This is a genomic window from Methanoregula sp. (genome assembly GCF_049686655.1).
Taxonomy (GTDB): Archaea; Halobacteriota; Methanomicrobia; order Methanomicrobiales; family Methanospirillaceae; genus Methanoregula.
In genome coordinates, this window is sequence record NZ_JBAVIG010000047.1 from 1 (window position 1) to 43,512 (window position 43,512).

The 43,512-nt window shown below is 54.8% G+C and carries 52 protein-coding genes and 3 tRNA genes; 45 read left to right on the forward strand and 10 right to left on the reverse strand.

Translation table 11 applies throughout. The features are described 5' to 3' along the window. Positions 1-64 precede the first annotated feature (64 nt). Together WBL42_RS05750 and WBL42_RS05755 are read right to left on the reverse strand one after the other, a co-directional pair. Positions 65-148 (reverse strand) — tRNA-Ser (locus WBL42_RS05750). A gap of 41 nt (positions 149-189) precedes the next feature. Then, positions 190-1,947, reverse strand: coding sequence for an RNA-guided pseudouridylation complex pseudouridine synthase subunit Cbf5 (locus WBL42_RS05755; RefSeq protein ID WP_424720314.1), 1,758 nt, complete (start codon positions 1,945-1,947; stop codon positions 190-192). 86 nt (positions 1,948-2,033) lie between these two features. On the opposite strand from WBL42_RS05755, the gene WBL42_RS05760 reads away from it, so the two are divergent. From WBL42_RS05760 to WBL42_RS05775, 4 genes are all read left to right on the forward strand, one after another. Continuing rightward, the gene (locus WBL42_RS05760) at positions 2,034-3,272 is read left to right on the forward strand and encodes a tripartite tricarboxylate transporter permease (RefSeq protein ID WP_424720315.1); all 1,239 of its coding nucleotides are present in this window, start codon (positions 2,034-2,036) and stop codon (positions 3,270-3,272) included. Positions 3,273-3,377: 105 nt separating this feature from the next. Further along, positions 3,378-4,241: an RNA-processing protein gene (locus WBL42_RS05765; protein WP_424720316.1), complete on the forward strand. Its 864-nt coding sequence runs from the start codon at positions 3,378-3,380 to the stop codon at positions 4,239-4,241. Next, positions 4,238-4,855, forward strand: a complete 618-nt coding sequence (locus WBL42_RS05770) for a fibrillarin-like rRNA/tRNA 2'-O-methyltransferase (RefSeq protein WP_424720317.1) — start codon at positions 4,238-4,240, stop codon at positions 4,853-4,855. Before WBL42_RS05765 ends, WBL42_RS05770 begins: the two co-directional genes overlap by 4 nt. Beyond that, positions 4,852-5,568: a DUF1614 domain-containing protein gene (locus WBL42_RS05775; RefSeq protein WP_424720318.1), complete on the forward strand. Its 717-nt coding sequence runs from the start codon at positions 4,852-4,854 to the stop codon at positions 5,566-5,568. Before WBL42_RS05770 ends, WBL42_RS05775 begins: the two co-directional genes overlap by 4 nt. 101 nt (positions 5,569-5,669) lie before the next feature. Here WBL42_RS05775 and WBL42_RS05780 read toward each other — a convergent pair. Together WBL42_RS05780 and WBL42_RS05785 are read right to left on the reverse strand one after the other, a co-directional pair. After that, a tRNA-Gln gene (locus tag WBL42_RS05780) sits at positions 5,670-5,742 on the reverse strand. A gap of 66 nt (positions 5,743-5,808) precedes the next feature. After that, positions 5,809-6,534, reverse strand: a complete 726-nt coding sequence (locus tag WBL42_RS05785) for a thymidylate synthase (protein ID WP_424720361.1) — start codon at positions 6,532-6,534, stop codon at positions 5,809-5,811. A 638-nt stretch (positions 6,535-7,172) separates the two neighbouring features. On the opposite strand from WBL42_RS05785, the gene WBL42_RS05790 reads away from it, so the two are divergent. The 3 genes from WBL42_RS05790 (at position 7,173) to WBL42_RS05800 (ending at position 13,330) form a co-directional block, all read left to right on the forward strand. Then, entirely contained in the window at positions 7,173-10,175 is a 3,003-nt protein-coding gene (locus WBL42_RS05790) for an MEMAR_RS02690 family S-layer glycoprotein (protein ID WP_424720319.1), read from the forward strand. Positions 10,176-10,377: 202 nt separating this feature from the next. After that, positions 10,378-11,901, forward strand: a complete 1,524-nt coding sequence (locus tag WBL42_RS05795) for an AMP phosphorylase (RefSeq protein WP_424720320.1) — start codon at positions 10,378-10,380, stop codon at positions 11,899-11,901. A 40-nt stretch (positions 11,902-11,941) separates the two neighbouring features. After that, positions 11,942-13,330: a carboxypeptidase regulatory-like domain-containing protein gene (locus tag WBL42_RS05800; RefSeq protein WP_424720321.1), complete on the forward strand. Its 1,389-nt coding sequence runs from the start codon at positions 11,942-11,944 to the stop codon at positions 13,328-13,330. A 246-nt stretch (positions 13,331-13,576) separates the two neighbouring features. Here WBL42_RS05800 and WBL42_RS05805 read toward each other — a convergent pair. Continuing rightward, positions 13,577-13,648: transfer RNA gene (locus WBL42_RS05805), tRNA-Arg, on the reverse strand. A 57-nt stretch (positions 13,649-13,705) separates the two neighbouring features. Here WBL42_RS05805 and WBL42_RS05810 point away from each other — a divergent pair. Both WBL42_RS05810 and WBL42_RS05815 read left to right on the forward strand, forming a co-directional pair. Then, the gene (locus WBL42_RS05810) at positions 13,706-14,143 is read left to right on the forward strand and encodes a dCTP deaminase (protein WP_424720322.1); all 438 of its coding nucleotides are present in this window, start codon (positions 13,706-13,708) and stop codon (positions 14,141-14,143) included. A 2-nt stretch (positions 14,144-14,145) separates the two neighbouring features. Further along, a complete protein-coding gene (locus WBL42_RS05815) occupies positions 14,146-15,096 on the forward strand; it encodes a DUF128 domain-containing protein (protein ID WP_424720362.1) in 951 nt (316 codons plus the stop codon). Here the strand turns inward: WBL42_RS05815 and WBL42_RS05820 are convergent, their stop codons facing one another. Then, positions 15,097-17,388: a tubulin/FtsZ family protein gene (locus WBL42_RS05820; protein ID WP_424720323.1), complete on the reverse strand. Its 2,292-nt coding sequence runs from the start codon at positions 17,386-17,388 to the stop codon at positions 15,097-15,099. A 362-nt stretch (positions 17,389-17,750) separates the two neighbouring features. On the opposite strand from WBL42_RS05820, the gene WBL42_RS05825 reads away from it, so the two are divergent. Together WBL42_RS05825 and WBL42_RS05830 are read left to right on the forward strand one after the other, a co-directional pair. Continuing rightward, positions 17,751-18,737, forward strand: a complete 987-nt coding sequence (locus WBL42_RS05825) for a 5,10-methylenetetrahydromethanopterin reductase (RefSeq protein WP_424720324.1) — start codon at positions 17,751-17,753, stop codon at positions 18,735-18,737. Between the two features lie 466 nt (positions 18,738-19,203). Next, entirely contained in the window at positions 19,204-19,830 is a 627-nt protein-coding gene (locus WBL42_RS05830; protein WP_424720325.1) for a hypothetical protein, read from the forward strand. A gap of 7 nt (positions 19,831-19,837) precedes the next feature. On the opposite strand, the gene WBL42_RS05835 is transcribed toward WBL42_RS05830, so the two are convergent. Beyond that, positions 19,838-20,680, reverse strand: a complete 843-nt coding sequence (locus WBL42_RS05835) for a F420-dependent methylenetetrahydromethanopterin dehydrogenase (RefSeq protein WP_424720326.1) — start codon at positions 20,678-20,680, stop codon at positions 19,838-19,840. A gap of 209 nt (positions 20,681-20,889) precedes the next feature. On the opposite strand from WBL42_RS05835, the gene WBL42_RS05840 reads away from it, so the two are divergent. From WBL42_RS05840 to WBL42_RS05985, 30 genes are all read left to right on the forward strand, one after another. Next, positions 20,890-21,294: a Tfx family DNA-binding protein gene (locus WBL42_RS05840; RefSeq protein WP_424720327.1), complete on the forward strand. Its 405-nt coding sequence runs from the start codon at positions 20,890-20,892 to the stop codon at positions 21,292-21,294. A gap of 644 nt (positions 21,295-21,938) precedes the next feature. Next, a complete protein-coding gene (locus tag WBL42_RS05845) occupies positions 21,939-22,952 on the forward strand; it encodes a 50S ribosomal protein L3 (RefSeq protein ID WP_424720328.1) in 1,014 nt (337 codons plus the stop codon). 6 nt (positions 22,953-22,958) lie between these two features. Beyond that, positions 22,959-23,705: a 50S ribosomal protein L4 gene (rpl4p, locus tag WBL42_RS05850; protein ID WP_424720329.1), complete on the forward strand. Its 747-nt coding sequence runs from the start codon at positions 22,959-22,961 to the stop codon at positions 23,703-23,705. After that, on the forward strand, positions 23,706-23,954 hold the full coding sequence (locus WBL42_RS05855) for a 50S ribosomal protein L23 (RefSeq protein ID WP_424720330.1): 249 nt from the start codon (positions 23,706-23,708) through the stop codon (positions 23,952-23,954). Positions 23,955-23,963: 9 nt separating this feature from the next. Further along, positions 23,964-24,680, forward strand: a complete 717-nt coding sequence (locus WBL42_RS05860) for a 50S ribosomal protein L2 (RefSeq protein ID WP_424720331.1) — start codon at positions 23,964-23,966, stop codon at positions 24,678-24,680. Positions 24,681-24,685: 5 nt separating this feature from the next. Then, complete coding sequence (locus WBL42_RS05865; protein ID WP_424720332.1) at positions 24,686-25,105, forward strand: 30S ribosomal protein S19; 420 nt, start codon at positions 24,686-24,688, stop codon at positions 25,103-25,105. Positions 25,106-25,110: 5 nt separating this feature from the next. Further along, a complete protein-coding gene (locus WBL42_RS05870) occupies positions 25,111-25,575 on the forward strand; it encodes a 50S ribosomal protein L22 (protein WP_424720333.1) in 465 nt (154 codons plus the stop codon). A gap of 1 nt (position 25,576) precedes the next feature. Next, positions 25,577-26,272 carry a 30S ribosomal protein S3 gene (locus WBL42_RS05875; RefSeq protein ID WP_424720334.1) on the forward strand — a complete coding sequence of 232 codons (696 nt, stop codon included), beginning with the start codon at positions 25,577-25,579 and terminating at the stop codon, positions 26,270-26,272. Next, the gene (gene rpmC / locus WBL42_RS05880) at positions 26,272-26,475 is read left to right on the forward strand and encodes a 50S ribosomal protein L29 (RefSeq protein WP_424720335.1); all 204 of its coding nucleotides are present in this window, start codon (positions 26,272-26,274) and stop codon (positions 26,473-26,475) included. The genes WBL42_RS05875 and rpmC overlap by 1 nt, the downstream gene beginning before the upstream one ends. Beyond that, positions 26,472-26,756, forward strand: coding sequence for a ribonuclease P protein component 1 (locus WBL42_RS05885; protein ID WP_424720336.1), 285 nt, complete (start codon positions 26,472-26,474; stop codon positions 26,754-26,756). The genes rpmC and WBL42_RS05885 overlap by 4 nt, the downstream gene beginning before the upstream one ends. Further along, a complete protein-coding gene (locus tag WBL42_RS05890; RefSeq protein WP_424720337.1) occupies positions 26,756-27,082 on the forward strand; it encodes a 30S ribosomal protein S17 in 327 nt (108 codons plus the stop codon). The genes WBL42_RS05885 and WBL42_RS05890 overlap by 1 nt, the downstream gene beginning before the upstream one ends. Continuing rightward, positions 27,079-27,477, forward strand: coding sequence for a 50S ribosomal protein L14 (locus tag WBL42_RS05895; protein WP_424720338.1), 399 nt, complete (start codon positions 27,079-27,081; stop codon positions 27,475-27,477). Before WBL42_RS05890 ends, WBL42_RS05895 begins: the two co-directional genes overlap by 4 nt. Positions 27,478-27,487: 10 nt before the next feature. Continuing rightward, on the forward strand, positions 27,488-27,853 hold the full coding sequence (gene rplX, locus WBL42_RS05900; protein ID WP_424720339.1) for a 50S ribosomal protein L24: 366 nt from the start codon (positions 27,488-27,490) through the stop codon (positions 27,851-27,853). Beyond that, positions 27,853-28,578, forward strand: a complete 726-nt coding sequence (locus WBL42_RS05905; protein WP_424720340.1) for a 30S ribosomal protein S4e — start codon at positions 27,853-27,855, stop codon at positions 28,576-28,578. The genes rplX and WBL42_RS05905 overlap by 1 nt, the downstream gene beginning before the upstream one ends. 5 nt (positions 28,579-28,583) lie before the next feature. After that, entirely contained in the window at positions 28,584-29,081 is a 498-nt protein-coding gene (locus tag WBL42_RS05910) for a 50S ribosomal protein L5 (RefSeq protein WP_424720363.1), read from the forward strand. After that, positions 29,081-29,236, forward strand: coding sequence for a 30S ribosomal protein S14 (locus WBL42_RS05915; RefSeq protein ID WP_292415985.1), 156 nt, complete (start codon positions 29,081-29,083; stop codon positions 29,234-29,236). Before WBL42_RS05910 ends, WBL42_RS05915 begins: the two co-directional genes overlap by 1 nt. A gap of 14 nt (positions 29,237-29,250) precedes the next feature. After that, entirely contained in the window at positions 29,251-29,643 is a 393-nt protein-coding gene (locus tag WBL42_RS05920; protein WP_424720341.1) for a 30S ribosomal protein S8, read from the forward strand. Positions 29,644-29,655: 12 nt separating this feature from the next. Continuing rightward, positions 29,656-30,180, forward strand: coding sequence for a 50S ribosomal protein L6 (locus WBL42_RS05925; protein ID WP_424720364.1), 525 nt, complete (start codon positions 29,656-29,658; stop codon positions 30,178-30,180). A gap of 5 nt (positions 30,181-30,185) precedes the next feature. Further along, positions 30,186-30,929: a 50S ribosomal protein L32e gene (locus WBL42_RS05930; RefSeq protein WP_424720342.1), complete on the forward strand. Its 744-nt coding sequence runs from the start codon at positions 30,186-30,188 to the stop codon at positions 30,927-30,929. Further along, positions 30,922-31,374 (forward strand): 50S ribosomal protein L19e, encoded by a 453-nt coding sequence (locus WBL42_RS05935; RefSeq protein ID WP_424720343.1) that lies wholly within the window; start codon positions 30,922-30,924, stop codon positions 31,372-31,374. The genes WBL42_RS05930 and WBL42_RS05935 overlap by 8 nt, the downstream gene beginning before the upstream one ends. Position 31,375: 1 nt before the next feature. Continuing rightward, positions 31,376-31,900, forward strand: a complete 525-nt coding sequence (locus tag WBL42_RS05940; protein WP_424720344.1) for a 50S ribosomal protein L18 — start codon at positions 31,376-31,378, stop codon at positions 31,898-31,900. After that, positions 31,901-32,518 (forward strand): 30S ribosomal protein S5, encoded by a 618-nt coding sequence (locus WBL42_RS05945; RefSeq protein WP_424720345.1) that lies wholly within the window; start codon positions 31,901-31,903, stop codon positions 32,516-32,518. Continuing rightward, on the forward strand, positions 32,518-32,979 hold the full coding sequence (locus tag WBL42_RS05950) for a 50S ribosomal protein L30 (RefSeq protein ID WP_424720346.1): 462 nt from the start codon (positions 32,518-32,520) through the stop codon (positions 32,977-32,979). The genes WBL42_RS05945 and WBL42_RS05950 overlap by 1 nt, the downstream gene beginning before the upstream one ends. Positions 32,980-32,984: 5 nt before the next feature. After that, entirely contained in the window at positions 32,985-33,413 is a 429-nt protein-coding gene (locus tag WBL42_RS05955) for an uL15 family ribosomal protein (RefSeq protein WP_424720347.1), read from the forward strand. A gap of 30 nt (positions 33,414-33,443) precedes the next feature. Then, on the forward strand, positions 33,444-34,877 hold the full coding sequence (gene secY / locus WBL42_RS05960) for a preprotein translocase subunit SecY (RefSeq protein ID WP_424720348.1): 1,434 nt from the start codon (positions 33,444-33,446) through the stop codon (positions 34,875-34,877). Positions 34,878-34,896: 19 nt separating this feature from the next. Further along, the gene (locus tag WBL42_RS05965; RefSeq protein ID WP_424720349.1) at positions 34,897-35,469 is read left to right on the forward strand and encodes an adenylate kinase; all 573 of its coding nucleotides are present in this window, start codon (positions 34,897-34,899) and stop codon (positions 35,467-35,469) included. A 4-nt stretch (positions 35,470-35,473) separates the two neighbouring features. Then, positions 35,474-36,085 carry a DUF106 domain-containing protein gene (locus WBL42_RS05970; RefSeq protein WP_424720350.1) on the forward strand — a complete coding sequence of 204 codons (612 nt, stop codon included), beginning with the start codon at positions 35,474-35,476 and terminating at the stop codon, positions 36,083-36,085. Beyond that, complete coding sequence (cmk, locus tag WBL42_RS05975) at positions 36,085-36,630, forward strand: (d)CMP kinase (RefSeq protein ID WP_424720351.1); 546 nt, start codon at positions 36,085-36,087, stop codon at positions 36,628-36,630. The genes WBL42_RS05970 and cmk overlap by 1 nt, the downstream gene beginning before the upstream one ends. A 115-nt stretch (positions 36,631-36,745) precedes the next feature. Beyond that, entirely contained in the window at positions 36,746-37,168 is a 423-nt protein-coding gene (locus WBL42_RS05980) for a GNAT family N-acetyltransferase (protein ID WP_424720352.1), read from the forward strand. Next, complete coding sequence (locus tag WBL42_RS05985) at positions 37,168-38,061, forward strand: DUF2156 domain-containing protein (protein ID WP_424720353.1); 894 nt, start codon at positions 37,168-37,170, stop codon at positions 38,059-38,061. Before WBL42_RS05980 ends, WBL42_RS05985 begins: the two co-directional genes overlap by 1 nt. Positions 38,062-38,102: 41 nt before the next feature. On the opposite strand, the gene WBL42_RS05990 is transcribed toward WBL42_RS05985, so the two are convergent. Next, entirely contained in the window at positions 38,103-38,696 is a 594-nt protein-coding gene (locus WBL42_RS05990) for a MarC family protein (RefSeq protein ID WP_424720354.1), read from the reverse strand. Positions 38,697-38,902: 206 nt separating this feature from the next. On the opposite strand from WBL42_RS05990, the gene WBL42_RS05995 reads away from it, so the two are divergent. The 4 genes from WBL42_RS05995 to WBL42_RS06010 all read left to right on the forward strand — a co-directional run bounded on the left by WBL42_RS05995 (position 38,903) and on the right by WBL42_RS06010 (position 41,758). Next, positions 38,903-39,508 carry a rubredoxin gene (locus WBL42_RS05995; RefSeq protein ID WP_424720355.1) on the forward strand — a complete coding sequence of 202 codons (606 nt, stop codon included), beginning with the start codon at positions 38,903-38,905 and terminating at the stop codon, positions 39,506-39,508. 168 nt (positions 39,509-39,676) lie between these two features. Next, a complete protein-coding gene (locus WBL42_RS06000) occupies positions 39,677-40,132 on the forward strand; it encodes a hypothetical protein (RefSeq protein ID WP_424720356.1) in 456 nt (151 codons plus the stop codon). A 158-nt stretch (positions 40,133-40,290) separates the two neighbouring features. Next, positions 40,291-40,959, forward strand: a complete 669-nt coding sequence (locus tag WBL42_RS06005) for a hypothetical protein (protein ID WP_424720357.1) — start codon at positions 40,291-40,293, stop codon at positions 40,957-40,959. A 172-nt stretch (positions 40,960-41,131) separates the two neighbouring features. Next, positions 41,132-41,758, forward strand: a complete 627-nt coding sequence (locus WBL42_RS06010; RefSeq protein WP_424720358.1) for a tetratricopeptide repeat protein — start codon at positions 41,132-41,134, stop codon at positions 41,756-41,758. A gap of 352 nt (positions 41,759-42,110) precedes the next feature. On the opposite strand, the gene mtrH is transcribed toward WBL42_RS06010, so the two are convergent. Further along, positions 42,111-43,148 carry a tetrahydromethanopterin S-methyltransferase subunit H gene (mtrH, locus tag WBL42_RS06015; protein ID WP_424720359.1) on the reverse strand — a complete coding sequence of 346 codons (1,038 nt, stop codon included), beginning with the start codon at positions 43,146-43,148 and terminating at the stop codon, positions 42,111-42,113. Positions 43,149-43,165: 17 nt separating this feature from the next. Next, positions 43,166-43,512 (reverse strand): tetrahydromethanopterin S-methyltransferase subunit MtrG (gene mtrG / locus WBL42_RS06020; RefSeq protein WP_424720360.1); only part of this gene is annotated, 347 nt, incomplete at its 5' end.

Sequence of the window (43,512 nt, forward strand, 5' to 3'; positions counted from 1 at the left end):
TCCGGAACTGTGGGGGGGGTATACCGGAGACCCCCCCTGTTCAAAACCATAAAAACAACAGGAACGCTGAGGGGGGGAATTGAACCCCCGAGGCACTTTCGCACCACAGGCTTTCCAGGCCTGCGCCCTACCGCTAGACTACCTCAGCAAAAAGTGTATCCTATTTGTATGCCGGGTATTTTTTTAATGCTATCCCCTCTTCCGGAACCGGTTGTCCGGTCTCCGGTCGGATCTCCCGGGCTGCCTGCGGTCCGGCCGCTGCCCCGGTCTCCCCTGAGGTTTTGTCTGCGGCTTCTTCGGGTGCTTCTTCTTCTCGGGCCAGACCTTGTCGGATTTTGTCCAAGTGCGCGGGTACGTGCCGGGCGCCATGAAGACCGTGGTCGGTGCGATAACGAGCCCGGTATCGCCGGGTCTGAACGATGCCGATGGCACGAGCGCCTGCCCGAGGCAGATGAACTCCTGCTTCTGCGAGAGAACAGCAACCGTCTGGCCTTTCTCAAACGGCATCGCGCTGATCACACCGAGGCCCGCGAGTTTTGCACCATGGCAGACCGCATCGATCGCGGCATCGCGGATCACTACGAGCGGGAGCTCGGGCACGGCCTTGTCTACCGAGAGGACGATCTTTTCGAGTGCCGATCGGTCGCCGTTCCGGGCCGCGACCGCTGCGTCCTGCACCTCGTGGAGCGTATACATGCTCTCCGCGGTGAACGACCCCGACCGGGTCCGTATCAGCTCCACCATGTGCGCCCCCACACCGAGAGCGAGCCCCATGTGGTGGCAGAGCGAGCGGATGTAGGTGCCCGCGTCGCACTCCGCCCTGAAGAGGACGAGCCGGTCCTGAACATCGAGGATCTGCAGGTTCCTGACCTCACGGATGCGGAGGTTGCGCTTGACCGCGCTCTTCCGGGGCGGGCGCTGGTAGAGCCTGCCGGTGAACTCGGCTGCCATTTCGTCGATTCTTGTCCGGTCCACTTTCCCGTGCAGCCTCATTAAGCAGACATATTCCTTGTCATGCTGGAGGAGCAGGGGAGCGAGCCGCACCGCGTTGCCGAGCATGATGAGCAGCACGCCGGATACCTGCGGGTCGAGCGTTCCCGAATGGCCCACCTGGCAGCCCAGCATCTTCCCCACCCACGCTGCCACCTCGTGACTTGACGGGCCCCGTGGCTTGTCGATGACGATGATCCCCGCATGGCTCCAGAGATGGACCGGTTCATTTGGTCCCGCTTCATCATGTCCCGTGTGTACTTCCATCCTAAATTCCCCCCGGGTTTCCATGTACGCGTTGAGTGCTTTAAGCGTCCCCTCAAGTGACCCGTCTCCCACGACTTGGGGGTCCGTGCCACCCGAGCGCATTGCGGCGGCAGTAATGTCGCCGATTGCCATAACGAGCAGGCCGGGACGGGGGGTCCAGCGGGCCTTTGTGTATGACATGGCACTCGTGAAGAGGATCGCGTTCGCATCGCCGGTCGCAAGCTCTTCACCGGTCGGCTCGAGGCCGTAGCACCGGAACTCGTGGACTATAGCCCCTGCTGCCGTGATCGCATCGAGCAGCGCCGGGTTCGGCACGTCTGCCCGCGGGATGCCGATGTGCTTTCCCGTTACCCATTCGCCGAGGTACGGAATGAAGTCCTTCGAATAGAAACTGCCGAGCGTTTCGCAGATGACATGGTGCTGTTCCAGTTCCTTTGCCGTCTGGGGCCCGATCGCGATGACCCGGGGAAACGTCCTGAGACGGGGGGCGATGATCTTCGCCGGCAGGGCGCTCGTGAAGAATATGCAGTCGAACTTCCCGTCATGCACGGCTTCGACAAACGCCGTAATCTCCTTCTCGCGGATTTCGGACCGGAGCGGGTGGACGCTGTAGCACGCGTGCCCGTATTGTGCACAGCGGGATGCGTCGCTCTTCTCCTTTCCGGCCAGGCGGGTGACGGCAATCTTCAACGGGGGCCTCCTCGTGATAGTATTCGCGGTATCATGATGGTATGCATTTCGGTTGATTTATGTCCATTCTCCGTGATCTCTGATCCATGATGGATATCCTGCCTGGCACCCTCCCGGGCATCCTCCTCGGTACCTTCCTTGGTATAGCCCTCGGTACTGCCAGTGGGATCATCCCGGGCGTGCACTCCAATACGCTGGCGGGCATCCTCCTGAGTCTCCAGGTTACTCTCCTCGCCCTGCTTGGCCCGGTTGCTCTTGCCTGTGCGATGTTTGCCGCCCTCATCACCCATACGTTCGTGGACGCAATCCCAAGCACCTTTCTCGGTATCCCCGACGCCGATACGTCCCTTTCGGTGCTGCCCGCCCATGCACTCTGCCTTGAAGGAAACGGGGAGGAAGCGGTCAGGATCGCGGCGCTCGGCAGCGCAGCGGCGATCGTTATTGCCGTCCCGCTCTCACTTCTCTGTTTTTACCTGCTGCCGGCCCTCCAGCCGTATTTCGACTGGTGGATCGGACTCCTCCTCCTCGCAACCGTCGGCTACATGATCGTCACGTGCGACGCCCCGTCGTGGGCGCTCGGGTTGTTCCTCGTATCAGGCATGCTCGGGATGTTTGCGCTCCGGAACGCGTTTCTCAGCTGGCACCTGCTCGCCGGGGGGAGTGCTATCCTGATGCCGCTCCTCACCGGGCTATTCGGGATCTCGGTCCTCCTGACCGCGTCGCGGGGGACCGTACCGGCCCAGCAGTTCCGGGGGATCCGCATGGAGAATAAGACTGTTGTGAAGTGTTCGATTCTCGGCACTGTTGCCGGCATTGCTGTGGGTTGGCTTCCCGGTCTCTCAACGGCATCAGCCAATGGCGTACTCGCCTCGGTGATCGGGTACGAGAAGGACCGGCGGGCATATATCCTCGCCACCAACGCAGCGAATACGGCGAATGCGTTCATCGGGCTTGCCGCCTTCTTTGCGCTTGACCGGATGAGGAACGGGGTGATGGTTGCGATCGCCGAACTCCCCCTCCCGTCCTTCAGTGACCTGATGGTGGCCGGTGTTCTGGCGTCCTGTATTGCCTATTGTATCACCCTGTACCTCTCACGCTCGGCGCACCGTCTTGGGGGTTTCGACAGCCTGCTCCTGAACCGCATCGTGATCGTCTTTGTCGTGCTGCTGAGTATCGTCCTCACGGGGCCGTTCGGGATCCTTGTCCTGATCCTTGCCACGGCACTCGGGCTCGTCCCGCATTTCATAAATTTGCCGAGAGTTTATTGCATGGGCGCCATAATGGTTCCCGTAATGCTCTACTCCTTTGGCATCGCGTGGGCCTGACCGGCGGCATCTTCCGGCATTTTACGGATTAAAACGTCCGGTAACACCCGGCAATTGTCCGGTGATATGTGATCTTTATTGCCGCAGGCGTCCTTATTGTTCTCCATGCGATCCTACTGGTTCGGGGATGTCATCGAAGGGGGGTGTATCCCGTCCGAGGGAAATACGGAGGCCCGCGTGCGGCGTGTGCATTTGCTCCGGACCATGATGGATGATTTTGTTCCTCTTATCTGGGAGGACGCGGTTGCCTGCGGTATCTGTCGGGACCGGGCCGAATATATCGCATTCCTCCGCGAGGTCTGTTTTGCCGCCGCGGAGATGGAGATCCGGGAACAGTACGCAGGCAAGGACGTGGAACTCCTTCAGATGGTGAGGACGCTCGACGAGATGGACGAACTGATCAACCGGCTCTCCGAGCGGGTGACTGAGTGGCACCAGGTGCGTAACCCCTCGTTCTCCCGCAAGTACCGCAGGACTCCTGCACACGTGCTCGTGAAGAATATCGCCCGGAGCAACAAGGGCGCCCTCGGGAGGGTGGCGGTACATATCGAGGAGTTCTCGGACGCGAGGACGGAGCTTGCAAAAGAGGTCTCGAACCGGGCAAATCGCGTTCTGCCTAACAGCAGTGCGCTGATCGGCGGGCTTGTCGCTGCCCGGCTGATGTCCCATGCAGGCGGGCTCATGCCCCTCTCACGGATGCCGGCGAGCGCAATCCAGGTGCTGGGTGCCCGGACCGCCCTCTTTGCCCACCTGCGGACCCATTCCCCGTCTCCCAAGCACGGGATCATCTTCCAGCACCGGAGGGTCCACAATGCGCCGCGGGAGGTACGGGGGAAGGTGGCCCGGGCCCTTGCCGGCAAGCTTGCGATTGCCGCACGGCTCGATTATTTCCGGGGCGCTCCTGTTCCGGAGTTCCTTGAGAAGGCACAGGCCCGGATCGACCTGCTGGGCGGAAGTGAGGAAGAATGATCCGGATCGGTGACGTGCTGGTATCGGAAGGCGAGGGAAATGTATACGGCGAGCGGATGCTTGGGGGGGCCCGTGTCTGGGACCCGTTCCGGAGTAAGCTTGCTGCCCTTTACTACGCGGGCACCGGTATTGAACTCCTGCCTGGTATGCGGGTGCTCTATCTCGGCGCGGCAAACGGGACCACCGTTTCGCATGTCGCGGACTATACGGAAGTGGTCTACGCAGTCGAGTTTGCCCCGCGACCTATGCAGGACCTGCTCGAGGTGGCCCGCAGGCGCAAAAATATTGTTCCCCTTATGGCGGACGCGTCCCGCCCCGAGTTGTATGCCCCCTTAGTTGAAGCAGTCGACCTGCTCTATCAGGACGTGGCACAACCCGACCAGGCAGCGATCGCCATCCGGAACTGCACATTCCTGCGGCCCGGCGGTCAGCTCATCCTCATGCTCAAGACCCGGAGCGTGGACGTGAGAAAACCGCCGGCCGAGGTGTTCCGGGAAACGGTTGACGCCCTTGTCGCCGCAGGACTTGCGGTGCAGGAGAGTGTCTGGCTTACTCCGTACCACCAGGACCATGCGGCGATCGTCTGCACAAAACCGGATGGGGGGGATTCATGAGCGACGGCGTACGGCTGTATTCGGCAGGGCCGCTTTCCATCATCGCTCTGATCCTGCTCATCGGCTTGGTCATCCTTGTCATCCCGCTCCTCTTCCTCGGGCTTGTCGGTGCAGCTTTCACCCGGCTCGGTTTCTCCTGGATTGCGGCGCTGGCAGTTGTCCTGCTGATGCTCTTTGGAAGTTTCATCAACATCCCGCTCTATACGATCCGGCGCGATATGATCCGGGCCGGGACCGGGGAATTCTCCTTTGAGAGTGCGGCTGCACCGTGGGCACCGCAGCCGGTCTGGGATACGGCGATCTCGGTCAACCTGGGCGGTGCGGTCATCCCGGTCCTTGTTTCCGCCTACCTCCTGTACAGGGCAGTCGGGGTACTGGGGACCGCGATACTCGGGCCTGTCGGCGCCGGCATCGTGATCGTCGCAGCCATTGCCTACCTCGCAACGCGTTCGGTGCCCGGGTACGGCATCAAAGCGCCCCTCTTCATCCCCGGGCTCGCGGCACTTCTCTGCGGGCTCCTGCTGACCGGGGGCACCGGTCTTTTAGCCGGCGTGACGGCATTTGTTGCCGGTACTGCCGGTACCCTGCTCGGTGTCGGCATCGGGTGGCTCCCCCGGGTAAAAGATCTCGAAGTGCCCCAGGTGAGCATCGGCGGGGCCGGGATGTTCGGTGCGATCTTCCTTGCCTGCATCCTGTCGGCGCTGATCACGTAATGATCACGTAATCTTCTCCGGTAAACCGCATGGATGACAAAAGAAATTCCACGTGCCCTAATCAACGAATACGGACACGAAAAGTGCGACCTTAAAAGAAGTAGCCCGGAGCAGATTCGAACTGCTGTCGGGGGATCCAGAGTCCCCCATGATTGACCGCTACACTACCGGGCTGCTGACCCATATTTTTTGCAACTGTTGCTTAATTAAGGTGACGGAGGGCCGGGTGAAGCCCGGAATTCATACCGTCATGGCCCGGTCACAGCGCTGGCAGGCCCGGCAGACTTCACGCACCGGCTGGATCAGTTTTCCTTTGCCGCAGAAGGGCTCGATATCGTGGGCGTCGCGGATATAGTAGATGTGGGGGACGAGCGAGATGTGCGTATAGGTCCCGCAGGGGATCCCGAGCTGGTCTGCTATGGACTTCTGGAGCCGGACAAGGGCATACATGTTTGCCCCGGCGGCAGTCAGCATATCATTGGAGCGGAAGATCACCCGCATGCATAGTTTCCCGTCCCGCACTATGCACTGGACGAGCTGGAGGCAGGGGCAGTCGTCGAGTTTCTCATCGATAACCGGGTTCCAGGTGATGGCGATCGCCCGGCGCGAGACCGGGGATGATCGCAGTTTTTCCACAATATAGGCGACCTGGTCCACGTGCACCGGCTGGCCGTCAACGGCGAGGCGCTCGCCCCAGTCAAAGAGCCGGCCATGATAATCGTACTCGAAGTTTGCATGGGAGCCGTGCAGCAGGTCTTTTGCGTACTGCTCCACGAACTTCTGCTGGAACCGGGAGTGCGGGCTGACCGACGGTTCTGCAAGCGGGGTGTCGACCTGCAGGGCTACTTCCTCGAACTCGACTGTCGCCTCCTCGTCTTCCGTATGCAGCACCCGTCCTTTCTCAAGGATCATCCTGATGACCTGTTCGTGCGCCCCTCCGATGCTCGGTGCCCGGATAACTCTCATGCCCCAGATGTTTGTCATTACTTCTTGTATATTTGTTGAATAGTTCCCGGCATGCAGGGCCGGTGGGATACTACTTAGTATGCTGAGAACCCGGCACGGATCGCAAACCCGTACTACCACTTCCGGTTACGGGCGGATCTTTCAGGAATATTAAAGGAGCAACCCTCCGCCCCGGCTCCTGCCGGCATACGTTCAGTGCATGCACAGGATACTTATGAGCATGTGGTGCCGGACCGGTCCAGGTATACTACGATCCGGGTATACTATCATGCATTTATACCCGGAATTTCAATGACCATAAGAGTACAGTATAGTACAGTTTGCTGTATATTGTACTATAGAGCGGTGCGCGTGATATATACGAAAGACAGGCAACGCATCGGATCGGCTCCTGGACGGAATGGGGCCAAATAGTGAAGAAAAAAATACATTAAAATGCCCGGATTGAAAAACGGGGAGCATTTCACTCCTGAAATGACCCGTAAAAACAACCACAAAGGATATATTGGCTCTTTTACAAATACTGTTTCATATTCCGTCTAAACGGAGTATGGGGCTCGCAGAATCGTTATTCGGCATTTGTCGAACACGGTTCTCGGCTTGCAATGTATGATGTAAACTTTGGAGGAATTGAACACATGACTAAGCGATTAACTATTGCACTGGTTGCAGTCGCTCTGTTCGTACTGCTTGCAGTAATGCCTGCAGCAGCAGTCTCGAACGGAACGGTCATCAACCAGGGAGCAACCATCTTTATTGGAGAGCAGGGCCTTAACGTGACCCACGCTCTGAACCAGGCAAATGCCGTAGCCGCCATCGACTCGGTCCCGACCTTAACCAGCATCGGCTGGTGGGCATCGGCAGCAGCCATCACGACGACTGCACCGTCCCAGACTGTCAATCTGGCAGGTCAGTACTCCGCGTTTAGTGTTGCCCAGCAGAACTTTGTCGGCTACACCGGCAACTGGTATCTCCTGACCGCTACCGGGCAAGTCTCCCAGCATGTTGTTGGCACCCCGGATCTTGTCTTCGTTGTTGCAGACCCCGCACTTGACATTGGTGTCTGGGACTACAACCAGGCAACCGACGTGACCGGCACCTCAGTCCCGCAGGGCGAGAACCTCGGGTTCACGATCAAGACCAACATGGTCATGACCGGCACACTGCGCTCTGACCTGATCTACAACAATGCCATCGCGATCAATGCGTCTGAGACCAATTCCGGATTAACTGGCTTCTCAACCGACTCCACCGGTGTCTGGTCTAACGGTACCACACCAGCAACCGTGTTCCCGATTACGTACACCAACACCTCCTACGCATCAGGTTGGGTTACTACGTACGGCTATGCACCAACTTCGATTTCTACCGGTGTAGCTACCTTCTCCGGTGCAGCCACATTCACCGGCCCTGTATATACTGTAGCAACAGCCACGCCATCCACTGCATTGAACCCGGCGACTGACGGATTCATCAACCTCAAGATTAAGGACCAGACCGGAGCAACCCTGACCGGGCTCATCAACGCATCCGGCAGCCCCTCCGACGTCATTCCGCTCATCAACCAGTACGTCAACCAGCAGCCATTCTACTGGCCCTTCAACGTCAACAACGGTATCAGCTACTGGAAGACTGACGCACTCAATGCAAACAGCCAGTACGCATACCCGGTTGGCACCTACACTGTCTGGGCAGAATCAGCGCTCAACAACATGAAGGACAACTACAAGAACTCCGGAGCAGACTACACCGGCAAGACGATCTCGCAGACCTACACGATCTCGCTCGTCTCCAGCACGGTCAAGATTGAGGCCAACCAGGACTCAGTCGTCCGCTCCAAGTCCTTCTCGGTGACAATCACCGGTAAGCCAAGCACCCCCTACTACCTGTGGGTCAAGGGTACTTCCTCAATGGACAGCACCTACGACAACCAGGCACCGTCAATCAACGCAAACCAGAACGGCGTCTTCCAGGACCCCGCTGTTGGTGTCGTACTCCCCAACTTAACCGTAGACTACCCGATTGGTGACTACCAGTACCAGAACGGTGCACACAAGTCCATCCGCCAGGATGTCGCAACTGATGCAGTCACCGGTATGAATGCCACCGAGTACTACGCACTGGTTAACACTTCAACCGATGGCACCGCCACCGTTGGATGGGTCACCACCAACTGGACCAAGGCACAGCAGTACACCATCCGTGTTGAGCAGAACTTCCCGATCTCCACCAGCGGCTATGGTTCAGGATACCAGGCAGCAGGCAGCTCCATCAAGAGCGATGAAGTTGACATCAACGTCCAGAAGGGCGCAGTGACGATCGTCGCAGCAGGCGACCAGTCCTACTACCTCGGCGAAGAGATCGACTTCTCCGGTACCAACACCGAGTCTTACCAGACCTACCTGTACATCATCGGCCCCAACCTGCCGACCAACGGTGCACAGATCCAGAACTCTGACCCCAGGAACAACAAAGTAGTAGACGGTGACGCATCCACCTTCGAGGCAGTGTCTGTCAACGGTGACAACACCTGGTCCTGGAAGTGGGGAACGTCCAACTATGCACTCGATGCAGGTACGTACACCATCTACGCAACAAGCCAGCCCAACGACGCAAGCGACCTGCAGAACACAGCATACGGCACGGTTTCCATCATCATCAAGAAGCCGTTCGTCTCTGCAACTGCATCCCAGTCCACCGTCGCCAAGGGTGACAACATCTTCATCACCGGTACCGCTGAAGGCCAGCCCTCAGCTGTAGCAGTCTGGATCCTCGGCAAGAACTATGCCCAGAGATACACAACTGCAGTCAACAGTGACGCCTCCTTCTCCTACGAGATCAAGCAGGAAGTCACCAAGACCCTCGCCAGCGGCCAGTACTTCGTCGTTGTCCAGCACCCGATGCAGAACAACATCTTTGATGTCGACCTCGACACCAACACCGCAAGCTCAACCTACGGCTACGTTATCAACCGGAAGCTGCAGGCACAGGGCGGCACCGGCACAGCAACTGCAATCTTCCAGCTCCTCGGCGCTGGCAGCCTGCAGGGATCCGACGCAGCTGAAGCACTCGCAGTAGGTATCGACAACGCAAACGTCGACGATACATACACCAAGCTCCAGTTCCTCGTCGAGGAACCCGTCATCCAGATCGACTCGATTGGCGACAAGCACGTCGGTGACAAGTTCACCATCACTGCAGCGACCAACCTTGCAGTAGATGACGAAATCCTCGTACAGATCTACTCATCATCATTCAAGCCGACTGACAAGAGCCAGAGCGGTGAGTTCAGCGGCGCAACCGGAACCGTCAAGGTTACCCAGGGCAGCAGCGGCATGAACCTGATCTCGTTCGATGTTGACTCCTCAACATTCAAGCCGGACGAGTACATCGTTACTGAATCCGCAGTTATCCAGGATGCAACCGGCACTGCACTGTTCAACGTGCTCGAGACCTCTGCAACGACAGTGGCCCCGACCTCAGTTGTAACTGTAGCTCCGACCACCATGGCAACCGAAGTTCCGACCACAATGGCAACCGCAATCCCGACAACCGTCCCGACCAAGTCACCCGGTTTCGGTGCACTCATTGCACTGATCGGCCTTGGCGCAGTTGCATTCGTTGTTGTGCGCAGGCACTGAACTAAAATCTAAACATTTTTTTTAAGAGCAGTATTTCAGCCGGGACTGTAACGGTTCAGCAGAGCGGCTCCGGTTTTTATATTCACGGCCGGTTCAGTATCGTTGGTTTCGTTCTTCGCGGGATCTTTTTAAGACCAGAGCGGCTAACGTAGATCTGAAAGACGTTCCATCCTGCGTTTTAAGATCCACAGAGGTGCAGACAATGAAACTGATCGTGAAAATTCTTGATATTGCAACACGAGGTGTCCTTCTCAACCGCCTTGATGCCCGGAGCATGGGTGTCCTCAACGGTGATCGCATCCAGGTAATAAATCCGAAAAATGGCGTTTCCGTGACGGCATTTGTTGAAACCACGTCAACCATCACTGAGCAGGGAACGCTTGGCGTTTATCGTATCACAAACGAGCGCCTTCACCTGGACGAAGGTGCCGGAATTGAGATACGTGAAGCCGGCAGGCCCGCATCCCTTGATTTTATCAAAAAGAAGATGGATGGCGGCAAACTCAACAAAGAGGAGACCCTCACCATCATCAAGGATATTGTCAGCGACGAGATCTCGTCTGCTGAACTCACGGCATTTATCACTGCGTCGTATATCAACCCGCTCGATATGAATGAAGTCGAGCACCTCACCCGGGCAATGGTCGAAACCGGCGAGCAGATCAAGTTTGCCTCCAAGCCTATCGTGGATAAACATTCGATCGGCGGAGTTCCCGGGAACAAGATCTCATTCCTCGTGGTACCTATCATTGCCGCAAGCGGTCTCAAGATCCCCAAGACCAGCTCCCGGGCGATCACCGGGGCAGGGGGCACTGCCGACCTCATGGAAGTCCTCGCCTTTGTCGAATTCACTGCCAGTGAAGTGCAGCAGATGACCGATAAGGTCGGGGGGTGCATTGTCTGGGGCGGGGCGACAAATATTGCACCGGCTGATGACCGGATCATCATCCAGGAATACCCGTTCAAGATCGATGCCCGGGGCCAGATGCTGGCGAGTGTGATGGCAAAAAAATTTGCCGTTGGCGCAAACCTCGTGGTCATCGATATACCCGTGGGCCTGCATACCAAAGTAGCCACCATGCAGGACGGGAGAAAACTGGCCCGGGAATTCATCGAACTGGGCGAACGCCTGGGCATGAAAGTGGAATGTGCTCTCACCTACGGGGACATTCCGGTTGGTCACAGTATCGGCCCGACACTGGAAATCCTCGAGGCCCTGCGGGTACTCGAAGGCTCGCCGGAACCCAACTCGTTCATCCAGAAGAGTCTCTCGATTGCCGGGATTGCACTGGAGATGGCAGGAAAAGCCCAGCGGGGCAGCGGCGTTGCCGTGGCACAGGATCTTCTCACCAGCGGCAAAGCACTGGAGAAACTCCGCCAGATCATCGAGATGCAGGGCGGGAATCCCCAGATCAAATCATCCGATCTCACCGCCGGCGAATACCAGTACGTGGTCAAATCCCCGGCATCCGGGTATGTGATCGAGATGAACAACGAGTCCCTCATCTCCCTTGCACGGACTGCGGGGGCCCCCCACGACCGGGGAGCAGGCATCCTGCTGCATGCCAAAAAAGGAAAACTGACCAAGATGGGAGAGCCCCTCTTTACGATCTATGCTGACCGGAACTGGCGTCTCCAGAATGCGATAGAAGAGGGAAGGCGTCTCATGCCGGTGCTTGTTGAGGGCATGCTCCTCGACCGGGTGCCCCCGGTGTCAGAGATTTAGACCGATGTGCTGATATATGAGCAGGTGGCGATAATTTATCATGTATCATCATCGCCTTCGTTTCCTATTTTCCCTGCTGCTGGTGGTCCTTCTCTGCAGCTCGGTACAGGCAACGGACCTGCTGATCAGCGTGCAGGATAGTATTGACAACACCTCCATTCCCCATGCCACGGTGTTTATCAACGGTGCCAACTACGCACTGACCAACAACAACGGACAGGTACTTCTCACAGCAGGCACCGCTAACCAGGACATCAAAATCTCCATGGACGGGTATACCGACTGGGAACAGATCGTGGACATGAATACCACCATGCTGATGGTCAACCTGACCCGTAAGACCCTCACCCTCACGGTAAACCTGTACGATTCTGACACTCTCGACCCAATCACCGGTGCAAACATTACGGTCAACGCCCTGAATGCATCCCAGATGAAACAGACGGATGCGACCGGCGCTGCCACATTCGCGGTAACAGGAGCAACCCTCTATTCTGTGGACATCAGTGCTCCCAATTACCAGGAACACAGCGATGTTGTTGACATAGGATCGGAGAACCAGGTAGTCCAGTACAAACTGCTCTCCGGCAACAGTTTCTCGTTTGTAGTCAAAGACAAGGACACCGGGTCCGCGGTTTCCGGGGCCGAGATCCGTCTCAATACGATACTTGCAGGGAAAACGGATGACCGCGGTATTTTGATTACCCCGGTTACACGCGGGCAGAGTTATGTCCTTGAAATCATAGCGCCAGGATATACCCCCTATACCGAAACACGGACCATCAGCAGTACGGATGCGATCTATACGGTAGACCTGGCAAAAGCCGCTGTCGGGGCCTATATCTACGTCAACGATGAGAACAAGATCCCTCTGGGCGGTGCGGATATCTATGTCAACGGGACGCTTTCGGGATCCTCGAATGATTACGGGAGAATGAGTTTCCCGAACCTTGTTGCCGGCGATTATCTGATCGAAGTCAGGAAATCCGGATATGTTTCGCAGAGCCAGGCCATTTCAGTATCCGACCAGAACCAGGACTATTCCTTCACCCTGCCCTTTGAAGATTCAGCCACGACCATCTTCGTCCAGGACCAGGACCAGAAGATTGTACCGAATGCTACCATCGCCATCGATGGGATGCAGGCAGGTGTCACTGATGACAACGGCCAGCTGACCGCACATATTAAATTCAATACACCGGTGAATATCACGGTGAGTAAAGACGGTTACCAGCCGGAATCTGTCCAGAAGGAAGTAATTCAGGGTAACAGTACCGCATCGGTCAATATTGTGCTGAATCGGAACCTTGACTGGGGACTTATCATGATGATCGCCATGGGTGTGATCGGTGTCCTTATCCTCTTTGCCGCCATCCGCATGTTCGGCCGCAGGAAGCGCCGGCATGTGGTGAGAAGGAATGAAATTTAATCAAAATACCTTTTTTTCACTCAAAAAATTCTGCAGTAACGAATCCGGATAATGATTGCCGGATTAAATTTGGGGTACTACGGAGGGTCAATCTTGCCACGAGTTCGTTGATAGCGATGGAATTTTTCGGGCGGTGCGGTAACTCCCCGTTTTTATTGTCTGGCACCGAACTCAAAATATCAGAGATTCAACGGATATCCCCGGGAACGATCCCATCATTCTCTGGATAATATGCACAATAAAAAACGGACCCAGCGGGAATCGAACCCGCGTCCTTGGGTTCGAAGCCCAAGAGGATATCCTCTACCCCATGGATCCTTCTCATCTTCTTTACATCAAAAGCTATTAAGTATTTTCTACCGATAAACTACTAGAATGATCTTATCAGCGTCCGAGATTGCCCGCCGTCTCGACCAGGATTCCCCCATGGGAAAACTGGTTGTCAGACCCTATCATAAGGAATCCCAGCAACCGGCATCCTATGATCTGCGGGCCGCTTCCGATATCGCACTTCCACGGGGAACCTGCACGCTTGTACCCACACTGGAATGGGTGGAGCTCCCTACCGATCTTGCAGGAACCCTCCGGTGCCGGTCATCGTTTGGCAGGAAGGGCGTTCTCCTCGGGGCCGGGTTTGTCGATCCGGGATTCCGCGGGCAGCTCACCTTATGCCTGACCAACCTTGGGGCCCGTGAGATTATGGTGCAGAAGGATGACCGGGTCGTGCAGATGATCCTGCATGAGGTCCGGGAAGGCAACCATGGTTACTCCGGCCGTTACCAGGACAGCCATGGTGTCGTGGAGGCGAAATGACAATGATACGGGCAGAACGAAAATATATCGAGATCCTGCGGATCCTCAAGGAACACCAGGACCCCGTAGGAGCAAAGAGGCTCTCGGAACTCATGGCGGAACGGGGTTTTATCCTGAGCGACCGGGCGGTGCAGTACTACCTCAGTTATCTTGACACCATGGGTTTCACTGAAAAAGTAGGGAACCAGGGCCGGATCCTGACCCTCGCGGGACGCGAGGAGACCGATAATGCCCTTGTCGATGACCGGATCGGGTTCATCATCTCGAAACTGGAACGGCTCGCGTACCGCAGCACGTTCGATCCTGCCACCGGTACCGGTGATGTGGCATACAATCTCTCCATAGTGCGGGAAGAATCGCTTGATAAAGTAATATCCGCCTTTGACGAAGTGGTGAAATCGGGATGCGGGTTTTTCAACACGTACCGGATCATTGACAAGGACCCCCGCATACCTCATGGATCTGTCGGCGTGATCACGCTCTGCAGCATATCCATGGACGGCGTGTTCCAGCGACGCGGTATACCCGTCAGGATGGCATTCGGCGGAAGACTTGAGATCGAAAACGGGGTCCCGGTACAGTTCAGGGATCTTATCGGGTACCGGGGTACTACCATAGATCCCCTGGAACTTTTCATATCCTCGGGACTCACGTCAATATCAGGTTTTGCCCGGACGAAGACCGGTATTGCACTTGCAAATGTCCGGGAAATTCCCTGTGCTGCAAGGAGCCAGGCCGAGGAGACGATCAGCCAGATGAACTCCGCCGGTTTTGTCTTCCCGGTAACCATGGGAAACCAGGTGTTCAACCTGCCCCATAATCCCTACCGCCTTTCGATTGTTGCGTTCAGCGGACTGAATTATATCGGGAACGCCGTAGAACACGGTATTGAGATCAAAACAGAGATCGGGGCCGGTAATATCCGGTTCTCGAAAATTATGGAAATCCGCTGATCAGATCCAGGAAATATCATCATGCTTCCCGATCTTTTTGTCCTGCTTTACGGTGCCGGTTGATCCTTTCCCGGTCTCCTTTTCTGCAGGTATATCCTCAGAGGGTTTCACGTGGGATTTTTTTGTAAGGTTTGTATGAAGGAGAGACTGGTCCCTTGTTGTCGGTATTGTGACCCCACGTACCGTCTTACCGGAAAATATCTCATCTTTTGCCCTGAATAACGTCTCTTTCACAGCAACTGGTCTCTCTTCGTGTTCCTGATCAGGGGAATACACCGGAACGGGGGTATCCTCCGGTGATATTGTACTCTTTCGGGAGAGTTCTTCTGACAGAGCATCAGGCATCCGGCGTTCAGGTACGTGTTCCGGCACTTGGTCCGGTACAATACGGGCAGGACTCCTTTTTTTGACAACAACGGTCCTTTTTTCCTCCGCCGGCAGGGTATCCCGGGAGGGTTCCCGTATAACCTGGTATTGTTTTGAAGGCGTCTCTGGTTTATTCTCCTGTTTTTGCCGTATAACCTGATGATTTACCTGGCGGGACAAAGAAAGATCTTCGCCGGGTTTTGGCTTGCCACCGGAGAGTACCATCATCCGTTGTCGCTGCAGCTCATGTTCAATCCTCCGGCGTGCAGCTTCCTGCGCCTGGTTATCCGTGGGACTTTTTACCGGTGATATACGGTTTTCTCCGTGGGCATCACGATGTGCGTGAGGGCTGGCTGCAGCCATTTGCTGCCCCGGAACCTCCGCGGTATGGGTAACAATACGACGGTGCTGGGGCATTTTGTTTGCACCGGCTGTATCCCCCGTTCCTGCAGGATGCGTTTGTCCTCCGGCAGGTGTGTACGCACCACCTCCCACAGCGTGCGCTTTCATGGGGGGGACCTGGTCCTGCAGGGCTTGTGCGTGGCTCCGGCTCCGGTCCGGCGGTCTCGGAACGGTTTCAGCAACTGTCGGCTCATCCATCGATGTCGTCCGGGTTCCATGTACTTCATGGGGTGGGAGTGGTTCCTGGCTCCGGACTACATCACGGGCTACCGGCCGGGTGTCCTGTTCCCTCTGCGTTTTCACCGGGAGAACGATCATCTCATCCCGGGCATTTCCGGTATCCTGCTGCAGGAGGGACTCCCTCCGGGGCGGTGCATGAGACTGTGACCGGATCTCCCTGAGTTCAGTGATCCGCGGGATATTCTCAAGACCTGTGAGCATGACTATGATCGCAACATTTTTCGTATTCATGACCGGGTAATCCCCGGACCGGGTCTCAAGACCTTGTATACTCCGGTCAATCCACTTCCTCACCGTCATGAAACCTTTCATGGAGAGTTCATGCGAGGGACCTGCCACAAGGACCAGCGCCTTATGGGCGCTCGTCATATCGCAGGGCGTCGAAATCTCGTGATAAATCGCCTGTTTGGCCAGTTCGACAATACGGGAGGCCTTCTTCTTGTCTTCTTCGTTGAATACCCCGGCAGGTTTCAGCTGGTCCAGGAACGCCAGCGGGTTGCCGGGGAGCCGTTCCACGGCATAGCCAATCGTGATGAACCCCATACCTTTCATGGTATTGAGCACCTCCCCGGAGTCCAGTACGACTTCTGCGAGATCGATACCCCCGTCAGCACGGAACTCCCCTGCCTTGAGGATCAGGCTGATCCGGCGGACTATCGCCTCGTTGAGAAGATTATACGTGGCAAGTTCGGGAGAGATCTCCGGCTCCTTCTTCCCAAAGCCGAGCATCCCGGCAAAGCTTCTCTCTTTTTTTACCAGCCTGGCCTTACCAGCCCGGATCTTTTTGTACCAGGTCTCATTATCGAAGAGGATCAATCCGTCAAGAAGCGGGGACAGGATATCAATATCATCGGCCGCTTTCCCGGATTTCTTCTCTCCTTCTGCAAGGCAGGGAAGTGTTACCAGCCCGAAGATGGGCTCGACTATTGATGACCTCAGGCCGGCAATCACGTGCGGTGCGATATCTGCCATGCTGCCGCCAAGCCCGCAGCAGATGATTATTGCATCCGTCTCACCCGATTCAAAATTGTGGACCCGCGAGACGATCTCACCGATATCAATGGTCGCCGTTGCGTCAGAGTCTATCGATGCCGATGAATTTCCCGGATCAAATGCAGGGAAAAAGATCCGTGAGTTATTGGGGATTCCGGTGAGATGCTGCAGGGTCTGTTCATCGACATCGACAGCAAGTGCCTCAATGCAGGCAACCCTGCTGCTCCGCCGATCTGTCACGTACAGGCTGTCAACTATCCTGCAACCTGCCCCGCCCAATCCGATTGCCACTATCCGCATAGCATTAACCTATAAAACCGCTTGACCTGGGTCGCTGTACACCGTAATACTAATATTGTTCGGCCGGAGTTCAATATCTTATAGGGTACTTGCATGTGGAGAAAAAATTTTTCCCTATATTTTTCTTACACTGAGTAATGTCTTACACTCTTTAAAGAATCAAGGAAACTGCAAATGGTTCCTGAATGGGGATATCATCCTGCGTCTGCCCCGGCTTACTGGACATTCGTGGTCGGTTTTCCTGAAAAAACCTCAGAATGGACGATTTGTGAATGGATCCCTTAACGGAGCCAACATAAAATGATAATTTATTTAAACGCGTGTACGGTAATACTCAATGAGGTGCACAAGCCTTGACATATGGAATAGAATTCGTACCAGGAAATGTCAATGTAAAGCAAGTTGTTAACTTCTGTAAACTTGCCGAATCCAAAGACATTGATTTCGCATGGATCACCAACCACTACAACAACCGCCACTGCTACCCAACCCTCGCCGCGATTGCTCAGGCAACCACGACCCTCAAGATGGGTCCGGGTATCATGAATGCGTTCACGGACACTCCCGCTGCAATGGCATCCTTTGCCTGCACGCTCAATGAGATCTCCGACGGACGTGCTGTCCTCGGTATCGGACCGGGCGACCTCTCAACGCTCCCAAAGCTGGCAATCAACCCTGAGAAGCCGGTTGGCCGCCTCGAGGAAGCCGTTGTGCAGATCCGCAAGCTCTGTGCCGGCGAGGAAGTCAAGAAGTCCGGAATGCAGTTCTTCGACTATGACGGTGCAAAGCTGACCGGTGTCACCCTGCCCGGAAAGAAGGGTATTCCCATGTACATCGGTGCACAGGGCCCCAAGGTTCTGGACCTTGCAGGAAGAATCGGTGACGGTGCACTTATCAATGCATCCAACCCCAAGGACTTCGCTATCGCAATCCCGATCATCAAGGCAGCCTGCGACAAGGTAGGCAAGAAGAACTTTGATGTCGGTGCGTACACCGCAATGTCCATCGACCAGAGCGAGAAGAAGGCCCGCAATGCAGCCAAGATCGTTGCAGCATTCATTGCAGCCGGCTCACCGCCAGACCTCCTGACCCGCCACGGCCTCGACCTCAACAATGTTGCCAAGATCAAGGCAGCACTCGGGAAGTTCGACTTTAAGACCGTCGGAGAACTTGTCGGGGACAAAGAGATCGATGCCTTCACCATCGCAGGCACTCCTGAGATGGTCAAGCAGAAATGCGCTGATCTCACCAAGGCAGGTGTCACGCAGATCATCTTCGGTTCACCACTCGGTCCCGACATGACCAACTCCATCCGCCTCCTCGGCAAGTACGTTGTATAAGAGCAGACTACAATACCTGCCCGGATACAGCCGAAACAGGTGATGGTGCCTTGGCAGAAATTTTTTTTCCTCTTTTGCGGCTCTCTGTAAAAAATTTTCCCGCAGGTTAAATCTCTGTCGTGCAAATGACTATCAGCTCCTGCCGGAAATATACATCGTAATGGGAATGTTTTCCATCACTGAAGTTGCGACTCCCAATGGAATCGTGCAGTTCCGGGAGGATCCGCTCACCGGGTTCCGATGTCGGATCAGTCCCGATCGATCGAAACGGCATAACTATCATCAGACCTATATTCCCCCGGCTCCGGAAGATTGTCCCTTTTGCAGGGACCGTATTTTTACCGTCACCCCGCCTTTTCCAGATGGCACACGGATCATCCGGGGTGACAGCGTTACTTTCCCGAATATGTTTCCGTTCGGACAGGGGCATGTTGTTACTGTTCTAACCCGGGAACATTTCGTGGATATGTTCACAAAGCAGCAGATCGTGGACGGTTTGTTGAGCCAGGCAGAGGCCCTCGGTCGGTATGATGGCTATCCGAGCATCAACTGGAATTTTCTCCCTTCAGCAGGGGCAAGCCTCGTTCACCCGCACATGCAGGGGCTGTGTGACAGCCAGCCATCACGGATTGCCGGGCAATACCTTACGGTAAGCAGGGAATACCGGAACTCGTATGGCAGGTGCTACTGGGACGTTTTGAAAGAAGAGGAAAAAAAATCCGACCGGTATTTGTCCGGAGAGGAGATTGTCTGGGCCGCAAACGCAGTGCCCGTGGGAGAACGTGAAATCAGGGGATATCTCCCGATTACTACCATCGATGAACTGGAGCCGTATGCCGATCTTCTTGCAATGGGTATCCTTGATGTAATCTCCCTGTACCGGAAACTTGGGACCTATGCATTCAACATGGCCATCTTTTTCGATCACCCGGGAAACGATAACGGGTTTAATGCGTTCTGCACCTTAATTTCCCGGATCAACCCCAACCCGTCTTCCACAAGCGATTCAGCATTCATGGAACGCCTGCACATGGAACCGGTGATCATGACGCTGCCGGAAGAGCTTGGGACCCTTTACAGAAAAGAAAAATAAAAAAAATTTACTCGAATTTTGCAACGAGTTTGTTCTTGCGGACGAGCGTGCCATCCTTCTTGTGGGGCTGGCGCAGGATGCTGTCGCCTGCTTTCTCGAGCTCGCGGGCTTCATCACAGAGAGCTGCAGCGCACCTCATCATCTCGTGAGCGCTTGAAACGATCGGGATATATTTCTCCCATTCCTTGGTCATAAAGCAGCCCTTGACGTTCTGTCCTGCAACTGCCATCGCAATCTCGTGGGCAGCGCGTGCCTTTGCGAGTGCATAGTTGTTGGTGAATTCACCGTCGACTGCCTTGTCAGTGGTCATGATGATCTTGGGGAGCTCAAGTTCTGTGCCCTTCTTTCCTGCCTTGACCTGGTCGATGACCTTGTCGATAGCGAGCTGGAGTTTGCGGAATGCACCGGTGACTGCCAGTACTTTGACGAGGTTGCCGTTGAAGTCGGCCATCTCGATGGGGTCGAGGAATTCGCGGCGGGCACCGATCATGGAGTCTGCCTTCATGATGATGTAGCCGAACTTGGTGTCAGCCTTGACCGCTTCCCACTCCTTTTTCGTGGTTACATCATCAGTGATGATGATAACCGGGATACCTGCTGCTGCAAGCTGTTCTCGGGCACCGGTCGGGCCGGGGAGAACCCCGTTGGGGGAAACTACAATACAGAAGTCCGGTTTATATGCCTTCAGGTTGGAAACCACACGGTCGACATCTGCCGGCTCGAGTTTCGTGCCGCTGGTCGCCATGAATGTTTGCATGTCTTCACGGTCTGCTCTCTCATCGAGGAGCAGCTCTGCCATAACACCACTTGCAATGTTGCCGAGTTTCGCAACGCCTACTTTAACAACCATCTAATTCACCTCGATATTTTTTATAACACGTTATTATGACCCGGTATTCATATAAACATTTTGAAACGTCTTCTCTCCTCGTAAAAAAGAGGAAACACTATTCTTTAACATTATATAATGAATTTCCCATGTGAATGAATGAACGTACCTTCGTCGGCACCTGAAGAGTTAACGAAAAGTGTTTAAGTTCTGACGGAAAAGTTCTTTGTATGAAGGACGGGTTGCTCACGGATCGCCAGATGGAGGTACTCAGGTATCGGAAGCAGGGCCTGACCCAGCAGCAGATTGCCGATATCATCTCCACCTCAAAAGCCAATGTCTGTACCATTGAGAAAAGCGCAATGGAGAATATCCGCAGAGCAAAAGAGACCCTCGAATTCCTCTACACTCTTGATGCGACCCATCTCTGCACTATCCCCTCCGGGACTGATCTGTTCAATGTCCCTGCCATCATCTTTGGTGAGGCGGAAAAGATCAAGATCAAAGTGAAGTACGATACGATATCCCTCATAAACCGGCTCAGGGAATCCCGGTCCCAGGCCTGCAAGGCCAGGGCGGTCTGTGAAGATATTATTGTCTATATCACCGATCAAGGAGAATTGTATTTCGGGTGAGCCGGTTTACGGTTTCATAAAATCCTTCCAGATACCCGTTTTCACCTCCGATTCCTGGCATATGTTTATATCCTCTTTTATTCAATAATAATGGAAGCCGATATGAGGTTATCCTCTGCAGATCAAGCGCCCGGGTTACCGGGCCGGATCTGCATACGGCGGGACCGTGCATCCGGACACTGGAATAACGGTTCTGCCGTGGGTATACCTTGATTGGTCAACCTTCCCGCATGGGAAGGTATACCGAGAAGGAGTTGTGATCCGTCACAACAGGCTGACAGAGTGGGTCTGATCAGGCGCATGGGCCAACGTTCGTGCAACGTGCCCGCTCCGTCTGCTGCGTAAGAACAGCGGATGGATGCGTCATTGTCAGGATCTTCTTTCGCGAGACAGGAATGCCGGGCACACCGGCACAGCGATGGGTACAATCTCATACGCATCTCCAGGACAGGGTAACGCAATCATCAGCGGAATGTCTTACTGGTAATCTCACGATTGCCTGTGCGATATCCGGTGCATACTCGCTACCCTGTGTCGCGTGTTGGCTTTGAAAAAAAGCCAAAATTGTCACACATCTCGGATTAATCTCTCAAACGTGTCGCAATGAGAATAACCTACACGCAAGATAAAGGATTGATTAACACATGCCAAAAATAAACAGACCACGCCGTGGTTCACTTGCATTCAGCCCGAGAAAGCGTGCAAAGAGCCCGATCCCGAAATACCAATCGTGGCCTCTTAGTGAGGGAGCACCGGTCCTGCAGGGATTTGCCGGGTATAAGGTAGGTATGACGCATGTAATTATGGTGGACGATCACAAGAGCAGTCCAACCGAAGGCAAAGAGATCATGGTGCCAGTCACGGTAATTGAAGTACCGATGATGAAGGTAGCCGCGATCCGCGCTTATAGCCGGGATACATACGGCAAACATGCGTTCACTGAACTCTGGGCAGACCAGCTTGATACCGTGCTTGGACGCAGGATCACCCTGCCCAAGGACTACAATAAGGAAGCCGCGCTGAAGAAGTTCACCGATGCACTGGCAGCCGGACTTGTAGCAGAGATCCACGCGGTAACGTACACGCAGCCCGCATCACTTTCCGGTGTCCCAAAGAAGGTACCCGATCTTATGGAGATCAAGATCGGCGGTGCAGATGTCAAGAAGATATTCGAGTTTGCACAGGGACTCCTTGGAAAGGAAGTTGCGCTCACCAACGTGATCCAGGCCGGAGCATATGCAGACATCACTGCAATTACCACCGGTAAGGGAACGCAGGGTGCCGTAAAACGCTGGGGCATTGCACTGCGCAAGCGCAAACACTCCGTTGGCGGAAAAGAACGCCACCTTGGAACCCTCGGACCGTGGAACCCCCACCATGTCAGGTGGCAGGTTCCCCAGATAGGCCAGCTGGGATTCCAGCAGCGCACCGAGTTCAACAAGCGGATCTTAAAGATCAGCGAGGATGCTAGCGAGATCACCCCCGCCGGGGGCTTTCTCCATTATGGTGTTCTCAAGAACCCGTACATTCTTGTCAAGGGCTCTATCCCCGGCCCGGTAAAGCGGCTCATCCGTATCAGGCCCGCGATCCGCCAGGGCGAACATGTCGTCAGGATGCCGGCAATCCAGTTTGTGAGCACCCAGAGCAAGCAGGGATGATCAGAGATGAAAGCACAGGTTAAATCACTTGAAGGCGGAATCACCAAGGACATCGAGCTTCCGGAGATCTTTTCCGAGGATTACCGCCCCGATCTGATCAAGAAAGCAGTCATGGCACTCCAGAGCACCCGGAGACAGCCGCACGGGACCGACCCGTTTGCCGGTATCCGCTCGTCTGCGGTGGGTTGGGGAAGTGGTCGCGGATCATCACACGTTCCCCGTATCAAGAACGGCTCCCGCGCAGCAAAAGTCCCGCAGGCAAAAGGCGGACGTGAGGCTCACCCCCCGAAAGTAGCCAAAGTACTGATCAAAGAGATCAACCAGAAGGAAAAACAGAAGGCATTCCGCTCGGCTGTCGCCGCGAGCATCTCTGCAGAACTCATCAAGGGTCGGGGACACACCTTCGAAGGTGCAGTACCGATCGTCTTTGAGGACAAGTTCGAGGCACTCGGCCGCACTCAGGATGTCATCACTGTACTCACCACTGCAGGTATCTACAGCGACATCGAACGGGCAAAGGACAGCAAGAAGGTCAAGGCAGGCAGGGGCAAGATGCGCGGGCGCAGGTTCAAGCAGCGCAAGAGCCTCCTCATCGTCACCGCAGACAAGCCGCTGCTCGCAGCACGCAATCTTTCCGGTGTCGACGTAGTTACCGTTGACCAATTGAATGTCGAGCACCTCGCGCCGGGAATGCTGGCCGGACGTCTCACCGTCTGGACCGAGAGCGCACTCACACGCCTGGGGGGCAGGTAAATGACCCTGAAATACCCGTTTGTTACGGAAAAGGCAATGGTCCTCCTCGAGAACCAGAGCAAACTCCAGTTCCTTGTCACCCGTGAGGCGAACAAGGACGACATCAAGCGCGATATCGAGAAGGCATTCGGCCAGAATGTCAAAAGCGTCCGCACGCTCATGAACACACACGGCCAGAAAAAGGCCATCGTGAGCTTTGAGAATGACAAGGCCGCCGAGGAGATCCTCAGCCGGCTCGGCATAATGTAGGTGGGGAACATGGGACATCGAATCACAACACAAAGCCGGGGCAAGGGAGGCCCGACATACCGCGCTCCATCCCACCGGTACAAGGCAGAGCTCAAGCACATCGGTGATGACACGCAGAAGATCACCGGAACGGTCATCGACATCGAACACGATCCCGCACGCAATGCACCGATCGCGCTCGTCAAACTTGAGGACGGGCAGAAAGTCTACATGCTCGTCACCGAGGGACTGGGTATCGGCGAAGTCATCACTTGGGGAGCCAACGTCGAATTAAAGAATGGCAACACGCTCACCCTCCAGAATATCCCCACCGGGACCTACATCTGCAATATCGAAGCCCGGCCCAACGATGGCGGCAAGTTTGTCCGTGCCTCGGGAGTCCAGGCAGTCGTAGTCGACAAGATCGGAGACCGCGTCGGTATCCGGATGCCCAGCGGCAAAACCAAATGGTTCAACCACCGCTGCCGCGCAACTGTTGGAATCGTTGCAGGTGGCGGCCGTGTCGAGAAGCCGTTCGTGAAAGCAGGTAACAAGTACCACAAGATGGCGAATACCGCATCCAACTGGCCACGCGTCCGTGGTGTAGCGATGAACGTCATCGACCACCCGTTCGGTGGCGGTGGACACCAGCACACTGGTCGCCCGAAGACCATTGCGAGAGGTACCTCTCCAGGAAGGACTGTCGGACATGTGGCTGCACGCAGGACAGGTAAGAGCAGGAAGTGAAGGGTATGGCAGCACCTAAGAAGACACAGAAGAGAATGCCAAGACGGCGTGAGGAGTTCACCTATCGCGGCTTTACTATAGACGAGCTCAAGGCAAAGGGAATCAGCGAACTCCTCCCGCTTATGCCAGCCCGTCCACGTCGCAAGATTGTACGCGGATTCTCCCGCGGGGAAGAGACATTACTCACAAAGATCCGACAGGGTGATGAGAAAGTCAGGACACACCTTCGTGAAATGATCGTCATGCCGGAAATGATCGGCAAGACCATCGAGATCTACAACGGCAAGGAGTTCACCAAGGTTGAATTCCAGCCGGAGTCTGTCTTCCATTACCTCGGGGAATTTGCACTGACAAGAAAGAGGGTTTCTCACGGAAGTGCCGGTATCGGTGCAACCAGAGGCAGCAAGTACGTTCCGCTGAAGTGATGGACATGGCACGCATTGATTATTCCAATAAAATCACGGGAGACAACGTGGCAAAGGCCAAGGCCAACGAGCTAAACATGTCCCCCAAACACTCGATCGAGATTGCCGGGCTTATCAGGCACATGCGCGTGAACGAAGCAATCGCGTACCTTAACGAGGTAGTCAAACTGAAAAAAGCCGTCCCGTTCCGGCACTTCAACCGGAATGTCGCGCACAAACGCGGCCTTCCCGGTAACTGGGATGCAGGCCGGTACCCGGTCAAGGCATCCAGGGAATACATCCGTCTCCTTGAATCGGTCAAGAAGAATGCCGAATACATAGGTCTCGATGCGGAAAAGCTCGAGATCATCCACGCCTCCGCCAACCGCGGGCGTGCCCAGAAAGCATTCTTTCCCCGTGCAATGGGAAGGGCAACTCCCAAGGTCCGCGAGTCCGTGAACCTCGAGATCATCGTCCGCGAGGTGGCGTAATATGGCAGTCGAGAGAAAATTCATTGCTGAAGGCGTCAGGAAGGCCCGCGTAGAGAAGTACCTTTCAAAGGAACTCAAGCGCGCAGGCTACGGCGGGATGGACATCGCCAGGACGCCACTTGGCACCCAGGTCACCATCTTTGCAGAGAAGCCGGGAATTGTCATTGGTAAGGGCGGCAAGCTGGTCCACCAGCTCACCCTTGACCTTGCCCAGAACTACGGTGTTGAATCCCCGCAGATCGAAGTCCAGCAGGTTACCAACCCCAGTTTCAATGCCCAGATCATGGCAGAGAGACTGGCCAACGCCCTTGAGCGCGGCTGGTACTTCCGCAAGGCAGGATCCAGTATCATGCGCCGGGTCATGGATTCCGGTGCGCTTGGCTGTGAAGTCGTCATAGCCGGGAAACTGACCGGGGCACGTGCCCGTACTCAGAAGTTTACTGAAGGGTACATCAAGCACTGCGGCGAGCCGAGCAATACGATCGTTGAGAAAGGCTATGCCGTAGCGATCAAGAAACTCGGTGTTATTGGTGTCCAGGTCAAGCTCGTGCCCGCAGGCGCGAAGCTGCCCGACCACTTCTCGATCATCGAACAGGAGAAGAAGCGCCCGGCCCAGAAGGCCGGTGTTGTCCCTGTTGGTGACGCCGATGTCGAAGAACCGGCACTTCCCGATGAGGATTTGGGAGGGGAACAGTAATGGCAATATTCAGAGCCCAGGATGTCCGGCAGCTCTCTGATGTTGAGCTGCAGGAAAATATGGGAAAACTCCGGATGGAGCTCGTCCAGCACTATGGAAAAGTCAGTGCAGGTGGCGCCACGGAGAACCCCGGACACATCCGCGAACTCCGGAGGACGATTGCCCGCATGCTGACCGAGCAGAACCGCAGGAGAACTGCATGATCTCTTCCCAGAATGTCCTCCGCCATGAACTCATTGGCCTGGACGTTCTGGTATCGGGAGCCGCAAACCCCTCTCACAAGGGGCTGTCCGGTCGCATCATCGATGAGACAAAGAACCTGCTCGTGATTGACACCCCCCGTGGTGTCAGGCGCATCCCCAAGATGTATAGCATCTTTGCGGTGCGCCTTCCCGGCAGGGAACATGTTGAGATAGATGGATCCGTGATGGTACTGGCTCCTGAAAGAAGGATCAACCTGCACGAAAAGAAGAGGATACCATAATGGCACTAAACATTGGATTGAACGTCCAGGCCCCAAGCGTGGAATGCAAGGACGTTAATTGTCCGTTTCACGGCACTTTACCGGTGCGCGGCCAGGTGATCACCGGCAAAGTCGTGAGCGATCGTATGATGGGAACGGTCGTAGTGGCACGGAATTACCTGCACTACGTTCGTAAATATAAGCGGTACGAGAAGCGAAGCTCGAAGCTCCATGCCCACAACCCCTCCTGTATCGGGGCAAAGGTTGGCGACATGGTAAAGATTGCTGAGTGCCGGCCGCTTTCGAAGAGCACGACTTTTGTCGTTGTGGAGGTGCAGACACAATGAAGGCAAAGCAGTCCAAGACGCCGAGGGCTCTTGCGACAGGAACAAGGCTCGCATGCGCCGATAATACCGGTGCCAGGACCGTGCAGATCATTTCGGTCTTTGGCTACCATGGTGTCAGGCGCCGTCAGCCCAAACTGGGACTGGGAGATCTCGCTACCGTGAGTGTCCAGAAAGGCACCCCCGACATGCGCCGCAAGCTGGTGCGTGCAGTGGTCATCCGCGCAAAGAAGGAGATGCGCAGGCCAAACGGCATGCGTGTATCCTTTGATGACAACGCTGTCGTTGTCGTGGATGAGAAAAATGAGCCAAAAGGAACTGAGATCAAGGGACCGGTAGCCCGTGAAGTTGCGGAGCGGTTCCCCAAACTCGGTTCCATGGCAACTATCATTGTCTGAGGTGCGTGAAATGGCAAGAATTGAAAGCGAACAGCCGAGAAAACAGAGAAAGGCACGCTATAACGCACCTTCCCACGTGAAGACCAAATACTTAAACGCCCCCCTTTCAGATGTCCTGAAAGAGCAATACAAGAAGAAGACACTGCGCGTGACCAAGGGCGATACTGTCCGGGTTACCCGTGGGGATTTCGTCGGTACTGAAGGCCTTGTCGATGCAGTCGACACCAGGAATGCAAAGATTGTCGTTCACGGTGTCTTCTCGACAAAGGCAGACGGGACTGAAGTTCCCCGGGGTGTTGATGCCTCGAACGTGCAGCTCACCAAACTCAACCTCAATGACAAGCGCCGTGCGGCAAAACTCGCGGAGGCCGAATAATGTCAGACCATCTCAAGCGATTAAACGCCCCTGACTCGTGGCACATCGCAAAGAAGACCACGAAGTTCATTACAAAGACTGCACCCGGCCCGCACAACGCAAATGCAATGCCGATTGCAGTCTGGCTCCGTGACCACATGGATTACGCGCGGAACCTGAAAGAGGTCAAGCAGATCCTTGGCCAGAACGATGTGATCATCAACGGAAGGTCGTGCCGCGATCCCAAGATGGGTGTCGGCATTTTCGACATCATCTCCCTGCCGAAGATCAACAAGTACTACCGTATCCTGCGTGACAAGAACGGCCGGCACATTTCCATCGAGATCGATGCAGACGCGGCAAAGAGCCGCCTGTGCAAGGTCAGGAACAAAACTACCATTACCGGTGGCAAGGTCCAGCTGAACATGAGGGATGGCGCCAACATTCTCGCGGACAACACCTACAAGTCCGGGGATTCCATCGAGGTTTCCATTGAACCAGAGACCCGGTTCAAGATCCTCAACCACTTCCCGTTTGCAGCAGGCAACATGGCCATGATCATCGGCGGAAAACACTCCGGCAAAGTTGCCCGGATCGTTGAGATCATCAAGATGCCCGGCAGTGTCCCCAACAAGATCATCCTTGAGGATGAGAAGTCGGGTACCCGGTTCGACACCATTGCCCCCTACATCTATATGGTGGGCAAGCAGACATCCGCAATTGCCAAGTGGGGGATTGAACAGTGACGTCGATGCGCGATATCTATGTCGACAAGGTTGTCGTTCACATGGGAGTCGGCGAGGCCGGCGATAAGCTGGTGAAAGCGGAAAACATCATGAAGACTATCAGCAGGCAGACGCCGATCAGGAGCATTGCCAAGAAGACCCAGCCTGCTTTTTCCGTCAGGAAAGGCATGCCAATCGGCTGCAAGGTCACCCTCCGTGGCAAACCCGCCCGCGACTTCCTGGATACCTCGTTGAAGATCATCAACAAGACGCTCTTTGAGAGCCAGCTTGACAAGAGCGGGAATTTCTCATTCGGTATCGAGGAGCACACTGACTTCCCCGGCATGTCCTACGACCCGCAGATCGGTATCTACGGTATGGATGTCAACGTCGTGCTCGAACGCAGAGGCATACGGATCACCCGCAGGCGCATGGAGCAGAAGAAACTCCCGGCAAAACAGCGCGTCAGCAAACAGGATGCGATCGCGTTCCTCAGGGAGAAATACCAGGTAGAGGTGCGCTAATGGCTGGAGAAAGGAAGAAGATCTACGGTCGCGGTGCGAACGAGTGCAAGATGTGCGGGCGCAAACAGGGGCTCGTGCGCAGATACCATATCATGTTCTGCAGGCAGTGCTTCCGCGAATGGGCCCAGAAGATGGGCTTCAAGAAGATGAGCTGAGGAGTGAGCAAGAAATGACACGATTAAATCCCATAGCAGACGGAATGTGTGCCCTGAAAAATGCAGGCGACACCGGCAAATCCGTGTGTGTTATCGAACCCGCAAGCAAGCTCCTCGGCGCAATGCTCCGCATCATGCAGGACGCCGGATACATCGGCGGCTTCGAGTTCGTAGAAGATGGCAGGGGCGGGCAGCTCAAGGTCAACCTTACGGGCCGGATAAACCGCTGCGGTGCAATCACCCCACGGTTCTCGGTACAGCTTGACGAAATGGAATACTGGGAGAAACAATATCTCCCCGGGAAGAACTTCGGTATCCTGATGCTCTCCACCTCCCGTGGCGTCATGTCCCACGAACAGGCACGGAAGGAAGGTATCGGTGGCGAACTGCTCGGGTACGTCTACTGAGAAGGTGCGATGATGTCAGCAATACGAAAAGTTAAGATTCCCGATGGCGTCAAAGCCCAGCTTGACGGCACGCAGCTTCGGGTGACCGGTCCCAAGGGGCAGCTCGTCCGCAATATGCGGTTCCCCCAGGTTACGATCACCTGCGACGGCTCTGAAGTTACCATTGCAACAGAATCCCGGCGAAAGGAGATCACGGCAATGGTGGGCACGCTTGAGGCGCACACCAAGAACATGTGTCGTGGTGTCAGTGAAGGCTTCGAGTACCGCATGAAAGTGGTCTACAGCCACTTCCCCATCCAGCTCAAACTCCAGGGAAACCGGCTTGAGATTGCCAATTTCCTTGGCGAGAAGAAAGCACGGTATGCACGGATCGAAGCAGGTGTCACGGCAAAAGTGGCAAATGACGAAGTCATGCTCAACGGCATCGACCGCGAACTGGTCGGGAACTCAGCAGCAAACATCGAACACGCTACCCATATCCGGAACCGCGACCCGCGGGTGTTCCAGGATGGCATTTACATGGTTCAGAGGGGCTGAAGTCAATGGCAACAGAAGTAAAACGACTGATCCGTGTGCGCGTTGATAAAGGCGCAAGCTTCAAGCGCGACGGGTTTGGCAAGAAACGCCAGCTCTCCGACTCATGGAGAAAGCCCCGCGGCCAGCATAACAAACAGAGGGAGCAGAAGAAGGCAAAGGGAGCACTCCCCAAGCCGGGATTCGGCAGCCCGATCGCAGTACGCGGCATGCACCCGAGCGGCTTCTTTGAAGTCCTCGTAGCCTCAATCAAGGAGCTCGCGGGACTTGACAACAAGACCCAGGCCGTGCGGATCTCCGCAACGGTTGGCGATCGCAAGCGGGTTGCGCTGCAGGAAGCTGCAGTTGCCGCAGGGCTTAAGGTGCTCAATATCCGTACCATCACGCCCAAGGCAAAGAAGGCACCGGCAAAGGTTGCAGCAAAGGATGAGGGTAAAGCCAAGAAGGATGAGAAGAAACCCGTAAAGTCCAAGGCAGCAGCCACCCCGGCAAAGAAAGAGGCACCAAAGGCAAAACCGGCGTCCAAGTCCGAAGAGAAGAAAGCGCCGGCCAAGAAGGAAGCCAAGCCCAAGGTGGAGAAAGCAGCAGAGGCTCCCGCAAAGAAGGAGAAGGTGCCCGCCAAGACCACAAAGGCACCGGCCAAATCGGCAGAGAAGGCAGCTGATGAGGAAAAGCCCAAGGCTGCAGCAAAGACTGCCTCCGCAACCAAGGCAAAAAAGAAGACCGATTCAGGAGTGAAGAAGAATGAGTGACGTAGCAAGCCAGAAACGCATTGCCGCGTCCATCCTGAAGTGCGGTGTTAACCGCGTCTGGTTCGACCCGGCCCGTATCTCGGATATCGAGAACGCGATCTCGCGCGAGGACCTCCGGGGACTCGTAACGGATGGCGCGATCAAGGCACACCAGAAGAAAGGTGTCAGCCGCGGCAGGGCCCGGGCACGGATCGCACAGCGGTCATACGGGCACCGGAAAGGTGCAGGCAAGAGGAAAGGTGCAGCAGGTGCCCGCAACCCGAGCAAGACCGCATGGGTCCAGAAGATCCGTGCAATCAGGAAAGTGCTCGTTGAACTGCGTACAGCCGGTACCATTGACCCGCATATGTATCGCGTTCTCTACCGCAAAGCGGCAGGTGGCCAGTTCAGGAGCGTCGCGCACATGAAGGCGCAGATGGAGATCCTCGCAGGGAGGATGAAGTAACATGGCAACAGGATCACGGTATTTTGTCCCCTTCCGGAGACGGAGGGAAGGCAAGACCGATTATTACCAGCGGACCCGGCTTGTTGTTGCGGATGCACCACGGATGGTGGTACGCAAGACAAACCGGCACATCATCGTGCAGCTCGTTGTTGCCGAGATGGACGGCGATCGCACGCTCGTAGCAGCAAACTCTGCCGAGCTCGAGACATACGGATACAAGGGATCGATGTCCAACACTCCCGCAGCCTACCTCACGGGCATGCTCTTTGCCGTCAAGGCAAAGAAGGCCGGGCAGGACCGCGCTATACTGGATATCGGGCTCAACCGCGCCACAACGGGCGCCCGCGTATTCGCTGCGCTCAAGGGTGCAGTGGATGCAGGACTTGACATTCCCTACGGCGAGGAGATTCTCCCCTCGGAAGAGCGCATCAAGGGTGCGCACATCGCGGCATACAACAAGAATGCCGGCGACCTCGTCAAAAATGTCGAACAGGTGGCAGATGCCATAAAGAAGGAGATGGCGTAAATGGCATACGAACGAGAAGAATGGCACCCGGTCACCGGTCTTGGCAAGCTCGTCGCTTCGGGTGAGATCAAGAGCATTGATCAGGTCCTCGAGAGTGGCAGGCCTATCAAGGAACCCCAGATTGTTGACGCGTTCCTCCCTGACCTCGAGGATGAAGTCCTCGATATCGCCATGATGCAGCGGATGACCGATTCCGGGCGCCGTGTCCAGTTCCGTGCCGTTGTCATCGTAGGCAACCGTAACGGGTACATCGGCTTCGGCCAGGGCAAGGACGTTCAGGTCGGCGACGCGATCAAGAAAGCGATCGTCAAGGCAAAGATGAATCTGATCAAGGTGCGGCGCGGCTGTGGCAGCTGGGAATGCGGGTGCAACGTAAGTCACTCCATCCCCATGCAGGTCACCGGCACTGCCGGAAGCGTTAAGGTCACCCTCAAGCCCGCACCTCAGGGAATCGGGCTTGTTACCGGTGACATCAGCAAGAAAGTGCTGGAACTCGCAGGTATCAAGGATACCTGGACATTTGCGCGCGGACAGACCCGCACGACCATCAACTTCGCAAAGGCAACGTTCAACGCGCTCAAGGCGACCAACATGATCCGGACAGGGAGGTCACAGTAATGTACGCGGTCGTTCAGGTCCGCGGTGTTGTGAAAACCCGCCGGGACATCAAGGACACCTTGAAGATGCTGCGCCTGCACCACATCAACCACTGCGTGCTCATTGCGGACTCCCCCGAGAACCTCGGCATGATCCGGAAAGTCAAGGACTATGTAGCATATGGTGAAGTGGATGCAGTAACTGTCGAGACCCTCCTGCAGACCCGCGGCAGGGTTCTCGGCGATGCGCCGCTCACAGACGAGTATATCAAGTCCAACTCGACTTACAGCAACATTGCGGATTTCGCCAGGGCACTTGCCGGCGGGGAAACGAAACTACGTGACATGCCGGGACTTAAACCCGTGCTGCGCCTTCACCCCCCGCGCAAAGGATACAAGACCACCAAGCGCACCTTCCCCCAGGGTGGAGCGCTTGGCTATTATGGTCAGGAGATCAATACTCTCCTCTATAAGATGAGGTGAAGCAGATGCCAACCAACAAGCGTTCAAAGTTCCGCGGCTCGCGGACATGCGGTGGCGGCACCCACAAGAACCGTCGCGGTGCAGGAAACCGCGGCGGCAGGGGACGTGCCGGCATCAATGCCCACCACTTTGTCAAGTGGTACAAGGAGATGGGCGGCCCGGTATTTGGAAAGGACGGGTTCTGTAACCAGACCAGTACTGACGTGACAGCAATCGATGTCGGTGCGCTGGACCAGATCGTACCCTCTCTCCTTGCCCAGGGAATTGCCAAGAAGGAAGGCGACATGATCGTGATCAATATCGCTGATATGGGGATCGACAAAGTCCTCGGAAGCGGCAAGGTCACCCGGAAGATAAACGTCTCCGCATCGGCATTCTCCGAGACTGCGAAGGCAAAGATCGAGAAGATGGGTGGAAAGGTTCAGGTTGAATAACGACCATCCGAACAATTTTTTGGTGAAACCATGGGAAACCTGCTGGATCGAATGGAACCCCTGCTCGCTGCAATGCCCGCAGTCAAGAGCCCTGAAGGCCACGTTCATTTCAAGAACAAACTGATCTGGACGCTGGGAATACTAGTCCTGTACTTTGTCCTCACAAACATCCCGCTGTTCGGACTTGCACCCAACAGCGCGGATATCCTCGCCGCGTACCGTGCCCTCCTTGCCGGTGCAAGCGGTTCGATCATTCATCTCGGTATCGGACCGATCGTTACGGCATCCATCGTACTCCAGCTCCTCAAGGGCGCAGATATCCTGCACATCGACACGAGCGAAACGCGTGGCCAGGTCATGTACATGGGCCTGCAGAAGATCCTGATTATTGTCATGATCATTGTGGAAGCAGCACCGAACCTCGTCGGAGGTTTCCTGCAGCCCGATCCGGTCATTGCAAACCAGTTCTTCGGAGGCAACCTGTTCGCGGTGTCCCTCCTGATCTTCATCCAGATCTGTATCGGTGGCGTCCTCATCTTCTTCATGGATGAGGTAGTGACCAAGTGGGGTATCGGCTCCGGTGTGGGTCTGTTCATTATTGCGGGTATTTCCCAGGCACTCGTAAACGGGTTTATCAGCTGGGCCCATGTTAAGGACCAGTACCCGGTTGGGTTCTTCCCCCGCCTCATAGCGATAGGTCTTGACGGAGGCAACTACCTGACCTACTTCGGCACGGATATGCTTGCTTTCATCACCACCGTCACCATCTTCCTCATCATCGTTTACGTTGAATCCACCCGTATAGAGATCCCCCTTGCCCATGCGCAGATCCGCGGGGCGAGGGCGCGGTTCCCCGTCAAGCTGATCTATGCCAGTGTCCTGCCGATGATCCTCGTGCGGGTGCTCCAGGCAAACATCCAGATGGTCGGTATGTTCCTCTCTAACGTCAACATCACGATCTTCGGGACTTTCAGCGGTTCAACACCACAGAGTGGTATCATGTGGTACCTTGCACCGGTCAATGGCCCCTCGGACTGGATGTGGTGGACAACCGATCTCGGGCATGCGGTATGGCAGGTGCTATTACGCATGGGGATAGATATCACATTCATGGTGGTCGGAGGTGCGATCTTCGCGCTCTTCTGGATCAAAACCGCAGGGCTTGACTCCAAGGATGTCGCCCGGCAGATCCAGCTATCAGGCATGTCCATCCCTGGCTACCGCCGGAATCCGCAGGTGCTGGAAAAGTACCTGGACCGGTATATCCCCCGTGTAACGGTGATTGGTGGTGTCTTCATTGGTGTGCTCAGTGTGGTTGCAAACCTTTTCGGTGTCATCGGTTCCGTTAGCGGAACAGGATTACTGCTGACGGTCAGTATCACCTACCGGCTCTACGAGGAGATCGCAAGCCAGCAAATCATGGAGATGTACCCGTTCATGCGGACATTCTTTGGAAAAGAGTGAGTCAGGAAAGGGACACTGAATGGAAGGAAAAAAGGTCATCATCACCGGTGTACCGGGTGTCGGTAAGACAACGGTAGTCAACGAAGCATTAAAAAAATTACAGGAAGAAGGTATCGGGTACAAGTCGATCAACTTCGGCACCTTCATGTTCGAGGTTGCCAGGAACGACAAGGTTGTGGAGAACCGCGACCAGATGCGTACCCTGGATCGCGCGGTCCAGAAACGGCTCCAGCAGCGGGCTGCCCAGGCAATCGCCCAGGTCTCGGGGAATGTGCTGATCGATACCCATGCCTCGGTAAAAACACCCAAGGGCTATCTTGCGGGGCTTCCCGAATGGGTGCTCCGCGAGCTGATGCCTGACATTATCGTGCTCGTTGAAACGGACGATGACCAGATCCTCATGCGTCGTCTCTCTGATGATACCCGATCGCGGGACAAGGAAGGTGCCCGTTCAATCGCGGAACACCAGCAGTTCAACCGGTCCATGGCGGCGGCATACGCCATGATGACCGGGTGTACCATACGTATAATCACAAACGCGGATTTTCTGCTCGAGCGCTCATCGACCGAGCTTGCCGACGTACTCCGGTGAAGTCATGAATTTCGGTAAGATCTGGGATCAGTACGGCATCTGGCTCACGTTCGGCTTCATGTTCCTCATGATGTATACCTACACGGTCCCATGGCTGCGCCAGGATGTCGGGCAGAGCTTGGATGCGGCCTTTGCACCGATTGTGGTGGGTTTCGGGATCCCGTTCTTCATCCTGATCGTGATCCTCTCCGGTCTCACCGGTCTCTACTCATCGATTGTACAGAAATACACGATCGATTATGAGAAGATGACCGATTCGCAGGAGCGGATGAAGGAGTTCCAGGCGGAATACCGCGAAGCCCAGCTCTCCCAGGACGAGAAAAAGATCAAGAAGCTGGAAGCCAAGAAAGACCGGGTGATGAAAGAACAGCTTGAGATGTCCCAGGAACAGTTCAAGCCGATGGCGATCATCCTGATTCTTACCGTTCCGATCTTCTTCTGGCTGCTGTACCGCCTGAACGAGATCCAGACTTCCATTACCATGCCGTACCTGGGCACCCATAACCTGCACGAGGCAGTAATCTGGGTCATTCCCGCATGGATGCTGTGGTATATGATCTGTTCCATCACGCTGAGCCAGGTGATCCGGAAATCCCTGAATATCGGGGGTCTCTGATGCGCATCACCGTGAGCGGGTTGCCCGGGAGCGGGACAACCTCTCTCTCACGGTACCTCGCAGAACGCCACGGCTACTCCATGATCTCTGCCGGCGAGGTCTTCCGCCAGCTGGCAAAAGAGCACAACATGGAGCTTGCGGAATTTGGCGAACTTGCGAAAAAAGATGCATCATTCGATAAGATGATCGATGCCCGCCAGAAAGAGATTGCCCGGGAGCGGGACAATATCATCGTTGAAGGCAGGCTCTCCGGCTGGATGGTGGACGATGCCGATCTCAGGATCTGGCTCTACGCCCCGATCGGTTGCCGTATCAACAGAATTGTGTTCCGGGACCAGGTGACTGATGAAAAAACCGCGGAACAACTGACGCTCGAACGCGAGCAGTGTGAATCTGACCGGTACCGTTCCTATTATTCTATCAATATCGGAGACCTCTCCATCTACCATATCATCCTGAACTCCGAGCACTGGTATGTGGAAGGGCTGGGGGCGATCATCGATACCGCCATCGAACGGATGAAAACCGGCGAAACCTCAGGGTAACCGGTGCCGTTAATAATCTACAGAACCACTGATTCCCCCCTCCTTTGCAGGTGCCTGCATCCAGAGGTTTTTTTCATAAGGACGTATGTAACAAATATACGTGAGTGTAACCGCGATGGAAGAAGACGTCCTCATCCGGCTTGTGGATTCATGGGATGAAGATGACATCGTCCGCCTGTATCGCGCCGGCAGGTGGTGGAAGGACGAGTACGATCCGCGAAGTATCAATGGCCTGATACGAGGCAGTTTTGCATTTGCCGTTGCGATCCACCCGGCGTCAGGGGGTGCCATTGGCATGGGCAGGATTATCTCAGACGGCGTATCAGATGGCTATCTCCAGGATCTCGTGATCCTTCCGGAATTCCGGCACAAGGGGATCGGGAGACAACTCGTTACAGTACTGATAAAAAAATGCCGGGATGCCGGAATCTCGTGGATCGGCCTCATCGCGGAGCCTGATACGGAGATCTTTTACCAGCCGTTCGGCTTCCGTCGCATGGAGGGACACATCCCCCTGATACTTTCCGGTGATCCGTGATGCTGAGCCAGGAGGATTTCAAACCCGTAACGCTTGCGGACAGGACGTTTTTTGAACAGCACTATGCCCTTTACCCGCAGGTGCATTCGGACAATACGTTCACGAATATGGTCTGCTGGAACCACTACGCCCAGTATACCTACGCATTTGTGGAGAAAAATATCATCCTCGCCAGCACCATTGACAACACTACCAGGTTCCGCCCACCCATCGGGCCCCGGAACCCGACCCTGCTCCGCGCTCTTATACGGCTGGCCTCCGATGTCAGCGACAATGAACCGATCGTCCTGATCGATCCGGAGACCGCGCTCTGGATGCGGGAGGTGTGCCCGGGGATAAACCTGGTGCCTGACCGCAACCATTTCGAATACGTCTACCGCGCGACTGACCTTGCAGAACTTCCCGGTAAAAACTATCTTACTATCCGCCGCCAGATCAACAAGTTCCGGAAAAACTGCACCAACGTTGTCGAACCGATCTCGAAAGAGAACTGGGAGGACGTGAAACGGTTCCTCATTGAATGGTGTGAATGGAAAGGATGTGAGGGCGACCCGGTCCTTGCCCATGAGAAGGAAGCGGTCTTTTTCGCTTTGGACCACTTTGACCAGCTTCCGGTTAGGGGCCTCATTATCCGGGTATTCTCCAAAGTTGGTGCGATCAGCCTGTTCGAGCCTATGAATAACGACACGGCTCTCGTGCATTTTGAGAAAGGTCTGCCCGATTGTGAAGGCATTTACAAGGCAATTAATAACGAGGCAGCAGTTCGTCTGGCAAAAAAATTCACCTATATCAACCGGGAGAGCGATCTCGGTGTGCCGGGTCTCCGCGAGGCAAAATTGCGGTACCACCCTCACCACATGGTGGAGGTCTATTCGATGAAACGGGATTCCTGAAATATCACGACGAAGCGGTATTTTAAAAAACTGGACGCATTTTAATGGGTCACGGCGAGGGCCAATATGCCGGCCGTGATGATCTTGACAGCAATAGCCGCCACGAGCATGCCGAGGACTTTTCCCATGATATCGGTAATAACTTCGCCAAGTATGCGCTGGATCAGTTCAGAATAGTACAGGATGATCCATGTGGCAAGGAGTGACAAAGTGATCGCAATAAAGGGAATCAGGATCCCGTAGTCCTTTGAGAGGAGCATGACTGTTGTGATAGTTCCCGGCCCGCAGAGAAGCGGAGTGCCGATGACCACTCCTGCCGCTGTCTTGGCATGCTCCTTGCAATGACCGATCTCTATCCCGAGTGTCATCTGGATACCCAGAAGGAAGAGCAGGAATCCCCCGGCGATCTGGAAACTGGGCAGGGTCAGCCCGAGGATACCAAAGATCGTTGTGTTGAAGATCAGGAACAGGTACATCAGGCTGCCGGCCACGGCCACGGCGATGAACGCCTGTTTGTGAATCTCCACGGCAGTCTGGCCTTTTGTCATGCCCGCAAAGATCGGGACAGAGATGAGCGGATCAAGTATGATGAACAGCGTCGCAAATGAGTAGAGGATGCCGGGAAGGAAGTCCATTGTAGTCTGATCAGAATTATACGTTCTGTTCGGGGATAAAAATACCGGATCTCCGGCATTCGTGACCAGATCGGGCCATGACGTTAGTACCTGGCACTTTTCTTGTGAGTTGCATCATCCATAATATATAATAGCCGGCACCGTCCATGTTCCAGTAGAGCGGTTCATGCCCACGCTGTCCGGGAATGCCGCACGGGAGAAGTTTCATGGCAAAAGCACTACCAGCATCGAAAACGGGTGGTACCAAAAAATCTGCCCCGGCTATAGCACAAAACAGGACGAGCTCTGCGGCTCTCAAGAAAACCGCAGCTGCGATAACGGCTCCAGTAAAAAAAGCGAAAGCTCCGGCACGGAAGGCAGCCCCGGTAAAAAAGAGCATAGCTGCTCAGCCCAAAAAACCGGTAAAAAAATCGCCGGCGAAAAAAGTGTCAAAGGATATGACCAGATACCGCTGCAAGCTCTGCGGGTACATCTACTCGCCGCTCCGCGGCGAACCACATAACGGTATTCCTGCAGGTACAGCATTTGAGGATCTGCCTGACGACTATGTGTGCCCGGTCTGCGGCCAGGATGGAAAAGGCCGGATTGGTAAATGGGGATTTGATGAGTGGCGGCCGACCAGGTACATCTGTTCGATGTGCAATTATGTATACGATGAAAAGCGCGGGGAACCTCACCGCGGGATAAAACCGGGAACGAAGTTTGAAGATCTTCCGGATGATTACGTCTGCCCGGTCTGCGCCCTTGACCCCAAGATCCGCGTCCAGTTTGGCAAGGTCTTAAAACAGGGATTCGAACCGCTCAATACTTAAAAAAAATTCCCGATTTTTAATCAATTTTCCACACATACCAGCTACATGGTACCGCTTGACCACAGTTATTTTCTACAGAAAAACGCACGATCTTATAACCTTTCACATCCATGCTTTGAATGTAATCGCGCACGTTTTTACGGTGCGGACCTTATATGGGGCAAGGATATGCAGGGTATACAGGATCCCACACTTTTCCAGAAGCAGCAGGCTCTGGCACGGTTCCTGAACGTGGATCCCGATTCACTCGCGGCATCAAGGGGATCCCTGTATGGTTTCAAGGCATTTTTCCACGGGAATAATGAAGCCTATCTGGTCCTGACGGACGCAGAAGCGACAACAGCAGCGGAACATGCGGTATCGGAAAAACTCTGGTTCATCTGCCTTGAGACCCTGTTCGCCTATTTCGATATTGATGCGTACCCTTCGGATGTCCTCGGGCGGATGAAGACCAAGGAGATCCGCCGGGTAAATGACGAGATCAAGACGCTCCTCCATAATACATCCGGGATGCCCGCACTCCAGCAGAAGATGCTCTCATGCGGCAACCGGAAGAACCTGCTCGCAGATTACGACCAGGCCGAATATTTCCATAACGGGTACTTCATTTACCGGCTGTACTAATTTCCCCGCCTAATTTTTTGAGAATTTTCGCCGGATATTTATCATTTTCATCTCTTAAAGGAGACTTGTCGTTTTGGCCCGCAAATCTATAAACCTGCCGGCAGTTTAGTTTAGTGTTAGTGATGCAAATGTCCCGATCTTGTTTCTCCTGTGTGAATGTGGCTGGTGTAATCTTTCTCGTATGTCTGTTTGCCAGCCTTGTTGTTTCACCCGCAGCCGGATATGCGTATAGCCAGACAACCCAAACTTTCGAAGGGTATCTTGGGGACACGATTGATCTCAGCGGCCCGTCGTATAACAGCAAAGAGGTATACCTCTTCCTGACCGGACCCGGCCTGCCGGATGATGGTGTTACCCTTACCGACACATCTAAACTGGCAGCCCAGGGACAGTTTACTATGGTCGATGTCGACAGTAACCAGCAGTGGTCTGTGAAATGGGACACCTCACGGATTGAGAACAATATCGATCCTGGCACCTACACTGTGTACGTAGTGAATGCACCGGTTGACAAATCCAATCTTGCAGGCCATAGTTATGATACAGTGAGTGTTTATCTTAAGGATCCCGGGAACTTACATCAGGGTAGTGTCAGTACAAGCTATACACTCCATCCCGGAAGTCTGACCGATGATACGGTGGTCGCAACGACCGTCATTACTACTGTACCCCCGACAACGACGGTGCCGGATACAGCAACCTCAACCCTCCCGCCAACAACAATGATTACCAGTACCCCCACACAAAAGTCTGCGTCCCTGCCGTGGGCGGCACTCCTGTGCGTGGCTGGCATCGGATTAGTCCGGGTTTTTTCCCGGAAGGATTGAACTACGGGCGGTTGTTCTATCCCTCTCCTTTTAATAAAATAATTTCTTATTGAACTTCCCCCGTACTGGTCACGCTTGTCCGGTTTCACCCTTCACCAGAAGGATCGGTATAAATTTCAGGAGAATCTGGAAGGTATTATCATACTCATGGGTGAATGGTAATATGAGTGGTATGGACATCCCTGCGGTACTGGACAACGCGCACCACCTCATGAAGGTCGGGCGTTATGACGATGCGATCTCCCTCTATGACCAGGTCCTGGAGGTCAACGGGAATAACACCGTAGCGCTTGAAAACAAGGGCAAGATCTATTATTATCTCGGCAGGCACGAAGACGCGATTGCCTGTTATGACAAGGCGATTGCTATCAACCCGAACCTTATCACTGTATGGTTCGAGAAAGGGTACACGTTCCGGAAGATACACCGGTACGAAGAATCGATCGCGTGCTTTGAACACGCTCTCGCCATCGACCCGGAATATACCTTTGCCCTCGCCAACAAGGGATATTCGCTCAACGAACTCGGGAGATATGCCGAAGCGATCATATGTTTTGACGAGATCCTCGAGGCAAGCCCGAACAACATCCGTGCCATGACATCGAAAGGAATTGCCCTACGGGAACTGGGAAGGAACGAGGAAGCGCTGGCCAATTTCGAGAAGGCGATCGGGTTCAACCCGATCAACTCCTTTGTCTGGTATAACAAGGCGATTGCCCTGCGCAATCTCGGGCGATCAAAAGAAGCCGATGAAGCGATCAGGATCGTGAATTTCCCGCAGGGAACCGGGAAACGGTGAAAATCCATGAGGATCGTATCGGTGAATATTTTTTTAGTAATTCTTTGATACTTTGAAGCAGGTTCAATTTTAATTCGCAGTATATCGTGCGATCCCGGAAAGTTGCAGAATTTCTCTTCAGCTCTATGCAGACTTGCGTATTTTTCGTGGGTCGGTAAACGTGGAATGATCAATAAAAGTTCTTTTCGCTTTTCGAAATGCACAACGTGTTTTTTGCAAAGTCGAAGAACTCAGATAAATCCTTTCCCAACTCGAGTTTCACTTACGGAATTCAATCGCAATTCGAAGAATTCTGATGAGTTCTTCTCCAGCTCGAATCCCGTTTCTCGCGAGATTCTTCTAAAAAAAAGATTTAGATAAGTTTGAAGATTGGGTGGCTTTCTGATTTGCACTCGATCCCGAGCTGGCGGGTTGCCTCAAGGACGGTGATGTCCGTGTAGGCCTGTGCGGTGATCATTGCTTCTACGTTCTCGATAGGTCCGTACATGATAAGGTCTGCACCGAGGGTGCTTGCAATCATGTTGCAGCCGATGTCGGGTGCTGACCATGCTGCCTGCTTGATGCCTTCGATACCGCCGAGGTAGTGGTGGGACATCTGTTTCAGGAGCACATCCTTGCCCTCGTACCCTGCTGCGAGTACGGATGGGGTCTTGCTCGTTCCCTTCCAGCGCTTGAGCCAAGTCCAGGAGACGGTCATGTTGTGGTATGCACCACCGGTCGGGTAGCCGTGGATTGCCTTGCAGGCAAGGATCTCACGGTATGAGCCGCCGCTTCCGAGACCGAGCGGGGTTGCTGCAGTGTCGAGGATCGGGCGCTTGATACCGCAGTATTCTGCAATCTCCAGCATACCCTTGGTCTGTCCTGCAACGCCACCTTCTGTGAGCACTTTCTCCCTGCCAGTAACTGACGGGTCTGCAGGGTTGAATGCGAGGACAATGGCTGCATCCACATCGCTGTTCTTGAGTGCTTCGATGCTCTCCGGCTGGATCGAACCGTTGATCGAGTTGTAGATCGCACGGTGTGCAAGACCGACTTCGGTCACATACTTGCATGCATGGGCAAGTGCCGTTGGTACCGATGAGTCCATTAAGAACGCGGTCTTGTTGTCGATTGAGTCGAACCAGTTGAAGTAGCTCTCAAATGCCTCGCCGTATTCCGCGATGATCTGGATGAAGTGCGGGATACCGGTTAAGTCAGAGAGAACCTGGCAGCGGTTCCAGAGAGCCTCTGCCTTTGCCTTGTCGATCGTACCCTTGTGGTCGTCAAGCACGCACTCGTGCTTGTTGTAGAAGATTGATGCACCCAGTACTGTCGGGTACTCACCGGGCTGTCCACCGATCTTCGTGCCGTTGAAGTCCCAGACACTCTGTTCTTTTTCAAATCTGAACATATTTTATTACACCTCCGTTATACCAATGCCATTAATTTCTGGTACAGGAACAGCAGCATAATAAATACGATAACGCCTGCCATGAGGCCGTACAGTATGCCGATATCCCGACCAATCTTTCGTCCAACACGCTGTGCAACCTCTGCATCCACGAACTCGATCTTCTTCTCGATCTTGTCGAGCCGCTTCTCGATTTCGAGGAACTGGGGGTTTGCACTTGCAGAGCCGACTTCCTGTCCGCCAGCTGCTTCCTTGACTTCGACGACGATAGCCTCAGCACCGAACGCGCCCGGGTCGCGGGCCTTGAGTTCGTTGATTTTGGCTTTGACAACGCCGACGTCTTCGGTTTCCATGATGTTGACGA

Bases quoted from the DNA above. Each gene is read 5' to 3' on its own strand.
- WBL42_RS05775 (WP_424720318.1), top strand. From the start codon at position 4,852: ATGAGCGACGGCGTACGGCTGTATTCGGCAGGGCCGCTTTCCATCATC.
- WBL42_RS05995 (WP_424720355.1), top strand. From the start codon at position 38,903: ATGGCAAAAGCACTACCAGCATCGAAAACGGGTGGTACCAAAAAATCT.
- WBL42_RS05890 (WP_424720337.1), top strand. From the start codon at position 26,756: ATGGCACTAAACATTGGATTGAACGTCCAGGCCCCAAGCGTGGAATGC.
- WBL42_RS05990 (WP_424720354.1), bottom strand. From the start codon at position 38,696: ATGGACTTCCTTCCCGGCATCCTCTACTCATTTGCGACGCTGTTCATC.
- WBL42_RS05905 (WP_424720340.1), top strand. From the start codon at position 27,853: ATGTCAGACCATCTCAAGCGATTAAACGCCCCTGACTCGTGGCACATC.
- WBL42_RS05765 (WP_424720316.1), top strand. From the start codon at position 3,378: ATGCGATCCTACTGGTTCGGGGATGTCATCGAAGGGGGGTGTATCCCG.
- WBL42_RS05810 (WP_424720322.1), top strand. From the start codon at position 13,706: ATGATCTTATCAGCGTCCGAGATTGCCCGCCGTCTCGACCAGGATTCC.
- WBL42_RS05945 (WP_424720345.1), top strand. From the start codon at position 31,901: ATGGCATACGAACGAGAAGAATGGCACCCGGTCACCGGTCTTGGCAAG.
- WBL42_RS05910 (WP_424720363.1), top strand. From the start codon at position 28,584: ATGCGCGATATCTATGTCGACAAGGTTGTCGTTCACATGGGAGTCGGC.
- WBL42_RS05800 (WP_424720321.1), top strand. From the start codon at position 11,942: ATGTATCATCATCGCCTTCGTTTCCTATTTTCCCTGCTGCTGGTGGTC.
- WBL42_RS05935 (WP_424720343.1), top strand. From the start codon at position 30,922: ATGAGTGACGTAGCAAGCCAGAAACGCATTGCCGCGTCCATCCTGAAG.
- WBL42_RS05875 (WP_424720334.1), top strand. From the start codon at position 25,577: ATGGCAGTCGAGAGAAAATTCATTGCTGAAGGCGTCAGGAAGGCCCGC.
- cmk (WP_424720351.1), top strand. From the start codon at position 36,085: ATGCGCATCACCGTGAGCGGGTTGCCCGGGAGCGGGACAACCTCTCTC.
- WBL42_RS05855 (WP_424720330.1), top strand. From the start codon at position 23,706: ATGACCCTGAAATACCCGTTTGTTACGGAAAAGGCAATGGTCCTCCTC.
- WBL42_RS06000 (WP_424720356.1), top strand. From the start codon at position 39,677: ATGCAGGGTATACAGGATCCCACACTTTTCCAGAAGCAGCAGGCTCTG.
- WBL42_RS05950 (WP_424720346.1), top strand. From the start codon at position 32,518: ATGTACGCGGTCGTTCAGGTCCGCGGTGTTGTGAAAACCCGCCGGGAC.
- WBL42_RS05770 (WP_424720317.1), top strand. From the start codon at position 4,238: ATGATCCGGATCGGTGACGTGCTGGTATCGGAAGGCGAGGGAAATGTA.
- WBL42_RS05915 (WP_292415985.1), top strand. From the start codon at position 29,081: ATGGCTGGAGAAAGGAAGAAGATCTACGGTCGCGGTGCGAACGAGTGC.
- WBL42_RS05865 (WP_424720332.1), top strand. From the start codon at position 24,686: ATGGCAGCACCTAAGAAGACACAGAAGAGAATGCCAAGACGGCGTGAG.
- rpl4p (WP_424720329.1), top strand. From the start codon at position 22,959: ATGAAAGCACAGGTTAAATCACTTGAAGGCGGAATCACCAAGGACATC.
- WBL42_RS05830 (WP_424720325.1), top strand. From the start codon at position 19,204: ATGTTCACAAAGCAGCAGATCGTGGACGGTTTGTTGAGCCAGGCAGAG.
- WBL42_RS05760 (WP_424720315.1), top strand. From the start codon at position 2,034: ATGATGGATATCCTGCCTGGCACCCTCCCGGGCATCCTCCTCGGTACC.
- WBL42_RS05785 (WP_424720361.1), bottom strand. From the start codon at position 6,534: ATGAGAGTTATCCGGGCACCGAGCATCGGAGGGGCGCACGAACAGGTC.
- mtrH (WP_424720359.1), bottom strand. From the start codon at position 43,148: ATGTTCAGATTTGAAAAAGAACAGAGTGTCTGGGACTTCAACGGCACG.
- WBL42_RS05870 (WP_424720333.1), top strand. From the start codon at position 25,111: ATGGCACGCATTGATTATTCCAATAAAATCACGGGAGACAACGTGGCA.
- WBL42_RS05895 (WP_424720338.1), top strand. From the start codon at position 27,079: ATGAAGGCAAAGCAGTCCAAGACGCCGAGGGCTCTTGCGACAGGAACA.
- secY (WP_424720348.1), top strand. From the start codon at position 33,444: ATGGGAAACCTGCTGGATCGAATGGAACCCCTGCTCGCTGCAATGCCC.
- WBL42_RS05925 (WP_424720364.1), top strand. From the start codon at position 29,656: ATGTCAGCAATACGAAAAGTTAAGATTCCCGATGGCGTCAAAGCCCAG.
- rpmC (WP_424720335.1), top strand. From the start codon at position 26,272: ATGGCAATATTCAGAGCCCAGGATGTCCGGCAGCTCTCTGATGTTGAG.
- WBL42_RS05955 (WP_424720347.1), top strand. From the start codon at position 32,985: ATGCCAACCAACAAGCGTTCAAAGTTCCGCGGCTCGCGGACATGCGGT.
- WBL42_RS05980 (WP_424720352.1), top strand. From the start codon at position 36,746: ATGGAAGAAGACGTCCTCATCCGGCTTGTGGATTCATGGGATGAAGAT.
- rplX (WP_424720339.1), top strand. From the start codon at position 27,488: ATGGCAAGAATTGAAAGCGAACAGCCGAGAAAACAGAGAAAGGCACGC.
- WBL42_RS05795 (WP_424720320.1), top strand. From the start codon at position 10,378: ATGAAACTGATCGTGAAAATTCTTGATATTGCAACACGAGGTGTCCTT.
- WBL42_RS05815 (WP_424720362.1), top strand. From the start codon at position 14,146: ATGATACGGGCAGAACGAAAATATATCGAGATCCTGCGGATCCTCAAG.
- WBL42_RS05920 (WP_424720341.1), top strand. From the start codon at position 29,251: ATGACACGATTAAATCCCATAGCAGACGGAATGTGTGCCCTGAAAAAT.
- WBL42_RS05940 (WP_424720344.1), top strand. From the start codon at position 31,376: ATGGCAACAGGATCACGGTATTTTGTCCCCTTCCGGAGACGGAGGGAA.
- WBL42_RS05970 (WP_424720350.1), top strand. From the start codon at position 35,474: ATGAATTTCGGTAAGATCTGGGATCAGTACGGCATCTGGCTCACGTTC.
- WBL42_RS05835 (WP_424720326.1), bottom strand. From the start codon at position 20,680: ATGGTTGTTAAAGTAGGCGTTGCGAAACTCGGCAACATTGCAAGTGGT.
- WBL42_RS05985 (WP_424720353.1), top strand. From the start codon at position 37,168: ATGCTGAGCCAGGAGGATTTCAAACCCGTAACGCTTGCGGACAGGACG.
- WBL42_RS05860 (WP_424720331.1), top strand. From the start codon at position 23,964: ATGGGACATCGAATCACAACACAAAGCCGGGGCAAGGGAGGCCCGACA.
- WBL42_RS06010 (WP_424720358.1), top strand. From the start codon at position 41,132: ATGGACATCCCTGCGGTACTGGACAACGCGCACCACCTCATGAAGGTC.
- WBL42_RS05930 (WP_424720342.1), top strand. From the start codon at position 30,186: ATGGCAACAGAAGTAAAACGACTGATCCGTGTGCGCGTTGATAAAGGC.
- WBL42_RS05840 (WP_424720327.1), top strand. From the start codon at position 20,890: ATGAAGGACGGGTTGCTCACGGATCGCCAGATGGAGGTACTCAGGTAT.
- WBL42_RS05845 (WP_424720328.1), top strand. From the start codon at position 21,939: ATGCCAAAAATAAACAGACCACGCCGTGGTTCACTTGCATTCAGCCCG.
- WBL42_RS05790 (WP_424720319.1), top strand. From the start codon at position 7,173: ATGACTAAGCGATTAACTATTGCACTGGTTGCAGTCGCTCTGTTCGTA.
- WBL42_RS05965 (WP_424720349.1), top strand. From the start codon at position 34,897: ATGGAAGGAAAAAAGGTCATCATCACCGGTGTACCGGGTGTCGGTAAG.
- WBL42_RS05885 (WP_424720336.1), top strand. From the start codon at position 26,472: ATGATCTCTTCCCAGAATGTCCTCCGCCATGAACTCATTGGCCTGGAC.